The organism is Tepidibacillus sp. HK-1 (assembly GCF_001748485.2).
Lineage (GTDB): Bacteria > Bacillota > Bacilli > Tepidibacillales > Tepidibacillaceae > Tepidibacillus_B > Tepidibacillus_B infernus.
In genome coordinates, this window is sequence record NZ_BDGM02000013.1 from 1 (window position 1) to 57671 (window position 57671).

The 57671-nt window shown below is 34.7% G+C and carries 67 protein-coding genes and 3 tRNA genes (1 of these 70 running past the window's edge); 67 read left to right on the forward strand and 3 right to left on the reverse strand.

What is annotated here, in order from left to right; genetic code table 11:
* Positions 1 to 313 precede the first annotated feature (313 nt).
* From ald to BEN26_RS08085, 30 genes are all read left to right on the forward strand, one after another.
* Positions 314 to 1432: an alanine dehydrogenase gene (gene ald, locus BEN26_RS07940; RefSeq protein ID WP_069798784.1), complete on the forward strand. Its 1119-nt coding sequence runs from the start codon at positions 314 to 316 to the stop codon at positions 1430 to 1432.
* 138 nt (positions 1433 to 1570) lie between these two features.
* The gene (locus tag BEN26_RS07945; RefSeq protein WP_069798782.1) at positions 1571 to 1810 is read left to right on the forward strand and encodes a DUF4227 family protein; all 240 of its coding nucleotides are present in this window, start codon (positions 1571 to 1573) and stop codon (positions 1808 to 1810) included.
* 112 nt (positions 1811 to 1922) lie between these two features.
* Positions 1923 to 2813: a site-specific tyrosine recombinase XerD gene (gene xerD, locus BEN26_RS07950; RefSeq protein WP_069798780.1), complete on the forward strand. Its 891-nt coding sequence runs from the start codon at positions 1923 to 1925 to the stop codon at positions 2811 to 2813.
* A gap of 179 nt (positions 2814 to 2992) precedes the next feature.
* The gene (gene deoB / locus BEN26_RS07955) at positions 2993 to 4168 is read left to right on the forward strand and encodes a phosphopentomutase (RefSeq protein WP_069798778.1); all 1176 of its coding nucleotides are present in this window, start codon (positions 2993 to 2995) and stop codon (positions 4166 to 4168) included.
* A gap of 33 nt (positions 4169 to 4201) precedes the next feature.
* On the forward strand, positions 4202 to 5002 hold the full coding sequence (locus BEN26_RS07960) for a purine-nucleoside phosphorylase (protein WP_399168223.1): 801 nt from the start codon (positions 4202 to 4204) through the stop codon (positions 5000 to 5002).
* A 13-nt stretch (positions 5003 to 5015) separates the two neighbouring features.
* On the forward strand, positions 5016 to 5846 hold the full coding sequence (locus BEN26_RS07965; protein ID WP_069798774.1) for a purine-nucleoside phosphorylase: 831 nt from the start codon (positions 5016 to 5018) through the stop codon (positions 5844 to 5846).
* Positions 5843 to 7171: a pyrimidine-nucleoside phosphorylase gene (locus BEN26_RS07970; RefSeq protein WP_069798772.1), complete on the forward strand. Its 1329-nt coding sequence runs from the start codon at positions 5843 to 5845 to the stop codon at positions 7169 to 7171. The genes BEN26_RS07965 and BEN26_RS07970 overlap by 4 nt, the downstream gene beginning before the upstream one ends.
* Before the next feature lie 83 nt (positions 7172 to 7254).
* The gene (locus BEN26_RS07975) at positions 7255 to 8418 is read left to right on the forward strand and encodes a D-alanyl-D-alanine carboxypeptidase family protein (protein ID WP_181482247.1); all 1164 of its coding nucleotides are present in this window, start codon (positions 7255 to 7257) and stop codon (positions 8416 to 8418) included.
* Positions 8419 to 8565: 147 nt separating this feature from the next.
* Positions 8566 to 8916 carry an anti-sigma F factor antagonist gene (gene spoIIAA, locus BEN26_RS07980; protein WP_068723747.1) on the forward strand — a complete coding sequence of 117 codons (351 nt, stop codon included), beginning with the start codon at positions 8566 to 8568 and terminating at the stop codon, positions 8914 to 8916.
* On the forward strand, positions 8917 to 9354 hold the full coding sequence (gene spoIIAB / locus BEN26_RS07985; protein WP_068723749.1) for an anti-sigma F factor: 438 nt from the start codon (positions 8917 to 8919) through the stop codon (positions 9352 to 9354).
* 10 nt (positions 9355 to 9364) lie between these two features.
* Positions 9365 to 10117: an RNA polymerase sporulation sigma factor SigF gene (gene sigF / locus BEN26_RS07990; RefSeq protein WP_068723751.1), complete on the forward strand. Its 753-nt coding sequence runs from the start codon at positions 9365 to 9367 to the stop codon at positions 10115 to 10117.
* 95 nt (positions 10118 to 10212) lie between these two features.
* On the forward strand, positions 10213 to 10836 hold the full coding sequence (locus tag BEN26_RS07995; protein ID WP_069798770.1) for a stage V sporulation protein AA: 624 nt from the start codon (positions 10213 to 10215) through the stop codon (positions 10834 to 10836).
* A complete protein-coding gene (locus BEN26_RS08000; RefSeq protein ID WP_069798768.1) occupies positions 10837 to 11268 on the forward strand; it encodes a stage V sporulation protein AB in 432 nt (143 codons plus the stop codon).
* Between the two features lie 17 nt (positions 11269 to 11285).
* A complete protein-coding gene (gene spoVAC, locus BEN26_RS08005; protein ID WP_082732373.1) occupies positions 11286 to 11759 on the forward strand; it encodes a stage V sporulation protein AC in 474 nt (157 codons plus the stop codon).
* A gap of 13 nt (positions 11760 to 11772) precedes the next feature.
* Positions 11773 to 12783 carry a stage V sporulation protein AD gene (spoVAD, locus tag BEN26_RS08010; RefSeq protein ID WP_068723756.1) on the forward strand — a complete coding sequence of 337 codons (1011 nt, stop codon included), beginning with the start codon at positions 11773 to 11775 and terminating at the stop codon, positions 12781 to 12783.
* A 2-nt stretch (positions 12784 to 12785) separates the two neighbouring features.
* A complete protein-coding gene (gene spoVAE / locus BEN26_RS08015) occupies positions 12786 to 13139 on the forward strand; it encodes a stage V sporulation protein AE (RefSeq protein WP_068723758.1) in 354 nt (117 codons plus the stop codon).
* Between the two features lie 14 nt (positions 13140 to 13153).
* Positions 13154 to 13735, forward strand: a complete 582-nt coding sequence (spoVAEA, locus tag BEN26_RS08020; protein WP_069798766.1) for a stage V sporulation protein SpoVABEA — start codon at positions 13154 to 13156, stop codon at positions 13733 to 13735.
* The gene (locus tag BEN26_RS08025; RefSeq protein ID WP_255421876.1) at positions 13713 to 15275 is read left to right on the forward strand and encodes a spore germination protein; all 1563 of its coding nucleotides are present in this window, start codon (positions 13713 to 13715) and stop codon (positions 15273 to 15275) included. Before spoVAEA ends, BEN26_RS08025 begins: the two co-directional genes overlap by 23 nt.
* Before the next feature lie 129 nt (positions 15276 to 15404).
* Positions 15405 to 16730 carry a diaminopimelate decarboxylase gene (gene lysA, locus BEN26_RS08030; protein WP_069798763.1) on the forward strand — a complete coding sequence of 442 codons (1326 nt, stop codon included), beginning with the start codon at positions 15405 to 15407 and terminating at the stop codon, positions 16728 to 16730.
* 240 nt (positions 16731 to 16970) lie between these two features.
* Positions 16971 to 17747 (forward strand): segregation and condensation protein A, encoded by a 777-nt coding sequence (locus BEN26_RS08035; RefSeq protein ID WP_069798762.1) that lies wholly within the window; start codon positions 16971 to 16973, stop codon positions 17745 to 17747.
* Complete coding sequence (gene scpB / locus BEN26_RS08040; RefSeq protein WP_068723765.1) at positions 17728 to 18294, forward strand: SMC-Scp complex subunit ScpB; 567 nt, start codon at positions 17728 to 17730, stop codon at positions 18292 to 18294. Before BEN26_RS08035 ends, scpB begins: the two co-directional genes overlap by 20 nt.
* An 84-nt stretch (positions 18295 to 18378) precedes the next feature.
* Positions 18379 to 19050, forward strand: a complete 672-nt coding sequence (locus BEN26_RS08045) for a DUF2953 domain-containing protein (protein ID WP_068723768.1) — start codon at positions 18379 to 18381, stop codon at positions 19048 to 19050.
* Positions 19020 to 19463 carry a GerW family sporulation protein gene (gene ytfJ, locus BEN26_RS08050; protein ID WP_069798760.1) on the forward strand — a complete coding sequence of 148 codons (444 nt, stop codon included), beginning with the start codon at positions 19020 to 19022 and terminating at the stop codon, positions 19461 to 19463. Before BEN26_RS08045 ends, ytfJ begins: the two co-directional genes overlap by 31 nt.
* Positions 19464 to 19569: 106 nt before the next feature.
* On the forward strand, positions 19570 to 20694 hold the full coding sequence (locus BEN26_RS08055; RefSeq protein WP_069798758.1) for a D-alanyl-D-alanine carboxypeptidase family protein: 1125 nt from the start codon (positions 19570 to 19572) through the stop codon (positions 20692 to 20694).
* A 3-nt stretch (positions 20695 to 20697) separates the two neighbouring features.
* Positions 20698 to 21282: a nucleoside recognition domain-containing protein gene (locus BEN26_RS08060; protein WP_069798756.1), complete on the forward strand. Its 585-nt coding sequence runs from the start codon at positions 20698 to 20700 to the stop codon at positions 21280 to 21282.
* Positions 21283 to 21296: 14 nt separating this feature from the next.
* Positions 21297 to 21827, forward strand: coding sequence for a spore maturation protein (locus tag BEN26_RS08065; RefSeq protein ID WP_068723778.1), 531 nt, complete (start codon positions 21297 to 21299; stop codon positions 21825 to 21827).
* 57 nt (positions 21828 to 21884) lie between these two features.
* On the forward strand, positions 21885 to 22604 hold the full coding sequence (locus BEN26_RS08070) for a pseudouridine synthase (protein ID WP_068723781.1): 720 nt from the start codon (positions 21885 to 21887) through the stop codon (positions 22602 to 22604).
* 83 nt (positions 22605 to 22687) lie between these two features.
* On the forward strand, positions 22688 to 23410 hold the full coding sequence (locus tag BEN26_RS08075; RefSeq protein WP_069798753.1) for a response regulator transcription factor: 723 nt from the start codon (positions 22688 to 22690) through the stop codon (positions 23408 to 23410).
* Positions 23411 to 25159 carry an ATP-binding protein gene (locus BEN26_RS08080; RefSeq protein ID WP_069798751.1) on the forward strand — a complete coding sequence of 583 codons (1749 nt, stop codon included), beginning with the start codon at positions 23411 to 23413 and terminating at the stop codon, positions 25157 to 25159.
* Between the two features lie 197 nt (positions 25160 to 25356).
* A complete protein-coding gene (locus tag BEN26_RS08085; RefSeq protein WP_069798792.1) occupies positions 25357 to 26259 on the forward strand; it encodes a M14 family metallopeptidase in 903 nt (300 codons plus the stop codon).
* A 50-nt stretch (positions 26260 to 26309) separates the two neighbouring features.
* On the opposite strand, the gene BEN26_RS08090 is transcribed toward BEN26_RS08085, so the two are convergent.
* From BEN26_RS08090 to BEN26_RS08100, 3 genes are all read right to left on the reverse strand, one after another.
* Positions 26310 to 26804, reverse strand: a complete 495-nt coding sequence (locus BEN26_RS08090) for an inorganic diphosphatase (RefSeq protein ID WP_068723785.1) — start codon at positions 26802 to 26804, stop codon at positions 26310 to 26312.
* A gap of 137 nt (positions 26805 to 26941) precedes the next feature.
* Positions 26942 to 27151: a ferredoxin gene (locus BEN26_RS08095; protein ID WP_068723788.1), complete on the reverse strand. Its 210-nt coding sequence runs from the start codon at positions 27149 to 27151 to the stop codon at positions 26942 to 26944.
* A 117-nt stretch (positions 27152 to 27268) separates the two neighbouring features.
* Complete coding sequence (locus BEN26_RS08100) at positions 27269 to 28075, reverse strand: YneF family protein (protein ID WP_069798749.1); 807 nt, start codon at positions 28073 to 28075, stop codon at positions 27269 to 27271.
* A gap of 222 nt (positions 28076 to 28297) precedes the next feature.
* On the opposite strand from BEN26_RS08100, the gene BEN26_RS08105 reads away from it, so the two are divergent.
* The 37 genes from BEN26_RS08105 to fliR all read left to right on the forward strand — a co-directional run.
* Positions 28298 to 29368 (forward strand): helix-turn-helix domain-containing protein, encoded by a 1071-nt coding sequence (locus tag BEN26_RS08105; RefSeq protein WP_069798747.1) that lies wholly within the window; start codon positions 28298 to 28300, stop codon positions 29366 to 29368.
* Positions 29369 to 29374: 6 nt separating this feature from the next.
* Positions 29375 to 30934, forward strand: coding sequence for a RecQ family ATP-dependent DNA helicase (locus tag BEN26_RS08110; RefSeq protein WP_069798745.1), 1560 nt, complete (start codon positions 29375 to 29377; stop codon positions 30932 to 30934).
* Positions 30912 to 31493: a CPBP family intramembrane glutamic endopeptidase gene (locus BEN26_RS08115; RefSeq protein WP_069798743.1), complete on the forward strand. Its 582-nt coding sequence runs from the start codon at positions 30912 to 30914 to the stop codon at positions 31491 to 31493. The genes BEN26_RS08110 and BEN26_RS08115 overlap by 23 nt, the downstream gene beginning before the upstream one ends.
* A gap of 89 nt (positions 31494 to 31582) precedes the next feature.
* Positions 31583 to 32086: a LysM peptidoglycan-binding domain-containing protein gene (locus BEN26_RS08120; RefSeq protein WP_181482244.1), complete on the forward strand. Its 504-nt coding sequence runs from the start codon at positions 31583 to 31585 to the stop codon at positions 32084 to 32086.
* 392 nt (positions 32087 to 32478) lie between these two features.
* The gene (locus tag BEN26_RS08125; protein WP_068723797.1) at positions 32479 to 33474 is read left to right on the forward strand and encodes a 2-oxoacid:acceptor oxidoreductase family protein; all 996 of its coding nucleotides are present in this window, start codon (positions 32479 to 32481) and stop codon (positions 33472 to 33474) included.
* A gap of 14 nt (positions 33475 to 33488) precedes the next feature.
* Positions 33489 to 35768: a thiamine pyrophosphate-dependent enzyme gene (locus BEN26_RS08130; RefSeq protein ID WP_069798739.1), complete on the forward strand. Its 2280-nt coding sequence runs from the start codon at positions 33489 to 33491 to the stop codon at positions 35766 to 35768.
* A gap of 82 nt (positions 35769 to 35850) precedes the next feature.
* Positions 35851 to 36252, forward strand: coding sequence for a hypothetical protein (locus BEN26_RS08135; RefSeq protein WP_069798737.1), 402 nt, complete (start codon positions 35851 to 35853; stop codon positions 36250 to 36252).
* A 103-nt stretch (positions 36253 to 36355) separates the two neighbouring features.
* A complete protein-coding gene (locus tag BEN26_RS08140; RefSeq protein ID WP_069798734.1) occupies positions 36356 to 37264 on the forward strand; it encodes a MerR family transcriptional regulator in 909 nt (302 codons plus the stop codon).
* Between the two features lie 239 nt (positions 37265 to 37503).
* Positions 37504 to 39138 (forward strand): lactate permease LctP family transporter, encoded by a 1635-nt coding sequence (locus tag BEN26_RS08145; protein ID WP_069798732.1) that lies wholly within the window; start codon positions 37504 to 37506, stop codon positions 39136 to 39138.
* A 104-nt stretch (positions 39139 to 39242) separates the two neighbouring features.
* A tRNA-Asn gene (locus tag BEN26_RS08150) sits at positions 39243 to 39318 on the forward strand.
* Between the two features lie 40 nt (positions 39319 to 39358).
* A tRNA-Ser gene (locus tag BEN26_RS08155) sits at positions 39359 to 39450 on the forward strand.
* A gap of 18 nt (positions 39451 to 39468) precedes the next feature.
* A tRNA-Ser gene (locus BEN26_RS08160) sits at positions 39469 to 39559 on the forward strand.
* A gap of 172 nt (positions 39560 to 39731) precedes the next feature.
* Positions 39732 to 40013 carry a hypothetical protein gene (locus tag BEN26_RS08165; RefSeq protein WP_068723807.1) on the forward strand — a complete coding sequence of 94 codons (282 nt, stop codon included), beginning with the start codon at positions 39732 to 39734 and terminating at the stop codon, positions 40011 to 40013.
* 313 nt (positions 40014 to 40326) lie between these two features.
* On the forward strand, positions 40327 to 40917 hold the full coding sequence (locus tag BEN26_RS08170; RefSeq protein WP_068723809.1) for a genetic competence negative regulator: 591 nt from the start codon (positions 40327 to 40329) through the stop codon (positions 40915 to 40917).
* A gap of 35 nt (positions 40918 to 40952) precedes the next feature.
* Positions 40953 to 41888 carry a D-alanine--D-alanine ligase family protein gene (locus BEN26_RS08175; RefSeq protein ID WP_069798730.1) on the forward strand — a complete coding sequence of 312 codons (936 nt, stop codon included), beginning with the start codon at positions 40953 to 40955 and terminating at the stop codon, positions 41886 to 41888.
* A gap of 308 nt (positions 41889 to 42196) precedes the next feature.
* Positions 42197 to 42616 carry a flagellar basal body rod protein FlgB gene (gene flgB / locus BEN26_RS08180; RefSeq protein ID WP_068723814.1) on the forward strand — a complete coding sequence of 140 codons (420 nt, stop codon included), beginning with the start codon at positions 42197 to 42199 and terminating at the stop codon, positions 42614 to 42616.
* Between the two features lie 3 nt (positions 42617 to 42619).
* Positions 42620 to 43072 (forward strand): flagellar basal body rod protein FlgC, encoded by a 453-nt coding sequence (gene flgC / locus BEN26_RS08185; protein ID WP_069798728.1) that lies wholly within the window; start codon positions 42620 to 42622, stop codon positions 43070 to 43072.
* A 16-nt stretch (positions 43073 to 43088) separates the two neighbouring features.
* Positions 43089 to 43391, forward strand: coding sequence for a flagellar hook-basal body complex protein FliE (gene fliE, locus BEN26_RS08190; RefSeq protein WP_068723819.1), 303 nt, complete (start codon positions 43089 to 43091; stop codon positions 43389 to 43391).
* A 29-nt stretch (positions 43392 to 43420) separates the two neighbouring features.
* Positions 43421 to 45001, forward strand: a complete 1581-nt coding sequence (gene fliF / locus BEN26_RS08195; protein WP_069798726.1) for a flagellar basal-body MS-ring/collar protein FliF — start codon at positions 43421 to 43423, stop codon at positions 44999 to 45001.
* 10 nt (positions 45002 to 45011) lie between these two features.
* Positions 45012 to 46022 (forward strand): flagellar motor switch protein FliG, encoded by a 1011-nt coding sequence (gene fliG, locus BEN26_RS08200; protein WP_068723823.1) that lies wholly within the window; start codon positions 45012 to 45014, stop codon positions 46020 to 46022.
* On the forward strand, positions 46015 to 46821 hold the full coding sequence (locus BEN26_RS08205) for a FliH/SctL family protein (RefSeq protein ID WP_069798790.1): 807 nt from the start codon (positions 46015 to 46017) through the stop codon (positions 46819 to 46821). The genes fliG and BEN26_RS08205 overlap by 8 nt, the downstream gene beginning before the upstream one ends.
* A complete protein-coding gene (gene fliI / locus BEN26_RS08210; protein WP_069798724.1) occupies positions 46818 to 48146 on the forward strand; it encodes a flagellar protein export ATPase FliI in 1329 nt (442 codons plus the stop codon). The genes BEN26_RS08205 and fliI overlap by 4 nt, the downstream gene beginning before the upstream one ends.
* Positions 48143 to 48580, forward strand: coding sequence for a flagellar export protein FliJ (fliJ, locus tag BEN26_RS08215; RefSeq protein WP_069798722.1), 438 nt, complete (start codon positions 48143 to 48145; stop codon positions 48578 to 48580). Before fliI ends, fliJ begins: the two co-directional genes overlap by 4 nt.
* Before the next feature lie 14 nt (positions 48581 to 48594).
* A complete protein-coding gene (locus BEN26_RS08220) occupies positions 48595 to 49281 on the forward strand; it encodes a MotE family protein (protein WP_069798720.1) in 687 nt (228 codons plus the stop codon).
* A gap of 240 nt (positions 49282 to 49521) precedes the next feature.
* Positions 49522 to 50889: a flagellar hook-length control protein FliK gene (locus tag BEN26_RS08225; protein ID WP_069798718.1), complete on the forward strand. Its 1368-nt coding sequence runs from the start codon at positions 49522 to 49524 to the stop codon at positions 50887 to 50889.
* 15 nt (positions 50890 to 50904) lie between these two features.
* Positions 50905 to 51366, forward strand: coding sequence for a flagellar hook capping FlgD N-terminal domain-containing protein (locus tag BEN26_RS08230; protein ID WP_068723837.1), 462 nt, complete (start codon positions 50905 to 50907; stop codon positions 51364 to 51366).
* 11 nt (positions 51367 to 51377) lie between these two features.
* A complete protein-coding gene (locus BEN26_RS08235; RefSeq protein ID WP_068723839.1) occupies positions 51378 to 51764 on the forward strand; it encodes a TIGR02530 family flagellar biosynthesis protein in 387 nt (128 codons plus the stop codon).
* Between the two features lie 71 nt (positions 51765 to 51835).
* A complete protein-coding gene (flgG, locus tag BEN26_RS08240) occupies positions 51836 to 52657 on the forward strand; it encodes a flagellar basal body rod protein FlgG (protein WP_068723841.1) in 822 nt (273 codons plus the stop codon).
* Positions 52658 to 52777: 120 nt separating this feature from the next.
* A complete protein-coding gene (locus tag BEN26_RS08245; protein ID WP_068723844.1) occupies positions 52778 to 52972 on the forward strand; it encodes a flagellar FlbD family protein in 195 nt (64 codons plus the stop codon).
* Between the two features lie 29 nt (positions 52973 to 53001).
* Positions 53002 to 53451 carry a flagellar basal body-associated FliL family protein gene (locus BEN26_RS08250; protein ID WP_069798716.1) on the forward strand — a complete coding sequence of 150 codons (450 nt, stop codon included), beginning with the start codon at positions 53002 to 53004 and terminating at the stop codon, positions 53449 to 53451.
* 33 nt (positions 53452 to 53484) lie between these two features.
* On the forward strand, positions 53485 to 54477 hold the full coding sequence (fliM, locus tag BEN26_RS08255; RefSeq protein ID WP_068723848.1) for a flagellar motor switch protein FliM: 993 nt from the start codon (positions 53485 to 53487) through the stop codon (positions 54475 to 54477).
* Positions 54470 to 55657, forward strand: a complete 1188-nt coding sequence (gene fliY, locus BEN26_RS08260; protein ID WP_069798714.1) for a flagellar motor switch phosphatase FliY — start codon at positions 54470 to 54472, stop codon at positions 55655 to 55657. The genes fliM and fliY overlap by 8 nt, the downstream gene beginning before the upstream one ends.
* Before the next feature lie 34 nt (positions 55658 to 55691).
* Entirely contained in the window at positions 55692 to 56054 is a 363-nt protein-coding gene (locus tag BEN26_RS08265) for a response regulator (protein WP_068723853.1), read from the forward strand.
* 10 nt (positions 56055 to 56064) lie between these two features.
* Positions 56065 to 56571: a flagellar biosynthetic protein FliO gene (locus BEN26_RS08270; protein ID WP_068723855.1), complete on the forward strand. Its 507-nt coding sequence runs from the start codon at positions 56065 to 56067 to the stop codon at positions 56569 to 56571.
* Complete coding sequence (gene fliP / locus BEN26_RS08275) at positions 56564 to 57322, forward strand: flagellar type III secretion system pore protein FliP (protein ID WP_069798712.1); 759 nt, start codon at positions 56564 to 56566, stop codon at positions 57320 to 57322. The genes BEN26_RS08270 and fliP overlap by 8 nt, the downstream gene beginning before the upstream one ends.
* A gap of 15 nt (positions 57323 to 57337) precedes the next feature.
* Positions 57338 to 57607 (forward strand): flagellar biosynthesis protein FliQ, encoded by a 270-nt coding sequence (fliQ, locus tag BEN26_RS08280; RefSeq protein ID WP_068723860.1) that lies wholly within the window; start codon positions 57338 to 57340, stop codon positions 57605 to 57607.
* A 15-nt stretch (positions 57608 to 57622) separates the two neighbouring features.
* A protein-coding gene (gene fliR, locus BEN26_RS08285; protein ID WP_069798710.1) for a flagellar biosynthetic protein FliR crosses the window boundary here: on the forward strand, positions 57623 to 57671 show its beginning. Its footprint extends 731 nt past the window's final position; 49 of the gene's 780 nt are visible here — the first part of the coding sequence; it begins with the start codon at positions 57623 to 57625; the stop codon falls past the right edge of the window.

Sequence of the window (57671 nt, forward strand, 5' to 3'; positions counted from 1 at the left end):
GAGTGAGGAGCAAGCGTGGATGTGGGCGAATACAAGAAAAGGCTATTGGCGTACTGCTCATAGCCCTATCTTGACAAAAGCCCTATCTAACGAGCGATTTAAGCGAGCTGGATATCTAAGTTTTAGCGAGTGTTATTCTGTGAAGTGACGTGTAAACTTTGGAAGCGCCGTATACCGAACGGTACGTACGGTGCTGTGGGAGGTCGGCTGGTCAAATAATGGCCAGCCTCCTACCCGATTCTATATCCCTTTTATCAATAAAGTGGTAATATATAAAATATACAAAATGTTATTTTTGTAGGAGGAACATAAGATGAGAGTTGGAATACCTAAAGAGATTAAAAACAATGAAAATCGCGTAGCGATTACCCCAGCAGGAGTACAAGCTCTACGCTTAGCAGGCCACGAAGTGTATGTGGAAACCAATGCAGGGGTTGGAAGCGGTTTCGTTGATGAGGACTATTTGTCTGTCGGAGCAAATATTACTGATTCAGCTAAAGAAGTATGGGATAAATCCGATATGATTATGAAAGTAAAAGAACCATTACCTTCAGAATATCAATATTTCCGTGAAGGACTTATCTTGTTTACATACCTACATTTAGCTCCAGAGCCAGAATTAACAAAAGCCTTAGTGGACAATGGAGTTGTTGCCATTGCTTATGAAACAGTACAATTAGATAATGGATCTCTTCCATTATTAATGCCGATGAGTGAAGTCGCAGGAAGAATGTCTATCCAAATTGGGGCTCAATTTTTAGAAAAGCCACAAGGTGGAAAAGGAATTCTACTTGGAGGAGTACCTGGTGTTCATCCAGCAGAAGTCGTTATCATTGGTGGTGGGATTGTAGGGACTAACGCTGCAAAAATGGCGATTGGTTCGGGAGCAAATGTAACGATCATCGATCTTAATCCTGACCGTTTACGCTATTTGGATGATATTTTCCATGGTCGAATCAATACTGTAATGTCTAACTCTTATAACATAGCTCAAGCAGTCAAAAAAGCTGACCTATTAGTTGGAGCCGTATTGATTCCAGGGGCAAGGGCACCAAAATTAGTTACAGAAGAAATGGTTAAAACAATGAGCCCTGGTTCAGTCATTGTTGATGTGGCAATCGACCAAGGAGGTTCGATTGAGACGATTGATCGCGTAACCACTCACAGTGAACCAACCTATGTAAAACATGGAGTAGTTCACTACGCTGTAGCAAATATGCCTGGAGCAGTAGCAAGAACATCAACACTAGCTTTAACGAATGTAACGGTTCCATATGCATTACAAATTGCCAATAAAGGATATGAAAAAGCGATTCGTGATAATCGAACATTAGCAAAGGGAGTTAACGTCATTCATGGCCGAATCACATACGAGGCTGTTGCTAAAGCTCTAAACCTACCCTATGTTCCATTGGAGCATGTATTAAATTAAAGGATTGAATAATTAAATCTAATAGATCAAAAATAAGAGTAGGCTGCTCAACTGTAGTAGCCTACTTTTATCATATTTATTTATAGGTTTTCATAATCTATTATACGTATGTGTACAAGTTTAATTGGGGGTATCATCATGTTCATTACTTTAAAAAGAATTTTAGAATGGCTTATCTTATTTGTCTTCTTTTTTTTACTAACATTATTTTTATACCAATTAGTACTGATTCTTTCTGATTGGATTCAACCGATCGATCAGTTTAAAGAACCATCTGGTCGAGCGGTCAAGGTCATTGATATGGGGAATGGAACCGAAATACGAAACTCGGAAGATGTAATCGATCGCTTAAAGTTATTTTATTGGTTAGGTGAATAATTCCCATAAAATATTTTCCATAAAAAGAAAGAAGGAGTTAATCAAAAGATGTTGAATAGTAGAATAAATAAGTATTGAGAAGAAAGTTTAATTTAAGGGAGAAATGTTTGGGATGGAAAAGAGAATCGAAGAATTTATTCACTATCTAATGGTAGAGAAAGGTCTCGCTCAAAATACACTAGAATCTTATCATAGAGATTTGCAATCCTACCATACATTTCTTAAACAATTTTATCAGCATGTACCTATCGAGAAAACGAATCGTGCCCATATTATGTCTTATCTCATAGATCTAAAAAATAAAGGCAGAGCAACATCGACGATCTCAAGAAATTTGGCCTCTATTCGTTCGTTTTATCAATTTCTTATGAGAGATCATTTTATTCAAAAGGATCCATCGCAAAATTTAGAATCTCCAAAAATCGATAAGCGTTTGCCAAAAGTTCTTACTGTAAAACAGGTAGAACAATTGTTACAAATGCCAAATATCTCAACGTTAACAGGAGTCAGGGATAAGGCCATGTTAGAACTCCTTTATGCAACTGGAATTCGTGTTTCTGAGTTAGTTTCTTTAAATATAGAAGATTTGAATTTAAATATGGGATTTGTCAAATGTTTTGGTAAGGGTTCAAAAGAACGAATTGTTCCCATAGGTAGCCTAGCCATAGAAAGTATTCAACACTATGTGGATCGAAGTCGAAAGATGCTTCAAAAAAAACCAACAGAAAATGCACTTTTCCTAAACCACCATGGAAAACGTTTGTCAAGGCAAGGATTCTGGAAAATTATAAAAAAATATGCTAAACTAGCCTCAATAGAGGTTGAAATAACACCTCATACACTTAGACACTCTTTCGCTACACATTTATTAGAAAATGGGGCTGATTTAAGATCTGTTCAAGAAATGTTAGGCCATGCAGATATCTCTACGACACAGATCTATACACATCTTACGAAATCACGTCTAAAAGAGGTTTATTCTAAAGCCCATCCTAGGGCGTGAAAAAAAGGTGATTCAACTTTTTTTTAGGTTTGATGCAATGGGTACGATTTGTACCTTTTCTTTCTCTTGATGTTGTCTGACATCAGTCAACTGCCAAAGATTTGATCATTTAAATTTTGTTGTAGTAAATTTATATCTTTGGTGATACTAAAAAGAAAAAATATAGGAGGGATTATGAAATGAAATTTAAACGAATTTCTTTAATTGTTCTTGATAGTTTAGGAATTGGGGAGTTACCTGATGCTGAAAAATTTGGAGATCAAGGGACCAACACCTTTGCTCACATTGCTGATAAATTAAATGGACTAATCATTCCTCATCTAGAAAAAATGGGTTTGGGGAATATTTACCCAATAAAAGGTGTAAACAACATTGAAGACCCTATTGCTGCTTTTGGGAAGATGAAGGAAGTTTCAGTAGGTAAAGACACCATGACTGGCCATTGGGAAATTATGGGTTTAAAAGTAAATATCCCTTTTAAAACGTATCCTAATGGATTTCCAAATTCTCTAATTAAAGCCTTTGAAGAAAAAATAGGTAGAAAAGTAATTGGTAACAAGCCTGCTTCAGGTACAGAGATTATTGAAGAATTAGGAGAAGAACAAATGAAGACAGGAGCTGTTATTGTTTACACATCTGCAGATAGTGTGTTTCAAATAGCTGCTCATGAAGATGTTGTCCCATTAAATGAACTTTATCAAATATGTGAAATAGCTAGAGAAATGACTTTAAATGACGAATATGCGGTGGGGCGAGTGATTGCTAGACCATTTATTGGTTCTCCTGGTTCTTTTAAAAGAACACCAAATCGAAAAGATTATTCAGTAAAACCACCAGCCAAAACAGTTATGAATCACTTAGTTGAAAATGGATTTGACTCCATTGCAGTCGGGAAAATTGCTGACATTTATGCAAATGAAGGAGTTACGAAAGCGCTTAAGTCAAAGTCAAATATGGATGGTGTAGATAAAACGATTGAGGGATTAAAAACAGACTTTAATGGTTTGATTTTTACAAATTTAGTTGATTTTGATATGTTATATGGACATCGTCGTGATCCTATAGGTTATGGAAAAGCGATTGAAGAATTTGATCAAAGATTACCAGAATTGATAGATGCACTTCAAGATGATGATTTACTTATCATTACTGCCGACCATGGAAATGATCCTACACATACAGGTACAGATCATACACGTGAATATGTTCCATTGTTAGTTTATAGTAAATTACTAAAAGGTGGTATCAATTTAGGGATTCGAAAAACATTTGCAGATGTTGGAGCTACAGTTGCAGACAACTTTGGTGTTCAATTACCTGAACATGGTATTAGTTTTTTAGATGATCTAAAGTAAGGGGAGGAAATCAGATTGAGTTTAAAGCTAAAAATAAAGGATTCTACAGAATGGATATTAAAGAAGGTCAATATCCAACCTGAGATTGGCTTGATTTTGGGTTCAGGTCTTGGTGTGCTAGCTGATGAAATCGAAGAAGCTGTTCAAATACCCTATTCAGAAATCCCTCACTTTCCAGTATCTACTGTAGAAGGCCATAAAGGCCAATTAGTTATTGGTAAATTAGCTGGTAAATCTGTTATTGCCATGCAAGGTAGATTTCACTTCTATGAAGGATATTCAATGCAAGAGGTTACTTTTCCAGTAAGAGTAATGAAAGAATTAGGTGTACAAAAACTTCTTGTTACCAATGCTGCGGGTGGGATCAATCTTTCATTTAAACCAGGGGATTTAATGATCATTGAGGATCATATCAACTTTATGTTTAATAACCCGCTAATTGGACCTAATGAAAACGAATTAGGTGTAAGATTTCCCGATATGTCTACAGCTTATTCTGAAGTGTTAATCGAGAAAGCAAAAAGCGTTGCAGATCAGTTACAAATTGACCTAAAAAGTGGGGTTTACCTGGGATTAACTGGTCCAACCTATGAAACACCAGCTGAGGTAAGAATGTTACGGACAATGGGTAGTGATGCAGTGGGAATGTCCACTGTTCCTGAGGTGATTGTTGCTAGACATTCAGGTATAGAAGTTTTAGGCATTTCTTGTATTACCAATATGGCTGCAGGAATATTGCCTCAACCTCTTTCACACGATGAAGTGATTGAAACGACCAAACTTGTACAATCGAAGTTTTTAAATTTAGTTAGACAAATTATAGGGACCATTTAAAGGGGGAGTTTTTATGGATAATAAATTTAATAAAATTAATGAAGCTAAGGATTATATCTTTTCTAAATTAAAAGAAGCACCAGAAATTGGATTGATTTTAGGTTCTGGGCTAGGAGAATTAGCAGACAAAATTGAAAATGAAGTAAAAATACCCTATCATGAAATACCGCATTTTCCAGTATCAACTGTAGAAGGGCATAAAGGACAACTTGTCATTGGAACACTTGAGGGAAAAAGAGTTGTAGCGATGCAGGGAAGATTCCATTATTATGAAGGTTATACAATGAGTGAGGTTACTTTTCCTGTCTACGTAATGAAAGCATTAGGGGTAAAAATGTTATTTGTTACCAATGCTTGTGGCGGAATGAACAGAGCATTTGCACCAGGTGATTTAATGATTATTAATGATCATATTAACTTTACTGGAGCAAACCCGCTCATTGGTCCAAACATGAATGAATTTGGTCCTAGATTTCCTGATATGTCAAGAGCTTATGATCATGAACTCATTCAATTAGCGCAAAAGGTTGCTTTAGATAAAGGAATAAAAATACAAAACGGCGTTTATGTTGCGATCAGCGGTCCAAACTATATGACTCCTGCCGAACTGAAGATGTTAGCTCGACTGGGTGCAGATACAGTTGGAATGTCCACAGTTCCCGAAGTCATTGTTGCTAATCATGCAAAAATGAGGGTATTAGGTATTTCACTTATTACTGATATGGCAATTGGTGAAGAATTAGAACCATTGACCCACGAGCAAGTGATGGCAGTTGCGGAAAAGAGCAAGACGAAATTTATTGAGCTTGTAAGAGGAATCCTCTATGAGGTGGATTTAGCATGAGAATGGTTGATTTAATTCAAAAAAAAAGGGATGGAAATAATCTTACAACAGAAGAGATTCAGTTTATTATTGAAGGTTATACTCAGGGAAATATCCCCGATTATCAAATGTCTGCTTTGACGATGAGTATTTTTTTTAAAGGGATGAATGATAGAGAAATTACTGATTTAACCATGGCGATGGTTCAATCTGGTGAACAAATTGATTTAACAGCAATTGAGGGAATTAAAGTTGATAAACATAGCACAGGTGGTGTAGGTGATACGACAACACTAGTGCTTGGGCCTTTGGTTGCAACTGCGGGAGTTCCTGTGGCCAAGATGTCAGGCAGAGGATTGGGACATACAGGTGGAACCATCGATAAATTAGAGTCTATTGAAGGTTTTCATGTTGAATTAAGTAATGAGGAATTTATTAAACAAGTAAATGAGATTAAACTTGCCGTTATTGGTCAGACCTCAAATTTAACACCCGCTGATAAAAGGCTTTATTCATTAAGAGATGTAACTGCTACCGTTGATTCAATCCCACTTATTGCTAGTTCGATCATGAGTAAGAAGATAGCTGCTGGGGCTAATGCGATCGTTTTAGATGTAAAAACGGGTGAAGGTGCTTTTATGAAAACACCAGATAAGTCGTTTGAACTTGCAAAAGCGTTGGTTGATATCGGTACACAAACTGGCCGAAATACTGTGGCTATTGTAAGCAATATGGACCAACCCTTAGGTTTTGCCGTAGGTAATGCATTAGAAGTCAAAGAAGCGATTGATACTTTAAAAGGAAATGGGCCAAAAGATCTTGAAGAATTGTGTTTAGTACTAGGTTCTCATATGTTAGTTTTAGGTGGAAAGGCAAAAGATACCGACAATGCTTATCAGACACTGAAGGAGCTTATTCAATCTGGAAAAGCATTAGAAACTTTAAAAGAATTTGTGAGTAGGCAAGGTGGTAACCCAGAATTGATAGAACATCCTGAACGATTACCACAAGCAAAATCTAAAATTGAAGTAACAGCTCTAGAAAGTGGTTATATTCATCATATTGATGCAGAAGAAATAGGAATCAGTGCAATGATGTTGGGAGCAGGGCGAGAAACCAAAGAATCTAAGATTGATTTATCGGTAGGCATCGTATTACATAAAAAAGTGAATGATTATGTAAGTAAAGGTGGGGTTTTAGCTACTTTACATGTAAATGACGAAAAAAATATTGCAGAAGTCACAGAAAAAGTACTTCAAGCCTACACGATAAAAGAAGAAAAAATAGAAGATGTTCCGCTTATATATGGAATTGTTAGTAAAAATGGGATACAAAGGTGGCATTAAGCCATCTTTTTTTTGTAATTGGAATAATTCCCCTTAATCTGTGAAAAATAAGACTATGATTAAAGGAGGGACTACATTTTATGTTGAAAAAAATTTGGATATTAGGAGTAATCCATCTACTACTCTTTTCTTTACTTTCCATCCCTATTGTAAATGCTGAAGAAGTAAACTTGACCCCAAACGCACGTTCAGCCATACTAATTGATCAAGACACAGGTACAATTTTGTATGAAAAAAATAGTCATGATCGGTTGCCACCGGCAAGTATTACAAAAATCATGACTATGCTTTTGATCATGGAGGCATTAGATCAAGGGAAAATTGCATTGGATGATAAAGTCAGAGTGAGTGAAAATGCTGCTTCAATGGGCGGATCCCAAATCTTCTTAGAAGTTGGCGAAGAGATGACCGTCAAAGATTTATTAAAAGGAATTGCGATTGCATCTGGTAATGATGCTTCTGTTGCTATGGCTGAATATATTGCTGGATCTGAAGAGGGTTTTGTTCATATGATGAACAAAAAAGTAGAAGAACTGGGGCTTAAGAATACACATTTTGTAAATTCCAATGGTCTTCCAGAAAATGATCATTATACTTCTGCATATGACATTGCGATCATGTCAAGAGAGCTATTAAAATATGAAAAAATCACGGAATTTACCGGGATATATGAGGATTATTTAAGGAAAGATACAGATAATCCCTTTTGGTTAGTCAATACAAATCGTTTAGTTCGGTTTTACGAAGGGGCCGATGGATTAAAAACAGGATACACTAGTGAAGCAAAGTATTGTTTGTCCGCAACGGCAAAACGAGGATCACTAAGGGTGATCGCCGTTGTGATGGGTGAGCCAAATACGAAGACAAGAAATAAAGAGATATCTCAATTATTAGACTTTGCTTTTAGTCAATATAAAAACGAGGTGATCTACCAAAAAAATCAAATGATAACGAAAGTGGAAGTAAGCAAAGGAAAAGAACACGAAGTTCAACTAGTTGCTCCTCACCAAATAAGTATACTTATGAAAAAAGGGGAAAAAATAGAAGATTATGAACAAATCATAAAAATAAAAGAGCAAATTCAAGCACCTATTAAGCAAGGTGATATTCTTGGAGCGTTGGAGATCATTCGAAATGGGAAAATAGTGCAATCTATCTCTTTAGAATCATCTACTGATATTTCTAAAGCAAATTTATATCATTTAATTAAAAAAGTTGTCAAGGAACACTTGTTTTTAAACCAATAAAAAGATAACATATACTGATTTATTTCGACATCGAGATGCTGCATTTTGACAAGGCTTCTCGATTTTTTTGTTCTTTTGTCGACTAGCAGGAAAAGGAAAAAGAGAAGGAGAATTAGTTTGGCATGAATGGAAGAAGGAGGATAAAGAATGAGCTTACATTTAGAAATGGAAGTAGAAAGAAGTACTTTAATTGTAAGATTAGATGGTGAATTAGATCACCATACTTCAGAAATGGTTCGTGAAAAAATCGAGGCGGAATTGGACAAGGGGATTGTGAAAAACCTTATCTTCAACCTAGAACAATTATCATTTATGGACAGTTCTGGACTAGGAATGATGCTTGGGCGCTATAAGAGAGTTGTTCAACAAAATGGGAAAATGTCCATCTGTTGTCTTCAAGCGAATGTTTATAAGATCTTCGAACTTTCTGGTATGTTTAAGATCTTACCTGTTTATGACAACGAATCTGAAGCCATTAAATCATTGGAGGTGGCGTAATTGGAGAATTTTATGCGATTACAATTTGCCTCCAAGTCAGAAAATGAATCTTTTGCCCGGGTTGCTGTAGCAGCGTTTATTTCTCAAATCGATCCAACGTTAGATGATTTAAATGATATTAAAACGGTTGTTTCAGAAGCAGTAACTAATGCGATCATTCATGGATATGATCAAGAACCTAATGGGATGGTAGAAATAACCGTACTCCTTAAAGATTCAATCGTGGAAATCACAATTGAAGATCAAGGAAAAGGAATTGAAGATGTTCAGGAAGCAATACAACCACTTTTTACGACAAAACCGGAGTTAGAAAGATCTGGAATGGGCTTTACGATCATGGAGAATTTTATGGATGAAATGAAGGTTCAATCTGAAGTAGGAAAAGGGACCAAAGTGATTTTAAGAAAAGAGCTTGCACTGAATCGTATTATAAGTTAGGGGTGGTCATATGGAAATTGATATTAAGAATAGCCACCACTCTTATCTGGACGATGCAGAAATTAAAGAATTAATAATTCAAAGTCAAAATGGTGACGATAAAGCGAAAGAACTCATCGTAAATAGTAATATTCGGCTTATCTGGTCTGTTGTTCAAAGATTTTTAAATAGAGGTTATGAGGCGGATGATTTATTTCAAATAGGAGCGATTGGGTTATTAAAAGCAGTAGATAAATTTGATTTGTCGTTTGATGTGAAGTTTTCAACCTATGCAGTACCCATGATTATTGGAGAAATACAGCGTTTTATAAGAGATGATGGGACAGTTAAAGTGAGTAGGTCTCTAAAAGAGACTGCTAACAAGGTCAGAAAAGCGAAAGATGAATTATCTAAGCAATTAGGTAGATTACCGACCATTAAAGAAATTGCTGATCATCTTCATATTTCACCCGAGGATGTTGTTTTTGCTCAAGAAGCCAATAGAGCTCCATCCTCGATCCATGAAACTGTATTTGAAAATGATGGGGATCCGATTACACTGATGGATCAAATTTCTGACGATTCACAAGACAAGTGGTTCGAAAAATTAGCATTACAAGAAGCCATACGATCTCTAAATGAAAGAGAACGATTAATTGTTTATCTTAGGTATTATAAAGATCAAACCCAATCTGAAGTTGCTGAACGCTTAGGAATATCTCAAGTTCAAGTATCAAGATTGGAAAAGAAAATACTTTCGATGATAAAAGACCAATTGGGTTAATCCATTTTGGTCTTTTTTCTTTTTCATTGCATGGCTTTCAACGGGATAACTCATAATAAGAAAGACACTCTTTATCATTAAAGGGGGAAAAGTAAATGAGTGACAGAAATATAGTCTACCTACGTTTGCGCAACCGACATTTTGCAAAACCGAATGCACAAATATTTTTATCAGAAATTGCACAAATTATTGCTCCTAAACAATATGAATCAGCAATAAAAGGGTTATCCTTGTACCAGATCACTGCTGAAGACCAACACTTAGTAGTTTTGGATCTCATTCATGTGATAAAAAAAATCAAGGAAGAATTCCCTAATTTAGACATTAGGAGTATCGGTTCTCCAGAAATTATCATTGAAATCGTAACGGCTGAAATGAAGAAGCAGCCAAGCATATGGTTAATTGCATTTGTTTGGACATTACTATTTATTGGATCAGGCCTTGCAATCATGAATTTCCATCATGATGTCAGTATGCAAGAGGTACACCAGCGTATTTACTATTTGATTACAGGGATCGAGAATAAAAAACCTTTACTTTTACAAATCCCTTATTCCTTCGGTTTAGGATTTGGGATGATCCTATTTTTTAATCATATTTTCAAGAAAAAAATAAACGAAGAGCCTAGCCCATTGGAAGTAGAGATGTTTTTATATCAAAAAAATTTGGACGATTACGTTGTATTAAATGAAAACAAAGAAAATAGGAAGAAGGATTAAATGCTTCTACTTTTTCAATATTCATTGGTGGTATTAATTGGCTTAGCTGGAGGGTTAGCTGTAGGTAGTGGGCTAGTCGCTTTTGTCACTGTTCTAGATATTATTCCGAGGTTAACTCAACTCATAAAAGGGTTTAAATATATGAAATGGTTTGAAAGAGCATTGGTAAGTGGTGCTGTCATTTTTACTTGGATTGATTTAAGGGAAATAATCTTTCATTTACCTAAAATCTTAATCTTTATTTTTGGAGCCTTTTCCGGAATATTCGTTGGAATGCTTGCTGGTGCACTCACAGAAGTACTTAATGTTTTGCCCATTTTGGCAAAACGTGTGAATATGGCGAATGCTATATTATTTCTTTTAATGGCAATGGTATTTGGAAAAATTGCAGGATCATTGATCCATTGGTTAATCTATGTGCCGAATTCATGATTTAAAGGGTGATGTATATGAGTCAATCTACTGGTAAAAAAAGAAAACAAAATGAAGAAAAAAGAAAATATCAACAAATGACCATGCAAATGAGACCAAAGCCTCCTGTTTTAATCAATAGTGTCAAAGCTTTTGTGATCGGTGGACTGATAAGTCTGTTGGGTCAAGCCTTTCAAAATATATACCTTCATTTAGGATTTTCAAAAGATCAGGTAGGGAATCCAACAGTAGCAACTTTGGTCTTTATATCAGCTCTTCTAACAGGCCTTGGAATTTACGATAAAATTGGACAATTTGCTGGTGCAGGATCAGCTGTTCCGGTAACTGGTTTTGCTAACTCCATTGCTTCAGCAGCTTTAGAACATCGTGCAGAAGGTTTGGTACTTGGTATAGGTGGAAATATGTTTAAACTAGCTGGTTCCGTTATTGTTTATGGTGTGGTAGCCGCTTTCTTCGTTGGATTGGTTAAAACCTTAATTCGCTTGATCTAAGGAGGTAAAACATTTGAGTCATCAACTAGGAAGAAGTACATGGGAATTTTCAAAGGTTAGAATACTAGCAAGTGCTGTTTCTGTAGGACCAAAAGAGGGTCGGGGTCCTTTAGCAAAGGATTTTGATATTATTCATGATGATTTACATATAGGTCAAGATACATGGGAAAAAGCTGAACGCAAATTATTTGAAGAGGCACTTGATCTGGCGGTTCAAAAAGCTGGATTAAAAAAAGACCAGATTGATCTTTTAATCGCAGGGGATTTATTAACCCAAATCATTTCCGCTTCTTTTACTGCTCGTTATGCTCAAATTCCTTATTTAGGTGTATATGGAGCTTGTTCAACCTCGATGGAATCATTGGCTTTAGCGGCTTCTCTTGTTGAAGGCGGTTATGCGAACTATGTTGTTTCTGGTTGTAGTAGTCATAATGCAACGGCTGAAAGGCAATACCGTTACCCTACAGAATATGGAGGACAAAAACCTCCTTATGCACAATGGACCGTAACCGGTGCAGGTGTAGCAGTAGTAGGAAAGGGACTGATTGGTCCTAAAGTCCGGTATGCGACAATTGGTAAAATTATTGATATGGGACTTAAAGATCCATTTGATATGGGTTCAGCTATGGCGCCTGCTGCAGTTGACACCATTGAACAACATTTTATTGATACAGGTAGACGTCCTGAAGATTATGATCTAATTGTTACAGGTGACCTTGCTGGAGTAGGCTATCCATTAGCAAAAAAAATGTTGCTTGAGCGGGGTTTTGATTTATCATCTGTTTATAATGATTGTGGCTTAATGATTTATTACTCAGACCAAGAAGTTTTTGCAGGGGGAAGTGGTTGTGCAAGTAGTGCCTCTGTAACATATGGTCATATTATGAAAGAGTTACATAAAAAAACTTTAAATAAAGTTCTTGTTGTAGCAACGGGAGCGTTACTGAGCCCTGTGACCTATCAACAAGGGGAATCCATTCCATGTATTGCCCATGCAGTTGCAATAGAGAATGAGGAGGAATAGTAATGGGAACTTATTGGTCTGCGTTTTTAGTTGGGGGCTTAATTAGCTTAATTGGCCAATTACTCATGGATTTAACAAAAATGACTCCTGCACATGTGATGACAACATTAGTGGTGTCTGGGGCTGTTTTAGATGGTCTTGGATTATATGAGCCTTTGATCGAGTTTGCAGGGGCAGGTGCAACAGTTCCTATCACAAGCTTTGGTAATGCGCTCGTTCATGGTGCATTAGCAGAAGCAGAACAACACGGATTGGTCGGGATTATTACTGGAATTTTTGAAGTAACTAGTGCCGGTATTTCTTCAGCTATCGTCTTCGGTTTTCTGGTAGCAATTATATTTAAACCTAAAGGGTAATTTGGTGATCAATGATGAAAAAAAGAAAGGTAATTGTTATTACAGATGGGGATGACGTTGCTAGACAAGTAATAGAAGAAGTTGCGAAGATAATCGGTGGTCGATGTATTTCCCGTTCTGCAGGGAATCCAACACCATACAATGGCAATGAATTAGTTGAAATGATCAAGAGCACTCCCAATGATCCAATTTTGGTTATGTTTGATGACAATGGACGTGGGTATAAAGGTGAAGGGGAAAGAGCGATTGAATTTATCACCAAACATCCTGACATTGAGGTGCTAGGGGCCATCGCTGTAGCATCTAATACTAAATTTGTTGAGGGAACAACCATTGATTTTTCAATCGATCGCAATGGGAAAAGAGTAGAAAGTGGGGTAAATAAAGATGGAGACCCTGTTGGTGGACCACTTCGTGTATATGGAGATACAGTGGATATCTTAGACAAACTAGATATGCCTGTTATTGTGGGAATTGGAGACATTGGAAAAATGAGAGGGAGAGATCATATTAAACACGGTTCTCCGATTACATTAAAAGCGATCCAAACCATTTTGGAATGGAGTGAGCAACATGAAGAAAAACATGAAACTTAAATATCAGTCAAAAACCAATGAAAAAAAAGTAACAGAAGCTGAAAACAAATCAACAACAAAAATCAATACAGTGGAAGAGAAACTAAATCAAACGCTAAAGATTTCTAAAGAATTAAGTAAAAACAAAAAGATATTAGAAGAGAGATTGGGAGTAGGCGAAAGCTTTGATATGGTCTGTAGGGAGATGAATTTTGCAGGAAAAGATTTTGCTCTCTTCTTCGTAAATGGCTTTGCTGATTCTGATATCATGACCCAGATATTAAAAGAATTAGCTGACTTAAAAAGAGAAGAGATAGTACCCAATATCTTAGAACACCTTCTTGAACGATATGTGTCTCACATACAGGTAAAAAAACTAAAGACAATCAATGAAGCGATGGATAACATTCTTTCTGGCCAATTAGTGATGTTTATTGATGATCAGGAGGAAGCCCTTGTGATAGATGCAAGGAAATATCCTGGCAGAAATCCGGAAGAGCCAGATATTGAGAGAGTAGTTCGTGGAGCAAGGGATGGTTTCACTGAAACTTTGCTTTTGAATACGGCTTTAACTAGAAGACGAATCCGGGATGAACGTTTAAGAATGGAAATTAGCCAATTAGGTGAACGTTCAAAAACCGATATTTGTATTGCCTATCTTAAAGATGTTACAGACCCAGGGTTAATTAAGCTAATTAAACAGAAGTTAGAAGAGATAAAAATTGATGGACTTCCGATGGCAGAAAAGTCACTAGAAGAGTTTATCATTGGTCGATCATGGAATCCTTATCCCTTAGTACGTTACACGGAGAGGCCAGATGTGGCAGCTGCACACTTATTAGAAGGACATGTTATTCTTTATGTTGATACTTCACCAAGTGTGATAATCATGCCTACCACGTTTTTTCATCATGTTCAACACGCAGAAGAATACCGACATACACCAATGGTAGGCACCTTTTTGAGATGGATACGCTTTTTCGGAGTCTTTTCCTCTTTGTTTTTATTACCAATATGGTTAATCTATGTCCAAGAGCCGGAAATACTTCCTAAAGCTATCGATTTTATTGGTCCCAAGGAAACAAGCAAAATCCCCATCTATTTACAAATTATATTTGCTGAATTAGGATTAGATCTGATGAGGATGGCAGCTGTTCATACACCAACCCCATTAGCTACTGCAATGGGATTAATAGCAGCAGTTTTGATTGGGGATATTGCTATTAAGGTAGGTTGGGTTGTTCCTGAAGTGATTCTATACTTGTCGATAGGTGCAATTGGTATGTATGCTACACCAAGTTACGAGCTAAGCTTAGGTAATAAATTAGCTAGATTGTTTCTTATTTTTGCTACATTCATTTTTAAGATTCCTGGTTTTGTTATCGGAACGATGTTATGGATTGTTTTACTTGCAACGACTCATTCCTTGAATACCCCCTATTTGTGGCCATTTATTCCTTTCAATTTTAAAGCATTGATGGCAATTCTTTTAAGAGAACCTATTCCGCTTGCAAATAAACGGCCAAGTATCGTCCATCCACAGAATGAAAATAGGCAATGATTTTGGCTTATTGCAAAACATAACTCTTTATGTTATATTCACATATAATTTAATAGTCTAACATAATAAAGTCGAAGGTAGAGGTTTTTAAATTAGTCCTTCCTGTCTAATTAAAAAAGGAGGAGAAACATGTATTTACCAGGCTCTAGCAAAATAAACGAAAATAACCATCTTGAAATTGGCGGTGTGGATACCGTCCATTTAGTTGAACGATTTGGAACACCACTATATGTATTGGATGAATGGGAAATTAGAAAGAAAATGGGGGAATTTGTTAATGCATTTAAGCAGATGGAGGTTCCATTTCAAGTTGCTTATGCAAGCAAGGCTCTATGTACCACGGCTTTGTGTCATATTGCTAGAGAAGAGGGATTATCTCTAGATGTGGTTTCTGGTGGTGAATTATACACAGCGATCAAAGCTGGGTTTCCTGTAGAAAGAATTCATTTTCATGGCAATAATAAGAGCTATGAAGAGATTGAAATGGCAATTGATGTAAATATTGGTACCTTCGTGATTGATAATTTACATGAAATAGAGCTAATTGAACATTTAGCAGAAAATAAACAAAAAAAGGTAAAAGCCTTAATACGGGTTACTCCTGGAATAGAAGCGCATACTCATGAGTATATTCAAACAGGACAAGAAGATTCAAAGTTTGGTTTTAACATAGGGGAACAAGCTTTGTCTGCTGCAAAATTGGTTTATCAATCCAAGTGGATTCAATTATTAGGGTTTCATTTTCATATTGGCTCTCAAATCTTCGAGATGACTGGTTTTGAAAAAGCGATTGAGCGAATGGCTGACTTTTATGAAAGGATTCACAGTGAATTAAATACATCACTTCCCATTTTAAATACTGGTGGTGGATTTGGGATTCGTTACATTGATGAAGATCGGCCTCTTTCAATTCATCAATATGTAACCTCCCTTGTAAAAGCAGTGAAAGAACATTTTTCTAAAAGAAGCTTACCGATTCCAGAGATATGGATTGAACCAGGAAGAAGCATTATTGGTGAAGCAGGAACAACTTTGTATACCATTGGTTCTAGTAAAGAAATTCCAAATGTAAGAAAATACATTGCGGTCAATGGAGGCATGATGGATAACCCAAGACCAGCTTTATATCAAGCAAGATATGAAGCAGCTATTGCCAATCGAATGATTTCTGATGGTTTAGAGACAGTATCAATCGCCGGAAAAGCATGCGAAAGTGGTGATATGTTAATTTGGGATATCAAGCTTAATAAACCGCAAACAGGGGATATTTTGGCCGTATTCTCTACTGGAGCATATAATTATTCCATGGCAAGTAATTATAATCGAATTCCAAGACCTGCAATGGTTTTAGTGAATAATGGAGAAGCTGAGTTAATCGTAAAAAGAGAGACCTATGAAGACCTTGTTCAATTTGATCAAGTGCCAGAACGCTTTTTAGCAAAAACTAGATCATAGCTTTTATTTAAATAGTAAGCATAACTTTCTTTTAAATTTAATATTTCCCCTTATTATTTGGGTTTGTATATTCCATAAGCAGCGACCTTTGAGAGTGTATTTCTTTACCTTATTTTTTATTCAAAGAAATACACGGACAACGGAGCGCATTGTAATATACAAACTTATTTTATTTGTTGATAGATGAGGGATATGTTATAATTTCACCAGTAAAGTTGGTATTATAGGCAGGAGAACATGATGACATATCAAATTAAATTAGATGTTTTTGAGGGACCTCTCGATTTATTACTTCATTTAATCGATAAAGAAGAAATGGATATTTATGATATTCCTATTGCAAAAATTACGGATCAATATTTGCAGTATATTCATACCATGCAAACTTTAAAGTTGGATATAACGAGTGAGTTCCTTGTCATGGCTGCTACCCTATTGTCAATTAAAAGTAAAATGTTATTACCAACTCGAACAGATCCTTCTTTACAGCAACTATTAGAGATGGACATTGATGAAGTAGATCCAAGAGAGGAATTAATACATAGATTATTAGAGTATAAAAAATATAAACAATTAGCTGGGGTGTTAAGGGAAAAAGAGATTGCCAGAAATCAAATTTTTACTAGACCACCATATAATTTAACTCCGTATCTTGTTCAAGAAAAAGAAAACCCTGTTGAGGGAATTAGTCTTTACCATTTAGTGCACGCTTTCGAAAAGGCTTTAATAAAGTATTCCTATCGTGAGCCTTTAACAAAGGTAGAGCGAGAAGAAATATCGGTAAAAGATAAAATGATACAAGTGATAAATTTGTTAAAGATCCAAGGTATATTGTACTTTTCAGAGTTAATAACATCTCAAGCTACACGAACTGACATTGTCATTACATTTCTAAGTATCTTAGAACTGATGAAGCAAAAACGAATCTATTGTATTCAAAACAAAACATTTGACGATATTGTAATTCACTATTCTTCAGACAAAGGGGGAACAGAATTTGGATTACAATCATATTAAATCGATCATTGAGGGATTGATCTTTGTGGCTGGCGATGAAGGAATAGAAGCAAAACAATTAGCTTCTATTATTGAGATTGATCAGGAAACGATTGAAGATCTGATCCACGATATGCAAGGGGATTATAAAAGGGAACATAGAGGACTACAAATTGTACAAATTGCCAATGCATACTTATTAACAACACTGCCAGATCATGCTATTTATTTTGAACGTTTAGCTTCTTCCCCAACTCATTCTACATTGTCCCAAGCCGCCTTAGAAACATTAGCTATCATCGCATATAAGCAGCCAATAACTAGGGCGGAAGTTGAAGAAATTAGAGGTGTTAAATCTGAAAAAGCGATTAATACCTTAAATAGCAAAGGATTAATAAAAGAAGTTGGCAGGGTAGAAGGAATTGGTAGGCCAATTCTTTATGGGACGACGATAGAATTTCTAGAATATTTTGGTTTAAAGAATTTAGAACAATTACCTCCACCAAAAGAAACTCAAGAATTGAATGAAGAAGAAGATTTATTTTCATTTAAATATCAAGAGGAATAAGAGCCTTACTTTAAAGGCTCTTTTTTGTTGTATTGAAAACTTGTATATGGAGAATACTACCAATTAGTGAGTGGAGTGATGAAAATGCATTGGACTTGGTATGTCTTATTTTTCCTTTTACTAATATTGATGATTATCATTTTTTCACCAATTAAAATTCAGATTCAAGTTCATAAACAAGGGAAGAATGATGAAGTGATTATTGATTTTTGGTTTCTGTACCAACTATTTCATCTTCGTAAAATGATTCCAATGATTGCTATAGAATCGATTCACGAGGGGACAAAATTTAAGACAGAGACAAAAGTAAGCATGGTTAGTGAATTAGAGCCAAAAAAAGATCGTTTAACACCAGAAAAGGTAACTCATTGGAATAAACAGTATCATAGGTTTTTAAAACATGTCACGGATTTTTATGAAGTAATGAAAAGATTTCTTTCCCATGTTCACATAGACAAACTTTATTGGCAATCACAAGTAGGAACTGGAGAAGCAATGGAAACTGGATTATTAACAGGGGTGGTTTGGAGTATAAAAGGATCAATTTTAGGAATTATTTCTAAGTATATCATTTTAACGAAAGACCCCATACTAGTAGTAGAACCTAATTTTCAACAAAGGGTATTCAGAACCAATTTTGAATGCATAATAAGTTTTCGACTAGGGCATGTTATATTAACAGGAATACGTATCATCTTGAAGTTTTTAAAAGGGGGCGGGAAAAGATGGCTGGAGAACATCCCATTCAGGGCTTGATGAAAACAGCAATGGAAAACCTTAAAGAGATGGTAGATGTTAATACGATTGTTGGTGAACCTGTTGAAACACCAGACGGAAGTGTAATTCTTCCAATATCGAAAGTTGGTTTTGGGTTTGCTGCCGGCGGTAGTCAATTTAACTTCGATGTAGAAGGAAAAACTACGCCTGAACAATCAAACTTGAATGAAAAACCGTTTGGTGGCGGAAGTGGTGGTGGTATATCCATTACCCCAGTAGCTTTCCTTGTTGTAAGCAAAACATCAGGTGTACAATTACTTCCACTTGATTCACAAACACATATTTATGAGCGGATCATTGATTTAGCTCCTCAGGTGATGGATAAATTACAAAATGCGTTGAAAAAAAATACGAATCAGCAAAATAACGAGAATACTCAACCCATCATGTAGAAAAGCTCTAAGATAAAAAGCGCATTTGATTGCGCTTTTTTCTTTCATTTCTTCATACTCATAAGAACCAAGCATATATATGTACAGATAAGTTAGGAGGACAAACATGATTTTCAGAAAAATAATCACGATATGGATGGTTGTCTCTATTCTAACCTTTGGAAATTCTTCTCAGGTTTTTGCTATGACAGAGATTCAGCCATTGCATATTAGTGCGCAAGGAGCAGCATTAATTGATGTAAAGAGTGGTCGGATTTTATTTGAAAAAAATGGCGATCAGAAAATGCGAATAGCAAGTTTAACGAAAATCATGACTGCAATTGTTGCTATTGAGAATGGTAATCTAGAAGATATGGTAACAACCAGCGATAATGCCTATGGAACAGAAGGGTCGTCAATCTACTTAAAAAGAGGTGAACAATTAACCCTAGAAGATATGTTATATGGCTTGATGCTAAGATCAGGAAATGATGCTGCTGTAGCTATTGCAGAACATATTGGAGGGTCTGTAGAAGGATTTGCTTTTTTAATGAATGAGAAGGCTAAGATCTTAGGAATGAATCATACCCATTTTGTGAATCCCCATGGATTAGATGATGAGGAACATTATTCTACACCAAAAGATATGGCAATTCTTACCGCTTATGCGCTTAAAAATTCAACTTTTAAAAAAATAGTTAGTACAAAAGTAAAAACAGCTCCTTTGGCTGATGAGTCGTGGGATCGACAGTGGATCAATAAAAACAAACTATTACACATGTATCAATGGGCAGATGGTGTAAAAACAGGTTATACAAAAATTGCAAAAAGATGCTTGGCTTCTTCTGCAACAAAAAATGGATTTCAATTGGCCAGTATTACCTTAAACGCATCAGATGACTGGAATGATTCGATGCAAATGTTAGAATATGGATTTAACAATTATTCCCCTTATGAAATTACAAAAGGAACCTATGCAGGATATGTAAAAGTAAATAAAAACCAAGTAGTGCATTTAGAAACGGCTCATGATTTCTTCTATCTTTTAAAAGAAGATGAGAAACAAAGATTACGAAAAAAGGTAAATATTCAGTATGTAAATACATTCGTATCAGAGCAAATTGTAGGCAACATCCAACTCTATTTAGATAATCAATACATTGGGAGTATTCCGGTAAAAATAAGAAAAGAAAAAGAGAGTTGGAAAGAAAATATCTTAAGTGTCTTTAATCGATGGTGGAGAGGAGAATAATCATTGGTTAATTGGCTTTGGGCAATGTTTATTATGATTGGAATTGTGACAGCAGCAATTCAAGGAAAGATCGAGATCGTTAATCATGCCATATTTGAAGGAGCCAAAACTGGTGTAACGATTAGTTTTGGCTTGATTAGTATTTTGGTTTTTTGGTTAGGAATCATGAAAATTGCCGAAGAAGCCGGTTTATTAATAGTAATAAGTCGACTTCTTCGCCCAATTGTTCGGTGGCTTTTTCCCGATGTACCTAAAGACAATCCGGCGCTTGGATATATTTTATCCAACATTGCAGCAAATATTTTTGGACTTGGAAATGCTGCCACACCCATGGGTATTAAAGCCATGCAAGAATTGCAAAAAATAAATCCTTACCCAGATAAAGCATCCCCTACTATGGCCACGCTTCTAGCTCTGAACACCTCAAGTATTACGCTTATTCCAACACAAGTGATTGCCATTAGAATGAGTTATGGTTCAGTAAATCCTACAGAAATAGTAGGCACAACAATCTTAGCTACTCTTTTTTCTACCCTTTCAGCCATTCTTTTAGATCGTTGGTATAGAAAAAAAACATATAAATCTTAGGGAGAGGTTAAAAAATGACCCAATGGATTACAACAATATCATTATGGATTATTCCTGGTCTTATCAGTATCATTCTTCTTTTTGCCATTTGGAATCGGGTACCTGTTTTTGAGACATTTGTTGACGGAGCTAAGAATGGATTTCAAACAGCGATAAATATCATGCCACATTTAGTTGGGATGATGGTGGCAATTACCGTTTTTAGAGAATCTGGTGCATTACAACTCGTGATCGATTTTATCCATCCATTCCTAACAATGTTTCATTTTCCGACAGAGGTATTTCCTTTAGCCATGATGAGACCAATTACTGGTACAGGGGCATTGGCCATAACAACTGATCTCATTGCAACCCATGGACCCGACTCATTTATTGGAAGATTAGCTTCTACGATGCAAGGAAGTTCTGATACAACTCTATATATTATTACCGTTTATTTTGGAGCTGTAGGAATCAAAAAAGCTGGGTATGCATTAAAGGTTGGATTATTTGCGGATCTGATCGCAGTGATTGCATCTTTAATGATTGTGTCTTATTATTTTTAAATATTTATTTGATGTTGAAAAAAACTTTGATAAAGTAATTTTTAAGAGGTGTTGTCGTTGGAGAGATTACAAAAAGTTATTGCAAAAGCAGGAATTGCTTCTAGAAGAAAGGCAGAGCAATTAATTACAAGTGGACAAGTCTTAGTAAATGGAAAAGTTATTACAGAATTAGGAACAAAAGTTAACTTGGATGAAGATGAAATTAAAGTAAATGGTAAGCTATTAAAAATTCCTGAAGAAAAAATTGTTCTTTTGTTTTATAAGCCTAAAAAGGTGATTACAAGTATGAAAGATCCTAAAGGCAGAGAAACGGTTATGGATTATATAGATGTAAACTTACGTGTGTTTCCAATCGGGAGATTAGATTACGACACAGAAGGCTTATTGCTTTTAACAAATGATGGAGAATTAGCGAATCGCTTAATGCACCCGAGATATGAATTTAACAAAACCTATGAAGCGGTGGTAAAAGGAATACCAAGGGAAGAGGATTTGGACAAGCTCAGAAAAGGAATTTTATTAGAAGATGGGCTAACCTCTCCAGCGGAAGTGGTTAAATTGAGAGACCATAGAAACGAATCAATTATAAGAATCACAATTCATGAAGGGAAAAATCGACAAGTGAGAAGAATGTTTCAACATATTCAGTTTCCTGTACTTCAACTTAAAAGGATTCAGTATGGATTTTTAACGTTGAAAGGGTTAAAGGTGGGAGAATACCGTCTTTTGGAAGCTGAAGAGATTTCCAAACTAAAAAAAATGGTACAGTTACATTAAAAATTAAAGAATATCACAATAGAAATAAAAAATAAAATCAGATAAAATAAACATAAACATTGAAATGATGAAGAGGTGAAACCATGAATTCGGAAAAAAATTACCATGTTTTAATCGTTGATGATGAAGAAAGAATACGTAGATTATTAAAAATGTACCTTGAAAGAGAAGGATTTAAGATCGATGAAGCGGAGGATGGTACGACTGCATTAGAAAAAGCATTAAAAGCAAACTATGATTTAATTTTACTCGATTTAATGCTACCAGGTATGGATGGAATTGAAGTCTGTCAATCATTAAGGGAAAAGAAATCAACTCCGGTTATCATGTTAACTGCTAAAGGAGAAGAATCCAATCGTGTTCATGGCTTTGAAGTAGGTGCAGACGATTATGTGGTAAAGCCATTTAGCCCTAGAGAGGTTGTATATCGGGTAAAGGCTGTTTTAAAAAGAGCTTCCACTACAGCTTATTTAACCACTAGTCCTACAAAAACATCTAATATGATTGTATTTGATGATCTAGTTATTGATCATGATGCTCATAGAGTGACTGCCAATGGAATTGAAATCAACTTAACACCAAAAGAATATGAATTGTTACATTACCTCGCTTCTTCGCCGGATAAAGTATTTAGTCGTGAAGAACTATTGAAAGAGGTCTGGAATTACGAGTTTTTTGGTGACCTAAGAACAGTGGATACACATATAAAGCGTTTAAGAGAAAAACTAAATAAAGTATCAGTAAATGCTGCCAAGATGATAGGAACTGTTTGGGGAGTAGGTTATAAGTTAGAGGTGCAAAAATAGGTGATATTTCGAAGTGTTGTTGGAAAATTATGGATTACAATTATTATCTTTGTATCTATTATTTTGTCCTTATTAAGTTTATTTTTAATTCGATATTTTGACTATTATTATTATGAAAGGCAATCGACCAATCTCACAAACTTGGCAACAAGGTTATCTACAATTTTAACCGAAAATCCAGATAATCAAAACGCAGTAATCATGGCAAAAGATTTGATTGAAGCTTATAATAACACAAAGATGACTCTTTTTGATAAGGATTCATTAGATCAAAAAAAACTTTTGCAACATGGACTTACAGCTAAAGATATAGAACGAGTCTTTGTGGGAGAAACTTTAGTTTTACGTGTAATTGACCCAGCTAATCAAAAATCTGAACAGAGGAACGGGGATGAATTATTAGTTGTTGCCGTTCCAATTAAACAAAATCAAGCAAATGAAGCGCTTATATTGTCACAATCTTTAAGGGGATTATATAAATCCACGAAGGATACAAATAAAATTATTTTGTTTTTTACTGCAATGGGAATCGTGGGAACGACAATTTTTGCCTTCTTCTTATCTAGCAGAATTACAGACCCCATTCGACAGATGCAAAAGGCGGCAAATCGAATGGCACAAGGTGATTTTCATACTAAGGTTAGAATTCGTTCATCCGATGAAATTGGCGACCTAGCAATAAGCTTTAATCGAATGGCAAGCCAATTAGTAGAAACTGTACAAGCCTTATCAACTGAAAAGGAAAAGTTAGCCAATATTTTAAAAAGTATGGCTGATGGGGTTATTACGATTAATTCTGAGGGAAAAATCATCATGACCAATCCACCTGCAGAGAAATTATTTAATCATTGGCATGATGAGGATAATCAACTATACACGATTTTGAAAGAAACATTAAATGAGGTTTTAAAAGGAAAAGTGCCAATTAGCAAAGATATTCAATGGAATGGACAGATTTTTTCGATTGTCATGGCACCTCTTTATTCAGGCCAAGTGATAACTGGTGCGGTTACCTTACTTAGAGAAGTAACGTATGAAAGAAAACTAGATAAATTAAGAAAAGACTTTCTTGCTAATGTTTCTCATGAATTACGAACGCCAATCTCGATGCTTCAAGGTTATAGTGAAGCAATTATAGATGATATAGCACAAACAGACGAAGAAAAAAAAGAACTTGCCCAAATTATTTATGATGAGTCGTTAAGAATGGGGAGGTTAGTCAATGAATTGCTAGACTTGGCAAGAATGGAGTCAGGAAATATTCAACTCCAATATTGCAAAACGAATATTACGGTAACTTTAAATAAAGTGATCCGTAAGTTTTCGGCTTTAGCAAAGGATTTGGGAATAGAGTTAACAACTGAGGTAGATCCTAATATTAAGGAAGTATTTATTGATGTTGATCGCATCGAGCAAGTGATTACTAACTTAGTAGACAATGCAATGAGACATACTCAAAGAGATGGAAGAATTACCATGAGAGCAAAACCAAAAGGAATTAGAAAAATATTATTAGAAGTCGAAGACACTGGTGTTGGAATCCCTGAGGAGGATTTACCATATGTTTTTGAACGTTTCTATAAGGCTGACAAAGCGAGGACAAGGGGTCACTCAGGTACTGGGTTAGGTCTTTCTATAGTAAAAAATATTGTACATGCCCATGGTGGAAGCATCTCAGTTTCAAGCCAATTAGGACAAGGAACGACATTTTCTATTATTCTTCCGACTCATAATTTGACAAAAGAATAAGGTTACCGTCGAAAAAAATATGAAAATCTTGTTTAACGTGAAACAATCTTATTTACCAGGCAGAAGTTGGCATAGATGTCAATTTCTGCCTTTTTTCATAGTGTAGGAGGTCGTCACTTTTGTGGTAGAAACATTGGGAAATTGTAGGCATATTTTAATAGTAACTGTATAAAAGGAGGGTTCTGATTTTGAAATATATGATAAAAAAAGATGATATCGTGCAGACCAATGAAGAATATAGTTATGAGGACTTAGTTGCAGATATTGAGGCATTAAAAAGTAGATATCCTTTTATTCAAACCGATATTATAGGATCATCAGTAATGGGTAAATCAATTTATGCGATTCGCTTAGGAATAGGACAAAAAGAAGTATTTTATAGTGGTGATTGGCATGCAAATGAATATTTAACTGCACCATTATTAATGAAATTTGTAGAGGATTATGCAAAGGCATATACACAAAAAAGAACATTACGCGGATATGATATTGAATACCTTTATCGTAACAATTCGATCTGGATTGTGCCTATGGTAAATCCAGATGGTGTTGAACTCGTGATAGAAGGAATCACACCATCGCATCCGTTTTATCAAAGTGTACTTAGAATCAATTCTGGTTCGAAAGATTTTAGAGGTTGGACAGCAAATATAAGGGGTGTTGATTTAAATCATCAGTGGCCAGCAGATTGGGAGCAGGAAAATGATCGAAGTCCGCAAGTTCCATCTCCACGAAAATATGGGGGTACTAGACCATTAACTGAACCAGAAACTATAGCCATCTATGATTTCACAAAAAAACATAATTTTAGAATGGTGTTAGCCTTTCATTCTCAATGCCAAGTTATTTATTGGGGATTTAAAGGAATGGAACCACCCGAATCAGAAAAAATCGTAAACCGAATGGCTATTTTGACTGGATATGTCCCAGAAAAAACAGCATATAGTGGGGCAGGTTATAAAGACTGGTTCATTCAAGAATTTCGAAAGCCAGGATTTACAATTGAGGTAGGTATTGGGATTAATCCTTTACCTGTATCTCAATTCCCGCAAATTTATCGAGAAAATCTAACTGTTTTATTAGAAGCCCCTTTACTTTAAAAAATTAACAGAGTTCATCGTTAGATGAACTCTGTTAATTTTAATGTCACTTATTTACCTTCACTATATCTTGCAACACATTCTTCGTATAATTGAATAGCTACTTCTTTGTCCTTCCATCCTTCAATATTGGTTATCTTGTTTTCTAAGTCTTTATAGACTTTAAAGAAATGTTCGATCTCCTTCAAAATATGTGATGGCACATCGTTTAAAGTATTGACTTCTTTAAATCGCGGATCATCAGCTGGAACAGCTAATAGTTTTTCATCTTGTCCTTTATCATCAGACATAATAAGAACTCCGATCACTCTTGAACTGATCACACAGCCAGGAAAGGTTGGAAATGTTGTCAGTACAAGAATATCTAATGGATCTCCATCAAGAGCCAAGGTGTTTTCAAGATAGCCATATTCAGTAGGATAATGTACAGGCGAGTATAATACTCGGTCTAAACGAAATACCCCCTTTTCCTTATCAAACTCATATTTGTTTTGACTACCTGTTGGAATTTCAATAAATGCATCGACGATTAAGTCTTTAGACATGAATGTTGCCTCCTCAATTCATTATGTATCATATTTTTTGTTTACATTTGACATTATAGCAATTTGAACAAATAAAGCAAATATAGGTAGAAGCAAAAAACCACCTAGAAAATCTAGGTGGTTTTATGTAAGTCATATTATTCTTCAACTTTGATGGAGTCAGTTGGGCAACCTTCAGCTGCATCACGAACATCATCTTGAAGTTCTTCAGAGATTTCAGCTGTTCCTTGGTTGTCGTCTAAAATGTTATATGCAATACCATCATCATCGTAATCGAATACATCAGGAGCTGTTGCACCACATGCTCCGCATGCAATACATGTATCTTTATCTACCCAAGTTTTCATATTTTTCACCTCCCATATAAGTTGGATGTCCACCAACTCATTGTCCACTTCCCTTTTCTATTGTAGAATGTCTTTTAATATAATGCAATACTTGAAATTTAAAGTTTTTTAACTCAATCAATTAAAATTTGGAATTTTGGGTAAGGGTGCTCCTTGATACCAATCTTTATATAATAAAAAGTCCTTTTCATGAATTGCATTTGTCGAGATAAGAAATTGAATCAGTTCTTCTAAATTCATTGTAGTGTCTCGATTTGCTTTGGCATAGGCATCAATATGAACCGTTATATCTTCAGGTTTGTAAAAAGTGATGATCGTATCCTTTGCCAAGATCATGGCAATGATATAGTTCTTTTGGTGAATACTTGCCTTATTCCACTCATTCCAATTCACAAGTGACTCATCAATGTATTGGCTGATAGGATTCCTATTTTCCTGCTCCCAAACCCATATATGTCGATAAAATTGAGTTTGGCTTTGCAAATAATATTGAATCGCTTGATTTAATAATTCATGTCTATTAGGATTTTCTAGATATTGTTTCATTTGCTCCAAGCTTTGTTGAATTAGTTCAATACTCTTTTGTAAATAGGGAGAACTAAATTGATACTTGGTCATGTTCGTTTTCATTTCTTCAACAGATTTTTGCATGGAATTTACCATGTTAAGATCTATAGGGGATTGGTTTATTTTCTCATACACTTCTTTAAGCCACAGTTGAGTTGGTAAAAAAATAAGTTTATTAAAACTGATGATTTCAGCTTCTGTATAGGTGTTTTGATCAATATTTGTTGGCACATTAGCTTTTAATTGTTTTTCCATCACTTTTGCTCCTAAGAAAAAGCCTGTTAAAAATAAAATCAAAATAAACAAAATATAGTAAATAACAAAAAAATCTTTTTTAGATAAACGACTTGAATTCATAGAATCCTCCTACCAAATTTTAATTCTAATAGTTTTAGTATAAAAAAAACAAAAAGATAAATCTATGATAATATGTTACTAGAATGTTACACTTTTTATTGTTCATGATAGCCCACAAAAGTGACGAACTCATTCGAAGCATATTCCGATTACTTTTGTGGGGTCCCATTATAATAATGAAAAGAAAGTTTCTTTCTTTACAATTTAAAAAGGAATGATCACATGGTTCCCTTTTTTATCTTATGGGTGGTTTATCAATTAAATGGAGATCGCTCCATTACTGGGGTGGTGAGGATTTTAAAAGGATCGTATGCAAAGCAAACCATTCAAGATACGCAATTTTACAACCTTCATCCCTATTATGGGCTGTTTGATGGAATCTCGGCTAATGAAATAATAAATCAAATTGAAGAATTAACAAAACACCATTTTCTTTATATACAAAATGAACAATTGATCATTACTCCACAAGGTATCAATCAGTTAGATAAATTGAAGAGGAATATTGTTAAGAATCAACTATTTCATATCGAGCAAGATCATTCTATCTTATTAATTGATCGAACTACGAAAAATACGTTTTGGAAAAGATTAAGTTTGTTAATTCAAACATTATCTTATTTATCATACCATGATTTTCATTTTTCACCGGTGATTTCAGATCTTCCTGTTCAGAAATGGGTAAAGAAGCTTTTAATCTCGAATACAACAGATAGGGTGCAACGACTAACGAATCAGTTACATCTTGAAATGAATCAATTAAAAGATGATTTATCTGAACCAGAACAAAAAATACTTTTGTATCGTTTATCTGGACGACATCGAATGGCTTTTACATGGAGGCAACTTGAAGAAGAATTGGGCTATTCTATTCAAGAAATAAAGATTATGTTTAATAATTTGACCTATCGTTTGTTGCAAAAGGTTTATCATGACCCAACTCGTTTTAAATTATTGAATATGATATCAGAAATTGATAATAAAAGAAGTTATTTGTCTCCATCAACCATAAAAACGATGCAACTTTTAAATCATGGATTTTCAATTGAAGAAATTGCAAAAAAAAGAGGCTTAACAGAAGGTACGATTTATGATCATATCGTGGAGATCATTTTACATTCACCCATTGATCTCACAAGATTTACAGATGAATGGAAGATTGAACAAATTAGAGAGTTGTATCGATCTATAGGTTCAACAAATCTATCTGAATATAAAAAGAGGCTTGATCCAGCAATTTCATATCATGAAATACGTATGGTTTTAGCGGATCAAATAAAAACAAAAGAGTGATTGAAGATGTTAACAAAATATTTATCACGGTACTTTGGCTATGACTCATTTCGTGATGGGCAAGAAGAAATTATTCAACATCTTCTAAAAGGGGAGCATGTGCTAGGGGTATTGCCAACTGGTGGTGGGAAATCAATATGCTATCAACTACCTGCACTTCTTTTTCCAGGGATAACGATTGTAGTATCACCACTTATTTCCTTAATGGAAGATCAAGTTATACAATTAAAAAATATGGGCCTATTTATTGCTACATATATCAACAGTCAACTTTCTTATGAAGAGATCGTTTATAGATTGAAAGGTTTAGAACAAGGGAAAACTAAAATTTTGTATGTTTCACCAGAAAAACTACAGCAAGAAGCATTTTTTAATCGTTTAAAAAAAATGAATATCTCTCTTTTTGTGGTAGATGAAGCTCACTGTATCTCTCAATGGGGACATGATTTTAGAACGGACTATTTGCGATTAAGAGATTATATAGTTCAACTCAATGAGCCTACAGTCCTTGCATTAACAGCCACAGCAACCCCAATTGTTCAGGAAGATATTATTGAACAATTAGGCCTACAACAAATGTATAAAATCGTTACATCCCTTGATAGGAAAAATATTGCTTATGAAGTGATTCAAGTAGACACGATCGAAGAGAAAAAGGTAGTATTGTTTAATTTGCTTGAACATCTTCAAGGGCCGGGAATCATTTATGTAAATACTAGACTCACAAGTGAATGGCTATCTGATGAGTTAAAAAGAAATGGATTTAATCGCATAGAAGCTTACCATGCTGGATTACCTAATGAAGATCGATTGATTATTCAACAACAATTTATGCGAGAGGATCTAAACGTTATTATTGCAACGAAGGCATTTGGTATGGGGATAAATAAGAAGAATGTCAGGTTTGTCATTCATTATGATATCCCAGCAAATATCGAAAGTTATTTACAAGAGACCGGAAGAGTAGGAAGGGATGGAAAACAAGGATATGCTGCTCTCATCTATCAAAAAGGAGATGAAGAGACATCTATCCATCTTATCGATAACGAATATCCCGATAAGGAAAAAATACAGTTGGTTTGTCAACAAATCAATCAACAAAAGAAAGAAAATAATTTCAGAATAGAAGATTTTAAACAAGGGACAATATCTGAACAACAGTTAGAATTGATATTTTTTTATTTAGAAAAAATGGGCCATATTTCTTGGTTGAAAACAAAGAGTGGCTATAAAGTACAAAGGAATGAGGATATTTTATCTAATCGGTGTATAAAAGAACTTGAACAAATTTTTGAACAACGCAAAAGAAAACGATATGGTGAAGTGAATCACATGATTCAATTTGTCAACCAAAAGACTTGTAGACGGTTAAGCATTTTGGAGTATTTTTACGAACAAAATCTGGATAAGCCCGCCTTTTGCTGTGATATATGTGGTATAAAGATAGAGAAGATCTTTGAAAAAAGGGAAAAAACGATACAATACAATGCATGGAGTTGGGAACAGGAGTTATCTAAATTGCTTCCCATATCAAGGAGCGCTTATGAAAAAGAGAGAAAAAATTGATATAGAATCATTACCTGTAAGAGTATTGGTTATCAATCTTTACCTGACTCAATTTATTTCAGTAGGACTTGCGTTTATCCTCTATTTAATTTTACACAAAATGAATCCCATTGAAGCTATTGTGTCCATTTTACCCGGCAAATTGATTCAACCTGTGTTGGTTGGTTTTCTTTTTAGTCTCGTTGTTATAGTTGTTGACATCATACTATCAAAGAAATTACCTGAAAAATGGTTAGATGATGGAGGCATAAATGAAAAATTATTTCGCCATTTACCCATCTGGCATATTGCTATTATTACGGTAATGGTTGGTTTTGTTGAAGAATTTTTATTTAGAGGTGCCGTTCAATCTTATCTTGGCGTTTTTCTCACCAGTCTTATTTTTACTCTGATCCATTTTAGGTATTTAAAAAAATGGGTGCTCATTTCTATGACTTTTCTTATTAGTCTTGGTCTTGGATATTTGGTGATTTTAACTGGCCAATGGATTAGTGCATTTGTTGCTCATAGTATGATAGATTTTGTTCTGGGTATACTCATACGAAAGAATTGGTTATGAATAGCAAGCTTAAGCCTCAATGCAGGATTTTGGCTCATTTTATCGAATAAGAAGGTGGAAGAGGCAACAATCGAAAGGTAGATGTAATGATGGAACAGGTAAGTAAACAAGAAAATATTGAATACAGTTCACTACCACCCAGGAAGACAATTCATAAAAACAAAAAGAAAGCAAAAAAATATAAAATTAATCTATTACAACTGATTGTTGGAGCTTTTATCCTTCTAATCTTTATAACAGGCTATATCTTATACCCTGATCATGAAGCAAGAAAAGAACAAAATGGGATTCCTATCAATCCTCCTAATTTTGAAGTCATACAACCAGAGAGCAATCTTTCTTCTAATCAAAATTTAAATCCTAATCGTGAGAAGGATCAAAACGAGGTTGTTCAAGAAATAGAAACAAAAGAAGAAACAAAAGAAAGTATTCATATTGTTAAGCCTGGTGAGAATTTGTATAGAATTTCATTAAAGTATTATCAAAGTGGGAAATATGTCTCAGCATTAGCAAAATATAATGGTCTAAAGAATAGTGATGACCTATATGCAGGGTTTAAATTAAAAATTCCTGATAAATCATTGTTACAATAAACATTTTAAATTAATACATCCATAACATACGATTCATCTTTTATTGATGATTTTTTTTTTGCAGAAAATGTCATTTATAATCTGTTATAGTCGATAAAAATAATCTGTTATATATCTCATTATTTAGATAAAGATTAGTAAGTTTTTGAAAAACGTATTTGCACCAACAGTTTTCACTATGTACGTGTTGTTAACTAAGTGATAAATAAAAATTTTTCCGTATCTGTTGCTATATAATATTTATACTGTTATAATCAAAAATGAAAATAAGTTTTTATGTAATTGACTTATTTACACAGCGGATATAATCAACAAATAGAAAATATTGTTATATCCTTTGTTAAGTGTCTGTTACACTATTTTAGATCTAATGGGTGAGGAGGTATATAAATATGTCAAAATTACCAATTAAAAATGAGCTAGGTTTTTTTGAAATTCGTTTAGAGTCTATTGGGGGACTTGGTGCTCATTTAGCAGGAAAAATGTTAGCAGAAGCTGGCGTACTTGGGTTAGGTCTTAATGGTGCCCACTTTTCTTCCTATGGGTCAGAAAAGAAGGGTTCTCCTGTAAAATCCTTCATTCGCTTTGGGGAAGGTGAGATTCGGGCAAGTAGTCCAGTAGAACGCCCACACATTGTTGGGGTATTCCATGAAAATCTTTTTAAAACGATCGATGTTGCAAACGGTTTATATCCAGATGGAGTAATCATTGTCAACACAACAAAATCTCCAGATGAGATTCGTGAAAAACTTCATATTAAATCTGGAACAGTTGCAGTCATTGATGCGTTAGGAATTTCAGTAGAAGAAAAAACTCGTGTAAATACAGCAATGTTAGGTGCACTTTTCCGTTTTGCTGACTTCTTAAATCCAGAAGCCATGAAAAATGTAATTCGTGCTACCTTTGAAGAAAAGTATCCGAAATTAGTTGATTCCAATATTCGTACCTTTGACCGTGGATTTAATGAAGTTAAGTTTAAAACTTACGAAGCTGAAGAAGGGGCTAAGGCTGAATATGTACGTCCAAAGCCAGTATTAGGTTATGAAACTCAACCTATTGGTGGAGTGATTCTTAATCCAGGGAATAGTATTCTTAAAGACTTAAGTGGTTCAAGGGAAGGCTTCTTACCTGCTTTTGAAATAGAAAAATGTATTAACTGTGCTTCCTGTGACATTGCTTGTCCTGATGGTTGCTTTGTATGGGAAGAAAAAGAAGACAAGAAAGGTCGTCCACAATTATTCTTACAAGGAATCGACTATCAATATTGTAAAGGTTGCCTAAAATGTGTAACAGTATGTCCAACACAAGCACTCACTACATTGAGAGAAACTGAGGGATATGCTGATGAACATCGAGTACCACATCAATTTGTTTTAGCATCTAATTAAGGGGAGGGGTTATAATGGCTATCGAAGAAAAAGATTTAAAGATAGAACAAAAAGTAGATATAAAAACAGGTAATGAAATGGCAGCTTTATCTGTTGCACAGATTAACTTCCACGTGATGGGTTATTTTCCAATCACCCCATCTACTGAAATTGCAGAATTTCTAGATGAAATGAAAACACGTGGTGAACATGATATCGTCATGATCCCTGCTGATGGCGAACACGGTTCTGCTGGTATCAACTTTGGGGCTGCAACTGGAGGCGGACGTGTATTTAATGCAACCAGTGCAAATGGATTCTTATATATGTTAGAACAATTACCAGTTCAATCAGGTTCCCGTTTTCCAATGGTGCTTGATTTAGTTACTCGTTCTGTCAGTGGGCCTTTGAACATTCGTGGAGATCATTCTGACCTATACTACGGATTAAATATAGGATGGCCAATTCTTATTGCTAGAGATCCACAGGCTGTATATGATATGAATATTATCGCTACGCGACTAGCTGAACATAAAGATGTACGTTTACCTGTCATTGTAGCTTATGACGGTTTTGTGACTTCTCACCAAAAACGAAGAGTACACTATTTTAATGATCGTAAAATTGTTCAAGATTTTGTTGGAGAAATGCCAGAAGGTTTTGTTCACGCATTAGATCCTAAGAATCCTGTAACGATTGGTCCATATATGAATGATGATTATATCAATAATAAATATCAACAATCACTAGCTATTTACAAAGCTGGAGAGGTATTTAAGCAAATTGCGGCTGAATATAAAGATTTATCAGGACGCGAATATCCTGTTTTAGATGAATATATGATGGAAGATGCGGAAGTAGCTTTATTCTTACTTGCATCTGCTGCTGAAACAGCGAAAGATGTAGTAGATAAGCTTCGTAAGCAAGGAATAAAAGCTGGGGTTATTTCACCTAATATTATCCGTCCATTCCCAGCAGAAGAAATCCGTAAATCCTTGAAAAATGTGAAAGCTTTACTTGTAGGTGAACGAGCTGACTCATACGGTTCTAATGGTGGTAATTTATCTCATGAAATTAAAGCAGCCCTTCAGGAAGATAAAGAAAACCAAACGATTGTATTAACTCGAATCTTCTCATTAGGTGGAAAAGATTTCTATTTCGATGAGGCTGAAGATTTCTTTAAGTTAGCTATTGATGCTGCAGAAAAGGGTTATGCAGAAGTACCTTTTGACTATTATGGTGTTAACCCTGGTGATCCTGATAAAGCACCTAAGCGCGTTCTTGAACCAGTAAATACTGATGAATTTAAAACAGGACTTATTAAGGTTGAAAAGGACGAAAATACTGGAAAATTGAATGTAAAAATTCCACCTTTACGTCAATTGATGAAAAAACCTAGACGTTTAGCTCCTGGTCATGGAGCATGTCCAGGCTGTGGAATTTTCCCTGGATTAGAAACGTTCTTTAAAGGAATTGAAGGGGATATCGTTGTTCTTTTCCATACTGGTTGTGGAATGGTTGTTTCTACAGGTTATCCTTATAGTTCACATAAAGGAACTTATATCCACAATCTTTTCCAAAACGGTGCTGCAACGCTTTCAGGATTAGTAGAAATGTTCTGGGAGAAAAAACGCCGTGGAGAAATAGAAGTAAGTGACGACTTCACCTTTGTAATGGTTACTGGTGATGGAGGTATGGATATTGGTATGGGTCCATCGATCGGTGCTGCATTACGTAACCATAAAATGATTATTATTGAATATGATAATGAAGGATATATGAATACAGGAAGTCAGCTTTCTTATTCTACGCCAATTGGGCATATGACATCTACTTCTGGTGTAGGAGAAAAACAAGGTGGTAAAGAAACTCATCACAAAGACACGGCTCAAATTATGGCTGCAACAAATATTCCATATGTTTTTACTGCAACAGAAGCATTTCCTCAAGATTTAATTAAAAAGGCAGCAAAAGCACAATGGTATGCACAAAATGAAGGATTAGTTTATGGTAAAATTTTAATCACTTGTACGTTAAACTGGAAAGTGAAAGATGATCAAGGAGCTGCTATTGTTGGCACAGCGGTTAATTCTTGTTTCTTCCCACTTTATGAGGTTGAACATGGTGTAACGACTATCACTTATAATCCAGAAGAAAAAGGGAAAAGGGTACCCGTAAGTGAATGGTTAGGAATGCTAGGTAAAACAAAACATTTACTAAAACCTGAATACGAATCAACACTTAAAGCATTTGAAAATGAAGTGGAACTTCGTTGGCAGCGTCTAAAAGCTAAACACGAAAATCCATTATTGTAATCAAAGGAAGGACCTCAATGAGGTCCTTTTTCCGTTCTATTTAGCTTATTTTTTAATAAGTTAGATAGAGGGGGATGTTTTTATGTTTCCAATATTATATCTTTTCCAAGTTATGATTGCCGCGATTTTAGCATGGTACACAGTTTATGGGTATGCTGGTTCACCTTCAACAGGAGATCAATTATCAGATTGGGTTTCTTTTTTTATAGCTGAAAAACAAAATCTTTTTTATACCTTTGCACTATTATATTTGATCATGTTTATTTTAAGTAAGCCTACAAAATATGCAATTAAAATTCTAAAAAATCGAAAAATATCTATGTATCAATGGAAAAAATGGCAAGCGATCAGCTTATTATTAATTATTTTTGATGTATATTTCTATCTTATTATTGAAGTTAACGTTTATTTTTTCATTCCTTTTTTGTTATTTTTGATCGTAAAAACTTTTACACGCAAAGAGCAAGGGCTATTTCAAAAATAGCTCTTTTTTATTAAATAAATTCAGAAAAAATAAAAAAATTTTCAAAAACTTGTTATAATGAAAATAAATAGAATATTTAGATAAGATTCAGAGGGTGGGGCGAATGGAACGAGAATATTTAAAAAAGGGAATATATAATGTTAAAGCCATTTCAAAAAAGTTAGGAATACAACCTGGCACATTAAGAGCCTGGGAAAGAAGATACAAGATCGTTACCCCGAAACGAAATGAGGTTGGTCACCGAATTTATTCCGAACATGATCTAATGGTTTTAAAGTGGCTTGTAGATAAAGTCCAACAAGGTTTTACGATTAGTCAAGCGGTTGATTTACTTCTAGAAGAAGAAAAAAATTTAACTTCATTAATACCTTCGGATGAGATCTTGAATCTGAAAAAGGAGGAGATCCAAAAAAAGATATTCAATTCGCTTTTGGAATTTAATGAGGTAGAAGCTGAAGAATTGATCAATTATGCATTAAGTTTTTATCAAGTAGAAACCATCCTAATGGACATTTTATTACCGATTGCAAAATCAAGTGAGGGAATTACTAAATCGATCACAGAAGGTCAATTGAGATATATTAAAAATTGGATTCGAATTAAAACATTATCTATTTATCAACGAATCCCAATCCGGCCTATATTACCAAAAGTACTTACAATATCGGCATCTGATGAACTAGATGAACTAGTGATTATCATATTATCTATTTTTTTAAGACTTAGAGGCTTCGAAGTGTATTACTTAGGACAATCTTTAGATAAGAAAATTATAATGACCTTGTTACATAAACTAGACCCGGTTTTCCTTTTCACTATCGAAACAGAAGAGCTTACAGTGATAAATCATCTTTTGCCTTGGTTATATGAAAACTTTTCACATGTGAAATTAGGAATTTTAGGTGCTAAATCAGAAGAGAGCCAAAAACATCATTTGGGAGAAAGTATGAAAGAATGGGAAAACTGGTTGAATGCTAACTTAAATACAAATGATATGTTGATGAATTCGTAAAGCTTCTTAGATGAAGCTTTTTCTTTTTTCAATTTTATTTACTATCTAAAAAGTTTTGTAAAAAAGAAATTTTACTATTGCGAAGATAACGGTTTTATTATTTAATTAGTATAGTAGCTAGAACAGGTGACCTGATGACCTAACTATCATAACTAATGGAAGGGATTGTATACCTTAAAAGGATAACGCTTTCACTAATTCTAGCTATAATAGATAATAAATATAGGGGAGAGTAAGATATGTGGAAACAAATGTATGATCCAATGAATTCAATTTTTTTATCAGCTCTTATAACTACGATTCCAATTTTTTATTTTCTTTGGGCACTAGCAATTAAAAAAATTAAGGGACATATTGCTGGATTAACAACAGTTGGTTTAGCTATTTTAATTTCCATCATTGCTTTCAAAATGCCTGTTAAACTTGCAATGATTTCGACCAGTTATGGTGCTCTCATGGGATTATTCCCTATTAGTTGGATCATTGTATCTGCAGTATTTTTGTATAAAATTACAGTAAAGACTGGGCAGTTTGATATTATACGTAATTCAATTGTTACAATCACAGAAGATCGAAGGTTACAAACTCTGCTAATTGCTTTTTCATTTGGTGCATTTTTGGAAGGAGCCGCTGGTTTTGGTACACCAGTAGCCATTTCTGCTGCACTACTTACTGGGTTAGGGTTTAATCCTTTATATGCAGCTGGATTAAGTTTGATTGCCAATGTTGCGCCTGTTGCATATGGAGCAATTGGAATACCTATTACTGTGGCAGCAAAAACCACAGGAATTGATGCGATGGCAATTAGTCAAATGATCGGTCGACAAATGCCCTTCTTATCCTTATTAACACCTTTTTGGTTAGTTTTTATTATTTCTGGTTGGAAAGGTATGAAAGAGGTATTACCTGCGATTCTTGTTTCTGGAGGATCTTTTGCTATAGCACAATATCTAACTTCAAACTTTATTGGACCAGAATTACCTGATATAACGGCTGCTTTATTAAGCCTTTTAACAACAGCATTATTTCTTAAAGTATGGAAACCAAAACAAACTTTCAGATTTGAAGATGAGAAAAATGATTTATTAAATAAAGTGGTTTCAAGTAGAGAAACATATACCTCTTTACAAGTCATAAAAGCATGGTCACCATTTATTTTACTTACTGTTTTTGTAATCTTATGGGGTATTCCAGTAGTTCAGTCTATTTTAACAAAGACAAATATTTTGTTTAATATTCCTGGGCTTCATGAGGCCGTGATCAAAACTACACCAATTGTTCCTAAGGAATACGCCTATGAAGCAACTTTTAAATTTGACTGGCTTGCGACTGCTGGTACTGCAATCTTTTTAGCAGCATTCATTAGCAAGTTTATAGCTGGAATGAAAATGAGTGAGTGGTTAAAGACGTTAAATGAAACAGTAAAAGAATTAATCTTTCCACTAATTACAATCGTTTCTGTGTTAGGGTTAGCCTATATTTATAACTATTCTGGAATGAGTGCTACTTTAGGATTAGCTCTATCAAGAACAGGACATCTTTTCCCGTTCTTTGCCCCGATTTTAGGGTGGCTGGGAGTATTCTTAACTGGTAGTGATACTTCTGCCAATGCTTTATTTGGCAACTTACAAAAGATTACAGCCAATCAAATAGGTGTTGATCCCATTCTTACGGTGGCAGCAAATACAAGTGGTGGTGGGACTGGGAAGATGATCTCACCACAATCTATTGCAATTGCAACTGCTGCAACTGGATTAGTGGGTAAAGAAGGAGACTTATTTAGGTTCACATTAAAACATAGTGTTATGTTTGTGATCATCGTTGGAATTATGACTTATATTCAAGCATATTTCTTGACTTGGATGATTCCATAGAATGTTTTCAAAAAATGTATCCTTGTTTATTGAGGATACATTTTTACCTCATAAAAAATGTTGATTTTTTATCTTATTTCGTCTAATATATGTATTGTAATTGTTCCTCGTTAGCTCAGTCGGTAGAGCACTCGGCTGTTAACCGAGTTGTCGCAGGTTCGAGTCCTGCACGAGGAGCCATTTTTATCTCAATTTATGGAAATTTTTATCATCATTTTTTGGAGAGGTGTCCGAGTTGGCCGAAGGAGCACGATTGGAAATCGTGTAGGCGTTAAAAGCGTCTCGTGGGTTCGAATCCCACCTTCTCCGCCATCAAATTGGTAAAGATTTGGAGAGATACTCAAGAGGCCGAAGAGGACGGTTTGCTAAACCGTTAGACCGGGTTACCGGTGCGAGGGTTCGAATCCCTCTCTCTCCGCCATTACTAATGAAGTAAGGGATTCTCACCGCGAGGGGTTCTCCCTCAGCAAGGGTGATGAATCGCAGGAATGTACCTAATAGGTACTTTTTTTATGTAAATTTTGGGTTGTATATAGAAATTCCTATATGTTAATTCTATAAATGAAAGATTTTCATATAGGGGTGAATCATTGATGTTCTGGAATAATCAAAGACGAAAAAATAATTATTTCTTATGGGGTATGTTATTTGGAGTAATTACCGGTGGATTTGTTGCCTATAGAATGATGAACCAACCGATGAAGACAGAAACATCCCAGAAAAAAGTTGAAAGTAAACCTTCAGTAGATCAATCCACGCATACAAACAATCAGAAAGGAATGGAAGTGGAGCAAAAAGACATGAAGCAACTCTTTGATACATTTTTAAATGGTACTGAAGAAGAGTTACGAGCGAAAGCAAATGAACTGAATTAACTAAAGGATTTAAAAAAGCACTAATTTGTAAAAGCATCCAAACATTTGGATGCTTTTTATTGAGCTCTCCAGAAAAGTAGTCTGAAAACGATTCGAAGAAATTGGTCGCTTTTGAGGATTTTCTTATGCAACTCTTTTCAATTTGAAACGTAAAATGATGTATAAGCGTTAAATAATAAGACTTAGTTTTCAAACATATCATTTATTGTTATAATATAATTTATACTTTTATTTATTACATTTTCGAACTAAAGTAGGCTATTCATCATATTCTGTATTACAGGTTTTGTAATTTGAAAGGGGGGTCCCTATCATGCGCGTAGAACGATTAGGTAAAGACAAAATCAAAATCTTTTTAACCTTAGATGATTTGAGTGATCGTGGCATTAAAAAAGAAGATCTTTGGACAGACGTACCTAAAGTGCATGATCTATTTAATGAGATTATGGAAGAAGCTTATGAGGAATTAGGATTTGAATTATCAGGACCCGTCGCTGTAGAAATATTTGCTCTTCCTGCACAAGGGATGGTTGTAATTGTATCGAAAGGAAAAGAACAGATTTGGGCAGATGAAGAGACTGATGAAGATCTATTTGCTTTGGAAGTTACTTTAGAGGAATCAGATTCTATCATCTTTGCTTTTAAGGATTTTGAAGATCTAATCGAAGCAGCCAAGCGAGTAAATTCATATTTAATGTATGGTGGAGAATTATACTTCTATAAAGGACATTATATTTTAGTTTTTGATCAAATGGACGTTCTAGACAAAAATGTAGATGATTTCATTGCATTGCTTTCAGAGTATGGAGAAGTGTCTCCAATATCAAAAGCCGTTCTTGAAGAATATGGGAAAGTAGTTGTGAAAGAGGATGCAGTTAAAATTTTAATTAACCACTTTTCATAAATAAACATACAGACAGTCATGAGGAGTTGAATGGTTTGTTAAATGTTGCTGTGATTTATGGAGGAAAATCAAAAGAAAGAGAAGTTTCGCTAAGAAGTGGTAAAGGTGTAGCTAATGCGTTAAAAGCAAAAGGGTGTAATGTAAAAGAGATAGATTTTACGTCTATGGATTTTATATCTAGTCTTCAAGGAGTCGATCTCGTTTATTTAGCATTACATGGCCGATTTGGAGAAGATGGTCGGATTCAGGGCTTATTAGATATATTGGAGATTCCTTATGTTGGGTCTGGAGTCCTTGCAAGCGCTCTAGCTATGGATAAAGCGAAAGCTAAAAGAATTTTTGACTATGTTGGAATCCGTGTAGCAAAAGATTTATTCGTTCAAATAGAAGATAAAGAAAGATTGAATTTTGATGCGATTGAAGAAGATTTTGGATTTCCTCTTGTTGTTAAACCTAATCAAGAAGGCTCCACGATTGGTCTCTCCATTGTTAAGAATAAAAGTGAGTTAAAAGAAGCCATAAATCATGCATTTACCTTCGATAAACAAATTCTTATTGAAGAATTTATTTCTGGTACTGAAGTGACAGTGGCGGTGTTAGAAACAGCATCAGAGATTCAAGCTTTACCAATCATTGAAATTATACCAAATAAGAATCAGTATTATGACTATGAATCAAAATATGCCCCTGGTGGTAGTGATCACATTATTCCTGCAAGAATTAATAAAGAAACTGAAGGTTTATTGAAAAAATGGGCAATAGAAGCACATCGCCAATTAGGATGTGAAACTTTGTCTCGAGTTGACTTTATTATTCCTAGCGATGGAAGTTTACCAGTTATTTTAGAAGTAAATACTTTACCTGGAATGACAGAAACTAGCCTTTATCCCGATGCAGCCAAAGCAATTGGGTTAAGTTATGAGGATATTGTATACAAATTGGTTGAAATTACATTGAATAAACAAAAATAATAAAATTGACCTATAAAAGACCTATTTTTTATAAAAACAGGTCTTTTTTTCTTAGTTCATATTATTTTTTTATAATGCCAACACTCTATTTGTTGCTTTAGACCTAGATACAAAATAGGTCTTTTTGATTTGTTTGGAATTTGTTAACATTTTCAATATAGGCATTAACGCTTGATTATGTTAACAATGTTACACTTTTAGTCAAATTTACAGAGATTTTATAAAGAAATTGTCGAAACGTGAAGGAATTTAGTGCTACAATATGGAATGATGTTATCTTAGGAAAAACCTCTTAAGGAGGATTAGATATGAATATATTTTCAAACAATATCAATTTATTACAACGGGCGTTAGATGTATCATCTTTACGACAAAAAGTGTTAAGTAATAACATTTCTAATGTTGATACACCAGGATATAAAACATTGGACGTCTCTTTTGAAGATATCTTAAAAAATGAACAGGAGAAAAGTATAAAAATACCCAGGTTTAAAGGCTATCGAACTGATCCTAGACATATAGCTATCGGTTCACAAATGAACGATTTGTTTCAACCGAAAATAGTAGTTCAAAACCAGACTTCTATTTTTAATCATGAAAATAATGTTGATATTGAATCAGAAATGACCAAGTTAGCAGAGAATAACCTGTGGTATAATACCTTAACCCAAGTCACGAATAAAGAATTTGGTATGTTACGTTATGTAATTACAGAGGGGAGAAGATAATCAATGAAATTATTTTCGACTATGGATATTAGTGCCTCTGCTTTAACTGCCCAAAGACTAAGAATGGACGTTATTTCTTCTAACATTGCAAATGCAGAAACAACTAGGGATAAGTATGTTGATGGAAAATGGCAGCCTTATACTCGGAAAATGGTTGCTTTACAACCAAATACTAGCCTAAGTTTTGACACGGTTTTAAATCAGTATACTGCTGATACATCCTATGTAGCAGGAGTGAGAGTATCTAAAATTGTTGAGGACAAAACACCTTTTAAACAAGTATATCAACCTAACCATCCCGATGCAGATGAGAATGGTTTTATTTCCTTGCCAAATGTAGATATATTGAAAGAAATGGTAGATATGATATCGGCAACACGAGCTTATGAAGCGAATGTCACAGCATTAAACTCTACTAAATCGATGTTGATGAAAGCTTTAGAAATTGGAAAATAGAAAGGAAGTTTTTTAAATGGTAGAAAATATTAGTCTACTTACGGGCTTGTCGAATAATATAACAAATCAAAAATCTATACAATCTGTCCCAAATGCTTCAACTCCTTTTTCTGATGTTTTAAATAATGCTTTAAAACAAGTAGATGAAGATCTTAAAACAGCTTCGGTATTAAGTAATAAAGTTGCAACTGGAAACGTGACAGACCTTCATCAAGTGATGATTGGGCTCGAAAAGGCAAACCTGGGTTTACAACTAACTGTTCAGGTTAGAAATAAAGCAGTTGAAGCTTACCAGGAAATCATGAGAATTCAAGTATAATTCCTTGGTAGGTGAGGAGAGATCACATTGTGAATGATTTTTTGATGAAATATAAAACTAGATTTCTAAATTTCTGGCAACCATTAGAGAAAAAAAGAAAAATCATGCTCATTTCTACAGCGATTCTATTACTGAGTTCTTTAACTATTTATACGATTTTAGCTACTAGAACACAATATGAATTAGCATTTAGAGATTTGAATGAAAAACAAGCAGGGACAATTGTCAAAAAATTAGATGAGATGGGAGTTCCTTACCAATTAAGTGCTGGTGGGACAAGCATTCTTGTACCTGAAGCCCAAGTGTCAAAAGTGAAGGTCACCTTGGCACAGGAGGATGTTTTGGGAAGTGGAAATATTTATTCTAAATTTTGGGATAATTCTTCTTTTGGAATGACTGATTCTCAATTTAAAGTTCTGGAACGAGGAGCAATAGAACAGGAATTGCGTGATCTAATCGTTAACGGAATAAAAGGTATAAAAGATGCACAAGTGATGATTACAGTACCAGAGGAAAAAGTTTTCTACAGTGAGGATCAGGATAAGTCAACTGCCTCTGTCGTAGTAGACGTTGATCCAAGTGAGCAATTAAGTCCAAATCAGATTAAAAGCATGTATAAATTAATATCTTTAAGCGTTCCTAATCTTCCTGTGGAAAATATTACTGTAGTAGACCAGTATGGGGAAACATTGGAATACATAACAAATGACCAAGGGTCAATAAATCTAAATTCATATGATCAACAGAGACAAATCCAATTAAAGTTTCAACAAGATCTTAAGAAAGATTTAGAAAGAATGTTAGGTACGGTTCTTGGACAAGATAAAGTAATTGTTACCGTTTTTGCAAAAATGAATTTTGATCAAGAAAAAACGGTTCAAAACCTTAAAGAACCTGTTATAGACGGTAGAGGAATTGAACGTAGTGTTGAAAAAATACAAGATTCTTTCACTGGGCAAGGAAGTACACCAGGTGGAATAGCTGGAACAGGGAATACACAAGTTCCTACCTATCAATCAGGAGATAGTAATGCCGGTAGTTCCGAACATCTTGAAGAAAGAATAAATTACGATGTGAATGAAATAACCAAGGAAATTGTCAGCAGTCCTTATCGATTAGAAGATTTAAGTATCAATGTAGTTGTTGATTTAAAAGACGACACAGATCCGAATTCACAAGCTGCACAAACCAAACAAGCGATTAGAGATTTAATTAAACCAATTGTTTTGGCTGCCATTGGTAATCAATCTGATAATTCTTTAAATCAAACAGCAATCGATCAAAAAATAGCAGTTGTAGCTCATACCTTCCAAAGTCAGTCACCATTAGTGAACAATAATGGCGGGTCGATGAATCCCCTCCTATTTTATGGTGCAATTGGATTATCTGTATTAGCTATTGGTGGAGTTAGCTATACTGTCGCAAGACGTAGGCGTAAAAAGCGCGAAGATGAAGAAGAACTTGTATCAACTGAAGTAAATCCTCCAGAATTTGATTTTACCCCAGTGTTGACTGAGGAAGCAGCACTTCTTCAAGAAATACAAAAATTAGCCAAACAAAAACCGGAAGAATTTACAAAATTAGTACGAGCTTGGTTATCAAAGGAGTAAGGGGGATCGAATAGTGAAATTACAAGAATTAACCGGTAAACAAAAAGCAGCAATTCTATTGATATCTCTAGGGCCTGAAGTATCAGCTCAAATTTTTAAATATTTACGTGAAGATGAAATTGAACAACTTACCCTTGAAATTGCGAATATGCGTAAAGTTGAAACAACAGAAAAAGAAAAAGTGATGCACGAGTTTCATCAACTTGCTATTGCCCAAGATTACATTACCCAAGGTGGAATTGAGTATGCTAAAGATATTTTAGAAAAAGCATTAGGGCAACAAAAGGCAATCGATGTCATTAACCGTCTGACTGCATCATTACAAGTTCGCCCTTTTGATTTTGCTAGAAAATCTGATCCAAACCAAATTCTTAATTTCATCCAAAATGAACATTCGCAAACTATTGCATTAGTTTTATCATATTTGCAAGCGGAACAAGCTGCCATGATCTTATCCGCATTGCCTCAAGATCGGCAAGCAGATGTAGCAAGAAGAATTGCTACAATGGATGCTACTTCTCCTGAGGTGATTAGTCAGGTAGAACGAGTTCTAGAACAAAAACTATCAGCAACAGTACAACAAGATTATACAAGTGCTGGGGGTATTGAGAGTATTGTTCAAATATTAAATGGTGTAGATCGTGGTACAGAAAGAACGATCTTAGATTCACTTGAAATCGAACATCCAGAATTAGCGGAAGAAATTAAGAAAAGAATGTTTGTATTTGAAGATATCGTTAATTTGGATAATCGTTCTATTCAAAGAGTGATTAGGGATGTAGAAAATGCCGATTTACAATTGGCCTTAAAAGTGGCAAGTGAAGAGGTTAGAGATGCAGTATTTCGTAATATGTCGAAGCGAATGGTAGAGACATTCAAAGAAGAAATGGAATTTATGGGGCCTGTTCGATTAAAGGATGTTGAAGAAGCACAAACAAGAATTGTTGCAACCATTCGCCGTTTAGAAGAAGCTGGCGAAGTCATCATTGCACGTGGTGGAGGCGATGATATTATTGTCTAGAATATATAAATCGATTCAATATAAAACAGATCAGAAAAAAGTGATAAACCATATTCAAAAAATCTCGAACATGGTTCCTTCACTAGATTTAGAGGTAGAACAAGAAGAATCTAAAAACGATGAACAAATGACGAAGGTGGATCAGATATTAAAGGATGCCGAGGAAATGGCAGAAAGAATGCTCTACCAAACAAAGATCCAAATTGAAGAAATGAAGGGACAAGCTAAAAGAGAAATTGAAGATTGGTGGGAATATAAAAGACAAGAAGATGCTAATCTTATTGAAATAGTAAAAAAAGATGGGTTTCAGAGTGGTTATGAAGAGGGTTTAAAAAATGCAGAAGCAAAAATGCAAGAACAATATCTCTCTCTATTTGATCAAGCGCAAAAAATACTCAAGGAAGCCTATCAATTAAAAGAACAAATTATTAGTGAAGCTGAACCCATACTTGTTGATTTAAGTGTTTCAATCGCTCAAAAAATTATACTTAAAGAAATTGAAATGAATCCAGATATTATAAAAGCCATTACGAAAGAAGCTTTGAAGCAAACTAAAGAATTAGAAAAAATAACGATCAATGTAAGTCCCAATCATTTTGCGTATTTACATAATGCTAGAGATGAACTGCTTTTAGAACTTCATGGACAAGTTGAATTATTGATTTTCCCCGACCCTACAATCGATCATGGGGGATGTGTGATTCGAAATTCATCAGGTACATTGGATGCAAGAATCGATACCCAATTAGAAGAGATTAAACAAGTACTGATGGATGTAATAGGTAGGCGAATGGAATGACTTCAGGAATTGATGTTGAAAGTTTAAAAGATGCTGTCATTCACTCAAATCCAATAAGAATGTACGGTAGAGTAACACAAGTGATTGGCTTAACGATTGAATCTCATGGACCTGAATGTAAAATTGGTGATGTTTGTTTTATTTACCCTATTGATAGAAATCAATCGGTTAAAGCGGAGGTCGTTGGGTTTAAAAATAATCGAGTATTGTTAATGCCATTGGGAGAACTAGGGTCAATCGGTCCTGGATGCGATGTAATCAATACAGGTTATCCTTTAAAGGTTAAAGTTGGGCTTCCTTTACTTGGGAGAATTTTAAATGGTTTAGGTGAGCCTCTTGATCAAAGACCCCTACCACCTGGACTCGGATTATACTCAACAAATCAGCTTCCTCCAAACCCATTGACAAGACCTAGAATAACTGAACCCATCAGTTTGGGTATAAGAGCAATTGATGCACTTCTTACCGTAGGGAAGGGGCAAAGAATAGGTATTTTTGCTGGAAGTGGTGTTGGAAAAAGTACATTACTTGGAATGATCGCACGAAACACCTCTGCTGATGTAAATGTGATAGGATTAATCGGTGAGCGGGGAAGAGAGGTTAGGGACTTTATTGAGAGAGATCTAGGTGAAGAAGGGCTTAAAAAGTCAGTCATTATAGTAGCCACTTCAGATCAACCCGCATTAGTAAGAATCAAGGGTGCAATGATCGCGACTAGTATAGCAGAATACTTTCGCGATAAAGGTTTAAATGTCAATTTAATGATGGACTCTATCACACGTTTTGCCATGGCTCAACGCGAAGTTGGATTAGCAATAGGTGAACCTCCAGCTACAAAGGGATATACACCTTCTGTTTTTGCACTACTACCAAAGTTACTTGAACGAACAGGTACAAATCAATATGGAACAATAACAGCGTTGTATACGGTATTAGTAGATTCAGATGATATGAATGAACCTATTGCTGATGCTGTCAGGGGAATCTTAGATGGGCATATTGTCTTGGATAGAAAATTGGCACATAAAGGCCATTTTCCTGCAATTGACCTTTTAAGTAGTATAAGTCGCTTAATGAAAGATATTGTGGATGTAGAACAGAATGAAGCTGCTGAAAAACTAAAAAGACTATTAGCTGTATATAGAGATGCTGAAGATTTAATCAACATAGGGGCTTATCAAAAAGGTTCGAATCCTTTGATAGATCAGGCGATTGACCTATACCCAATGATTGAAAACTTTACGAAGCAGGGTGTTGATGAAAAAGCAATATTTGAGGATTCAGTAAAGGACTTAATCCATACATTTAAGGAGATTATGGTATGAGGAAATTTGAATTTCATCTTCAAAAGATTTTAGATATGAAAGAAAAAAAGAGAGAGCAAGAGGAATGGAATTATACAAAAATTTTACATCATTTACTCGAAGAAAAAGATCGTTTGACAGAACTTATGAACCAAAAAAATAAGCTGCAGGAGGAAATTATACTTCATCAAAGGCAAGGTATTTTAATCAATCAAATTCATCAGTCCCAGGATTATTTAAGTTATTTAGAAGTCTTGATTGAACAAAAAAAACAAAATGTAAAAAAAGTAGAAGAAGAATTATCTATTAAACAAAAAAAGCTACAGGAATTAAAAATAGATGAAAAGATTTGGACTAATTTGCGTGAAAAAAAATGGCAAGAGTTCGTTATCGAAAATAATCGTTTAGAACAAAAAGAGCTTGATGAATTGGTAACCCAACGTACTTATGTGTAGAAAGGGGTACGAAAATGGAACCAGCTGAACAGCAAAGTTATGGTAAGTTGGAATGGTTTTTTTATATTGTGATCTTACCAGTCTTGTTCATTGCTATCTTAACTGGCATTTTACTGTGGGCTTTAGATTACGATGTAAAAGAAAAAATTTATAGTGCTTTAAATCGAGTACCATATATAGAAAAATTAGTCCCTAGTGAATCAAACATACCAACACAGGATCAAAAAGTGAATAATAAGAATCCTGAACTTGAAACACAAATCAAGGAATTAAAGGCATCACTATCCGAAAAAAATAACTCCATACAACAATTAGAACAAAGTATTACAACTAAAGACGTTGAAATACAGAAGTTGAATCGACAAATTGTTGATCTAACAAAGCAGGTAGATGAAAAAAAATTTTCTGATCAATCTAGGGAACAAGATATTGCTAATTTAGCAAAAATCTATACAAATATGAGTCCGAAGAGTGCAGCGAATATTATTTCAAATCTAAGTAATAGTGAAGCGGTTTTAATTCTAGCACAAATGAATTTAGATGCAAAAAGTCAAATCTTAGAGAAGATGAATCCAGATAAAGCAGCTGATCTATCTATTCTTTTAAAAGATCAGGCTTATTCAAAAGACTTAGATATCCTTGCTTTACAAGAGAGGGTGAATCAATTAACTCAAGAACTTGATCAATTGAAAAAGGATTAAGTCGAATATCAACAGCTTGCATCTACCCTTTCGAACATGAGTCCAGACAAAGCGGCTCAGACAATAATTTCTATTTCTAATCAAAATTCAAATAAAGCTAGAGCAATTCTCCGTGTTATGGATCCTTTATCAAGGTCAAAAATCTTAAATGAAATGGAACCAAATATTGCGGCAAAATTATCTATTGGTTTAGTAAATTAAATTAAATTGAATCATTATCTTAGAAAGGAGGTGAACTAAATGGAGGCTGCTCAAATTACAAATATACAAGAGAATCAAACAATACCAGTTAAAGAAACGAATAAAAGGGAAAAACAACAAGAGACCTCTATCTTTGCAATGCTACTGCATGGGTTCCAGCAAGTTCAAGGAGAACAAGTCTTTTCTGACGATTTACTTATGTCAACATTGAAAACTGATCAGGTAGCTGATCAATCTCTTTTGGAAGAGCAAGTAAAAGCAAAAGGGCTGTTAGAAAATCCAGCTTTATCTGGTTTTGCAAATGGTTCTATTCCTATTTTGACGTTTAATCTTCTTACTTTCACAGGAGATGTTAAGTCAGAAGAAGTAAATCTAGAATTAAGTCAGATTTTGGAGACTTTAAAAACGATAAAAAAACCTACTCCAGAATTGGTAGAAGTTCTCCAAAAATTACCTAATCAGCAGCAACAACTGTTTTCTCGTATTTTACAAGAATCTTTTAATACTCATGAATTAGAAGCCGTTCTTTCTAAGATCAAAATGAAAGATACAGAAATGCCATTAAATATAGTAAATCAATTAGAACAAAATGAGCAATTCAAGCTCCTTTTACAAAAAATAAAAGAGATCCTTAGTGAGAACAAAAGCTTATTTCCTAAATTTGCAAATGAAATAGGTGTTGATAAGATGGGGAATAATCGCAAGGATGATACCCCTGAAACAGGTAAAGTTTTAAATTCTGAAGAAAAAAGTAAGGCCGTCAAAGTAACTAGATTAGGGTCAATTTCACCAATTTCTTCCTCACTAGAATCTTCATCTAATTTGAATGGGATAAAGGATGAAGAAAAGCCTATTCAAAGCTTAGAACTTAAACATGTACAAAGCTATCAATCTGTGAATTTGGGGAAAGAAACGAAAGTCACAAATCAACTGCCTGTTGAACATTTACAACAAGACCAAAACTTCAGCTCTGAGTTAGGAAAAATTTTAATTCGAAATGTTAAATTGCCCAATGGTATTTCTGAAACCAAAATCCAATTGCATCCAGAAGAACTTGGCCAAATGGTTGTAAAGATCTCCCATAATCAAGGTCAGATTTCTGCACAATTTTTGGTGGAATCAGGCTTAAGTAAGGAATTATTAGAAGGTCAAATCCAGCAACTAAAGCAATCCTTTATTCAACAAGGTTATCAGGTTGGACGGGTTGAAATACAGGTTGCTTCTCATTCATCCGCTTATGGTGCAGGTGGTGAATTGGGAAATCATTTTAACTTTTCCCAACAACATTCTTCATATCAACAATCGAAACAGAGAAGGATGAATAGCTATACTAAATCTTATTCGATTGAAGTTGAAGAGTTTTTGGGGGTAGATTCTGAGATAACTGGAATCGATTATACCGTATAAAAGGGGGAAGAACAGTTGAACGTAACTGAGAGCACTTCAACGGCAAGTAATGTAAATTCTCAGAGTGCCCTTTCAGAACAAAGTATTTTAGGAAAAGACGACTTTCTTAAGATATTTGTTACCCAGCTAAAAAATCAAGATCCTTTACAGCCATTGCAAGATCGTGAATTCATTGCACAAATGGCACAATTTAGCACATTAGAACAAATCGCGAATCTGAATAAAACAACAGAGAAAGTTCTTGAGATACAGACTACAATGGCTCAAGAATTTGCTAATCTTAAGGATCCGTCGCTTAATAACTATCAATTGATTGCGAGTTATTCTAATTTGATTGGAAAGAAAGGGTTTTGGTTAGACCAAAATGGAAACGAGACCTTTGGCTCAATACAAAGTATTCTTTTTAAGGAAAACCAGCATTATGTCAATATTGATGGACAAGAATTATTGATCTCTGACTTAGTCAAAATAGAATAGGAGGGGGTGAAATGAGTCAATCTTTTAACATTGGACAATCCTATTTTCCTAAATATCCCCTTCAAACAACAAAAACGGTATCAAAAAAGCATAATATCACAAATTTTAATACCATTCTGAGTGATAAACTAGATCAAGCTAACCAAGGTGTAAAATTTAGTGCGCATGCGCAACAAAGACTGACAAGCAGAGGGATACAATTAGATATAAAATCTATCGATCAACTAAATGAAGCGGTTCAAAAAGCAGCGCAAAAGGGAGCAAAAGATTCATTAATTCTTTTACAAGACCTAGCCTTTATAGTAAATATCCCTAATCGTGTTGTAGTGACAACGATTGATCAGACTTCAATGAAGGAGCATATTTTTACGAATATTGATAGTGCAATTATTTTATAAGGGCTGGACCCATAGTGGGAGGCCTTCACGCCGTTGAAAGATAGATACGGTGAACTAAAGGAGGAAAAAGAATGTTACGAGCATTATACTCAGGTATTTCAGGAATGAGAGGATTTCAGACGAAACTAGATGTAATTGGAAATAATATCGCGAACGTTAACACACCAGGTTTTAAGGCTGGAAGAGTATTATTCCAAGATATTTTAAGTCAGAAAATGTCTGGTATTACTGCACCTGAATTAGGTGTAAGGGGTGGTGTAAATCCTAAACAAGTTGGTTTGGGAGCAAGTATTTCAGCAATTGATACCATTCATACACAGGGTAGTTTTATGACAACAAACGTACCAACTGATTTAGCAATTGATGGAGACGGTTTTTTTGCGGTTAAACAAAATGGAGATGACGAAAATATTTATTTAACTCGGGCTGGAAATTTTACAAAGGATGCTGCTGGTAATCTTGTTACATCTCAAGGATATTTGGTTTTGGGTGAAGGTGGGGATCCAATTAGCTTAGAAGGTGTTCAGGCATTTGAGATTGGTTCTAATGGTGGTATCTATGTGACAAACGCTGATGGTACGATCGAACCGGATCCAATTGCTACAATAGGTTTAGTTAAGGTACAAAATCCAGCTGGTTTGGAAAAAGTTGGTAATACGATGTATAAAATGACATTAAATGCTAACCCTGATGGAGAAATAGAGGTGATTACTCCACAAGATCCAGATCAGGGAACGGGAAGTATTGTTTCTGGACAACTTGAAATGTCTAATGTCGACTTGACCTCTGAATTCACTGAAATGATAGTTGCTCAGAGGGGTTTTCAGGCAAACTCAAGAATTATTACAACTTCTGATGAAATCTTACAGGAATTAGTTAATTTAAAGCGTTAGTAGATTAGAAGATTTATAGAGTCATCGTTTTATCAATTGTAACTGGGGAGTAAATCTCCCCAGCTTACTACCATACATAGGAATCCTCTTAGGTAAAAATTTGCGAAGGGGTTAAAATATATGATCATTGTTAACCGTCTAGATGGTTCTGAATTTGTGATCAATGCTTTATTAATCGAGTCAGTAGAAAGAACACCCGATACGATCATAACCTTAACCACTGGTAAAAAGTTGATCGTTTCCCAATCCGTCGAAGAAATTATTCAACGATTCGAGGATTTTATCAGAAGAACTCATATGATAACGTATAAGTAAGAATAAAGTGGATCGTTGGGAGGGTTAAAATGTTTAAAAATAAATTATTTAATATGGCATTAATTATAATCATCTCCATAACACTATTAAGTCTAGTTGCTTTCTTTCTTTATCAATATACGTTTAGAGATGTAAAGACCTCAGCTAGTGGTATTGTTGAAGTCCCAACTATAGATGATATTGTTCCATTAACTGTAAATGTACCGAAGATCAATACCAATTTAGGGGATTCTACCATTATCGTTCTTGAAATGACGTTACAAACAGATAATGAAAAAGCAAAGGTTGAAGCTGAAAAAAGAATGTTTCAAATCAAAGATCGAATCAATTTATTGCTAAAAAACTTAACTTCAGATTCTTTTGCAACTGAAGAGAAGATAAATCAATTTAAGTCTGATCTCATGGTAAGATTGAATAAAATTTTACTAGATGGAAAAGTGATTAGTATTGATATTACCCAAATTTTTCTTCAATCATAATTCTTCCATATTAAAGTCAGGGGGTGATAAAGAATGAGTGAAATTCTATCCCAAAGTGAAATAGATGCGTTATTAGCCGCTCTTTCATCTGGAGAAATGAATGCAGAAGAACTAAAAAAGGAAGAGGAAATAAAGAAGGTTAAAGTCTATGATTTTAAACGAGCTTTACGGTTTTCTAAAGATCAAATTCGAAGTTTGACTAGACTACATGAAAATTTTGCCCGTTTATTGACAACCTATTTTTCAGCTCAACTAAGAACATTTGTTCAAATTACTGTTGTATCTGTAGACCAATTGCCATATGATGAATTCATTCGTTCCATCCCTAAAATGACCATATTAAATATTTTTGAGGCTCAACCTTTAGAAGGAAGAATGGTCTTAGAAGTCAATCCAAACATTACCTATGCAATGCTTGATCGACTTTTGGGAGGCTCTGGTAATGCTCCAAATAAAATTGCGAATTTGACAGAAATTGAATCAATGATCATGGAAAAAATGTTTATTCGTGTACTAGATAACTTTAAAGAAGCTTGGAAAAATATTATAGATCTAAAACCCAAACTAGAAGTGATGGAGATGAACCCCCAATTTATGCAGATTGTTTCACCAAATGAAACTGTGGCGGTGATCTCCTTAAGTACAAAAATAGGTGATACAACGGGGATGATCAACCTATGTCTCCCCCATGTGGTTTTAGAACCTGTTATGCATAAATTATCTGCTCATCATTGGTTTGCAGGACAAAAAAAAGTTGAATCAGCAGATTATGACAATCTTAAGAAAAGAATTCAATATGCAAGTCTTCCGATCAAAATTGAGTTAGGTACTTCAATGATTCGAGTTTCTGACTTAATTCAGCTAAAGGTTGGAGACGTTATACAATTGGATAAACAGGTTTCTGAACCGCTAAAGGCATTTGTTGGAGAAACACCAAAATATTATGTGCAACCAGGTTTAACAAAGGGAAAACTGGCTGTTCAAATCATCAATTTGGTAGAGGAAGGAGTGAACATGGATGAGTAGAGATATGTTGTCCCAAGATGAAATTGATGCCTTATTACGCCAAAGTCAAATTGATCAGGGAAATGAAGTTTTAGATATAAATCAATATTTTTCACCAATTGAACAGGATGCATTAGGGGAGATAGGCAATATTTCCTTTGGGAGTGCTTCAACAGCTTTATCTACATTATTAGGTCAAAAAGTAGAGATTACTACACCAAACGTTTCTGTCGTCCATAAAGATAATTTAACAAATGAGTTTCCATCTCCACATGTTGCAATTCATGTTGAATATACTGAGGGGTTTCAGGGACTCAACCTTTTAGTCATAAAATCGATCGATGCAAAAATTATTGCAGACCTTATGTTAGGAGGTTCTGGTAAGGAACTTTTAAATGAGGAATTGACCGAAATGGACATTAGTGCTGTTCAAGAGGCAATGAATCAAATGATGGGATCAGCTGCAACTTCAATGTCCACTGTTTTTAACATGACTGTGGATATTTCTCCACCAGGAGTTGATATTTTAGATTTAGAGCAAGGGCAAGGGGAAAATAGTATTCCAAAAGAAGATGTCCTTGTGAAAGTTTCTTTTCGTTTAAAAATAGGAGAGCTTATTGATTCAAATATCATGCAATTAACAACGGTAAATTTTGCAAAAAATATGATAGGCATGCTAATGGGAACCTATCAACCAGAAAAAGTTGAAAATAAACCAAATACTAGGAAGGAAAGCAATGATCATTCTGTTAAAACACCAGATCCAATGGTTACAGAAGTACCACCAATAAATTTTTCACAGCAAACTCATGGTTCTGTAGCACCTAAAACATATAATCATTTGGGATCTTCTGCGAATTACCATCAACAAGCAGCTAATGTAAATGTTCAACCTGCTCAATTTTCAGATTTTCAATTTCAACAGTTGTCCTCACATCAAGAGCCTAATTTAAACCTTTTGATGGATATTCCCCTACAAATTACTGTTGAATTAGGTCGAACTAAAAAGTTGATAAAAGATATTTTGGAGCTTGCACAAGGTTCTATTATAGAATTGGATAAATTAGCAGGTGAACCAGTAGATATTTTTGCTAACAATAAACTCATTGCAAAAGGTGAGGTAGTGGTTATCGATGAAAACTTTGGTGTTAGGGTCACTGATATAATTAGCCAATATGATCGAATTCAAAAATTACAATAGGAGCCATTAAAGAAATAGAGAGGAGAAAGTATAGATGGGAAAAAGAATTTTAATTGTTGATGATGCAGCATTTATGAGAATGATGATTAAGGAAATCTTAACGAAAAATGGATATGAAATTGTTGGTGAGGCAAGTGATGGTTTACAAGCTGTAGAGAAATACAAAGAGACTTCACCTGATTTAGTTACTATGGATATTACTATGCCTGAAATGGATGGAATAACCGCCTTAAAAGAAATTAAGAAATCTGACCCGAATGCAAAAATAATTATGTGCTCAGCTATGGGACAACAAGCAATGGTAATTGATGCAATACAGGCAGGGGCAAAGGATTTTATTGTTAAACCATTTCAGGCTGATCGCGTTATAGAGGCAATAACAAAGGCATTAAGTTAGGAAGTTGAATATGATCTCTTTTACTTTAGTCTTACAATTTATATTTTCTCTTGGTGTCATCTTAGGTCTAATGTACATTGTCTTCCGATTATTAGCTAAAAAAAACGGAATGGCAAGGAAAAGTGCTTTTAAACACTTGGGGGGAGTCCCACTTGGGCAGAATAAATCACTACAGATTGTGGAAATAGGTAATAAAGTTTATCTTTTAGGGGTTGGTCAAGAGGTTCAATTGATTCATATACTTGAAACAGAAGAAGAATTGAATTCTATTAAACAATCTATACAGGTTGAATCTGAGCAAACACATCGTCTAATAAAATCAATTGATCAGATTCCTATACTTAAATATGTGAGAAATCAAATTTCTAAACAAAGACAAGGAATAGATAATATGAACCAATTTGAACATGTATTGAGTGAAAAACTGAATCAATTAAAAGAGCGCAGAAGAGAAACCTTTAATCAGTGGCTTGAAAAACATGATGAAAAAGTAGAGAAAAGGGATCAACATGAATAAACAACAAATTCGTATTCTAATAGGTGTATTATTGCTGATCTTACTTCCTATTGAGGCACATGCTGCTAGTGACGTGGTCATTCCCGGTTTGGATTTTAACATAAACACTTCAGATCATCCTGAAAACGTGGCCACGACGTTACAGATTCTCATTCTATTAACGGTTCTATCTCTAGCACCAGCCATTTTAATTTTAATGACTAGTTTTACTAGAATTGTTATTGTTTTGTCATTTGTAAGAAATGCTTTAGCAACTCAGCAGATGCCACCTAACCAAGTCATCATTGGTTTAGCCTTATTTATTACCCTGTTTATCATGGGTCCAACATTAAACGAGGTAAACCAGAATGCATTACAACCTTATCTAGATGGGAAAATTAGCCAAGAGGTTGCTTTCAATGAGGCGGCTAAACCATTTAAACACTTTATGATCAAAGAAACAAGGGAAAAGGATCTATTGCTGTTTTTAAATTATTCTAAGATGCAAAAACCAAAAAATATAGATGAAATGCCGTTAAGAGTTCTTGTACCCGCCTTTGCAATCAGTGAGTTGAAGACTGCGTTTCAAATGGGCTTTATGATTTTTATACCTTTTCTAATTATAGATATGGTTGTTGCTAGTACATTGATGGCAATGGGAATGATGATGCTACCTCCTGTTATGATTTCACTTCCATTTAAGATTCTTTTGTTTATTTTGGTCGATGGTTGGTACTTAGTGGTTAAATCGTTACTAGAAAGCTTCCATTAGGAGTGTTGTTTAAAGATGTCGCAAAATTTTATTATTCATCTATTTGAACGATCTGTGTATACGATTTTGATTGTTAGTGCACCAATGTTAGGCTTAGGATTATTAGTTGGTTTGATTGTAAGTATCTTTCAAGCAACGACCCAAATCCAGGAACAAACTCTAGCATTTATCCCTAAGATTATTGCTGTTTTGCTAGCAATTGTTATTTTTGGACCATGGATGTTATCACATTTAGTAGAATTTACCGAGTCGATTTTTAATCAAATCGGGAAAAATCTTAATTAACTTGGTGAACAGAATATGTTTAATCTTTCGATGGTCTATCTCTTTTTTTTACTTTTTGTTAGGA

Coding starts and splice junctions, on each gene's coding strand:
- ald (WP_069798784.1), top strand. CDS start 314: ATGAGAGTTGGAATACCTAAAGAGATTAAAAACAATGAAAATCGCGTA.
- BEN26_RS07945 (WP_069798782.1), top strand. CDS start 1,571: ATGTTCATTACTTTAAAAAGAATTTTAGAATGGCTTATCTTATTTGTC.
- xerD (WP_069798780.1), top strand. CDS start 1,923: ATGGAAAAGAGAATCGAAGAATTTATTCACTATCTAATGGTAGAGAAA.
- deoB (WP_069798778.1), top strand. CDS start 2,993: ATGAAATTTAAACGAATTTCTTTAATTGTTCTTGATAGTTTAGGAATT.
- BEN26_RS07965 (WP_069798774.1), top strand. CDS start 5,016: ATGGATAATAAATTTAATAAAATTAATGAAGCTAAGGATTATATCTTT.
- BEN26_RS07970 (WP_069798772.1), top strand. CDS start 5,843: ATGAGAATGGTTGATTTAATTCAAAAAAAAAGGGATGGAAATAATCTT.
- spoIIAA (WP_068723747.1), top strand. CDS start 8,566: ATGAGCTTACATTTAGAAATGGAAGTAGAAAGAAGTACTTTAATTGTA.
- sigF (WP_068723751.1), top strand. CDS start 9,365: ATGGAAATTGATATTAAGAATAGCCACCACTCTTATCTGGACGATGCA.
- BEN26_RS07995 (WP_069798770.1), top strand. CDS start 10,213: ATGAGTGACAGAAATATAGTCTACCTACGTTTGCGCAACCGACATTTT.
- BEN26_RS08000 (WP_069798768.1), top strand. CDS start 10,837: ATGCTTCTACTTTTTCAATATTCATTGGTGGTATTAATTGGCTTAGCT.
- spoVAC (WP_082732373.1), top strand. CDS start 11,286: ATGAGTCAATCTACTGGTAAAAAAAGAAAACAAAATGAAGAAAAAAGA.
- spoVAE (WP_068723758.1), top strand. CDS start 12,786: ATGGGAACTTATTGGTCTGCGTTTTTAGTTGGGGGCTTAATTAGCTTA.
- spoVAEA (WP_069798766.1), top strand. CDS start 13,154: ATGAAAAAAAGAAAGGTAATTGTTATTACAGATGGGGATGACGTTGCT.
- BEN26_RS08025 (WP_255421876.1), top strand. CDS start 13,713: ATGAAGAAAAACATGAAACTTAAATATCAGTCAAAAACCAATGAAAAA.
- lysA (WP_069798763.1), top strand. CDS start 15,405: ATGTATTTACCAGGCTCTAGCAAAATAAACGAAAATAACCATCTTGAA.
- BEN26_RS08035 (WP_069798762.1), top strand. CDS start 16,971: ATGACATATCAAATTAAATTAGATGTTTTTGAGGGACCTCTCGATTTA.
- BEN26_RS08045 (WP_068723768.1), top strand. CDS start 18,379: ATGCATTGGACTTGGTATGTCTTATTTTTCCTTTTACTAATATTGATG.
- ytfJ (WP_069798760.1), top strand. CDS start 19,020: ATGGCTGGAGAACATCCCATTCAGGGCTTGATGAAAACAGCAATGGAA.
- BEN26_RS08055 (WP_069798758.1), top strand. CDS start 19,570: ATGATTTTCAGAAAAATAATCACGATATGGATGGTTGTCTCTATTCTA.
- BEN26_RS08065 (WP_068723778.1), top strand. CDS start 21,297: ATGACCCAATGGATTACAACAATATCATTATGGATTATTCCTGGTCTT.
- BEN26_RS08075 (WP_069798753.1), top strand. CDS start 22,688: ATGAATTCGGAAAAAAATTACCATGTTTTAATCGTTGATGATGAAGAA.
- BEN26_RS08085 (WP_069798792.1), top strand. CDS start 25,357: ATGATAAAAAAAGATGATATCGTGCAGACCAATGAAGAATATAGTTAT.
- BEN26_RS08090 (WP_068723785.1), bottom strand. CDS start 26,804: ATGTCTAAAGACTTAATCGTCGATGCATTTATTGAAATTCCAACAGGT.
- BEN26_RS08095 (WP_068723788.1), bottom strand. CDS start 27,151: ATGAAAACTTGGGTAGATAAAGATACATGTATTGCATGCGGAGCATGT.
- BEN26_RS08100 (WP_069798749.1), bottom strand. CDS start 28,075: ATGAATTCAAGTCGTTTATCTAAAAAAGATTTTTTTGTTATTTACTAT.
- BEN26_RS08105 (WP_069798747.1), top strand. CDS start 28,298: ATGGTTCCCTTTTTTATCTTATGGGTGGTTTATCAATTAAATGGAGAT.
- BEN26_RS08110 (WP_069798745.1), top strand. CDS start 29,375: ATGTTAACAAAATATTTATCACGGTACTTTGGCTATGACTCATTTCGT.
- BEN26_RS08115 (WP_069798743.1), top strand. CDS start 30,912: ATGAAAAAGAGAGAAAAAATTGATATAGAATCATTACCTGTAAGAGTA.
- BEN26_RS08120 (WP_181482244.1), top strand. CDS start 31,583: ATGGAACAGGTAAGTAAACAAGAAAATATTGAATACAGTTCACTACCA.
- BEN26_RS08125 (WP_068723797.1), top strand. CDS start 32,479: ATGTCAAAATTACCAATTAAAAATGAGCTAGGTTTTTTTGAAATTCGT.
- BEN26_RS08130 (WP_069798739.1), top strand. CDS start 33,489: ATGGCTATCGAAGAAAAAGATTTAAAGATAGAACAAAAAGTAGATATA.
- BEN26_RS08135 (WP_069798737.1), top strand. CDS start 35,851: ATGTTTCCAATATTATATCTTTTCCAAGTTATGATTGCCGCGATTTTA.
- BEN26_RS08140 (WP_069798734.1), top strand. CDS start 36,356: ATGGAACGAGAATATTTAAAAAAGGGAATATATAATGTTAAAGCCATT.
- BEN26_RS08145 (WP_069798732.1), top strand. CDS start 37,504: ATGTGGAAACAAATGTATGATCCAATGAATTCAATTTTTTTATCAGCT.
- BEN26_RS08165 (WP_068723807.1), top strand. CDS start 39,732: ATGTTCTGGAATAATCAAAGACGAAAAAATAATTATTTCTTATGGGGT.
- BEN26_RS08170 (WP_068723809.1), top strand. CDS start 40,327: ATGCGCGTAGAACGATTAGGTAAAGACAAAATCAAAATCTTTTTAACC.
- flgB (WP_068723814.1), top strand. CDS start 42,197: ATGAATATATTTTCAAACAATATCAATTTATTACAACGGGCGTTAGAT.
- flgC (WP_069798728.1), top strand. CDS start 42,620: ATGAAATTATTTTCGACTATGGATATTAGTGCCTCTGCTTTAACTGCC.
- fliE (WP_068723819.1), top strand. CDS start 43,089: ATGGTAGAAAATATTAGTCTACTTACGGGCTTGTCGAATAATATAACA.
- fliI (WP_069798724.1), top strand. CDS start 46,818: ATGACTTCAGGAATTGATGTTGAAAGTTTAAAAGATGCTGTCATTCAC.
- fliJ (WP_069798722.1), top strand. CDS start 48,143: ATGAGGAAATTTGAATTTCATCTTCAAAAGATTTTAGATATGAAAGAA.
- BEN26_RS08220 (WP_069798720.1), top strand. CDS start 48,595: ATGGAACCAGCTGAACAGCAAAGTTATGGTAAGTTGGAATGGTTTTTT.
- BEN26_RS08225 (WP_069798718.1), top strand. CDS start 49,522: ATGGAGGCTGCTCAAATTACAAATATACAAGAGAATCAAACAATACCA.
- BEN26_RS08235 (WP_068723839.1), top strand. CDS start 51,378: ATGAGTCAATCTTTTAACATTGGACAATCCTATTTTCCTAAATATCCC.
- flgG (WP_068723841.1), top strand. CDS start 51,836: ATGTTACGAGCATTATACTCAGGTATTTCAGGAATGAGAGGATTTCAG.
- BEN26_RS08245 (WP_068723844.1), top strand. CDS start 52,778: ATGATCATTGTTAACCGTCTAGATGGTTCTGAATTTGTGATCAATGCT.
- BEN26_RS08250 (WP_069798716.1), top strand. CDS start 53,002: ATGTTTAAAAATAAATTATTTAATATGGCATTAATTATAATCATCTCC.
- fliM (WP_068723848.1), top strand. CDS start 53,485: ATGAGTGAAATTCTATCCCAAAGTGAAATAGATGCGTTATTAGCCGCT.
- fliY (WP_069798714.1), top strand. CDS start 54,470: ATGAGTAGAGATATGTTGTCCCAAGATGAAATTGATGCCTTATTACGC.
- BEN26_RS08265 (WP_068723853.1), top strand. CDS start 55,692: ATGGGAAAAAGAATTTTAATTGTTGATGATGCAGCATTTATGAGAATG.
- BEN26_RS08270 (WP_068723855.1), top strand. CDS start 56,065: ATGATCTCTTTTACTTTAGTCTTACAATTTATATTTTCTCTTGGTGTC.
- fliP (WP_069798712.1), top strand. CDS start 56,564: ATGAATAAACAACAAATTCGTATTCTAATAGGTGTATTATTGCTGATC.
- fliQ (WP_068723860.1), top strand. CDS start 57,338: ATGTCGCAAAATTTTATTATTCATCTATTTGAACGATCTGTGTATACG.